Annotated in this window: 52 protein-coding genes and 1 riboswitch (1 of these 53 running past the window's edge); of the genes, 27 read left to right on the top strand and 25 right to left on the bottom strand. The window is 64.2% G+C overall.

Annotation, left to right across the window (positions count from 1 at the left end; translation table 11 throughout):
* The 6 genes from U5760_RS08695 to U5760_RS08720 all read left to right on the top strand — a co-directional run.
* Positions 1-268 (top strand): hypothetical protein (locus tag U5760_RS08695; protein WP_322011104.1); only part of this gene is annotated, 268 nt, incomplete at its 5' end.
* A gap of 273 nt (positions 269-541) precedes the next feature.
* The gene (locus U5760_RS08700; RefSeq protein WP_322011105.1) at positions 542-2,818 is read left to right on the top strand and encodes an FdhF/YdeP family oxidoreductase; all 2,277 of its coding nucleotides are present in this window, start codon (positions 542-544) and stop codon (positions 2,816-2,818) included.
* A 49-nt stretch (positions 2,819-2,867) separates the two neighbouring features.
* Entirely contained in the window at positions 2,868-4,256 is a 1,389-nt protein-coding gene (locus U5760_RS08705; RefSeq protein ID WP_322011106.1) for a cytochrome ubiquinol oxidase subunit I, read from the top strand.
* A gap of 4 nt (positions 4,257-4,260) precedes the next feature.
* Positions 4,261-5,268 carry a cytochrome d ubiquinol oxidase subunit II gene (gene cydB / locus U5760_RS08710; protein WP_322011107.1) on the top strand — a complete coding sequence of 336 codons (1,008 nt, stop codon included), beginning with the start codon at positions 4,261-4,263 and terminating at the stop codon, positions 5,266-5,268.
* Between the two features lie 61 nt (positions 5,269-5,329).
* Entirely contained in the window at positions 5,330-6,241 is a 912-nt protein-coding gene (locus U5760_RS08715; protein ID WP_322011108.1) for a bestrophin family protein, read from the top strand.
* Positions 6,242-6,382: 141 nt separating this feature from the next.
* Complete coding sequence (locus U5760_RS08720) at positions 6,383-7,348, top strand: LysR family transcriptional regulator (RefSeq protein WP_322011109.1); 966 nt, start codon at positions 6,383-6,385, stop codon at positions 7,346-7,348.
* A gap of 5 nt (positions 7,349-7,353) precedes the next feature.
* Here U5760_RS08720 and U5760_RS08725 read toward each other — a convergent pair whose 3' ends face one another.
* Together U5760_RS08725 and U5760_RS08730 are read right to left on the bottom strand one after the other, a co-directional pair.
* Entirely contained in the window at positions 7,354-8,814 is a 1,461-nt protein-coding gene (locus tag U5760_RS08725) for a mechanosensitive ion channel (protein WP_322011110.1), read from the bottom strand.
* Positions 8,815-9,029: 215 nt separating this feature from the next.
* Positions 9,030-9,431, bottom strand: a complete 402-nt coding sequence (locus tag U5760_RS08730; protein ID WP_322011111.1) for a DUF3331 domain-containing protein — start codon at positions 9,429-9,431, stop codon at positions 9,030-9,032.
* A 265-nt stretch (positions 9,432-9,696) separates the two neighbouring features.
* Between U5760_RS08730 and U5760_RS08735 the strand changes: the two genes are divergently transcribed.
* On the top strand, positions 9,697-10,152 hold the full coding sequence (locus U5760_RS08735; protein ID WP_322011112.1) for a DUF1269 domain-containing protein: 456 nt from the start codon (positions 9,697-9,699) through the stop codon (positions 10,150-10,152).
* Between the two features lie 137 nt (positions 10,153-10,289).
* Here U5760_RS08735 and U5760_RS08740 read toward each other — a convergent pair whose 3' ends face one another.
* Together U5760_RS08740 and U5760_RS08745 are read right to left on the bottom strand one after the other, a co-directional pair.
* Positions 10,290-10,553 carry a DUF4148 domain-containing protein gene (locus U5760_RS08740; RefSeq protein ID WP_322011113.1) on the bottom strand — a complete coding sequence of 88 codons (264 nt, stop codon included), beginning with the start codon at positions 10,551-10,553 and terminating at the stop codon, positions 10,290-10,292.
* A gap of 374 nt (positions 10,554-10,927) precedes the next feature.
* The gene (locus tag U5760_RS08745; RefSeq protein ID WP_322011114.1) at positions 10,928-11,245 is read right to left on the bottom strand and encodes a hypothetical protein; all 318 of its coding nucleotides are present in this window, start codon (positions 11,243-11,245) and stop codon (positions 10,928-10,930) included.
* Positions 11,246-11,322: 77 nt separating this feature from the next.
* On the opposite strand from U5760_RS08745, the gene U5760_RS08750 reads away from it, so the two are divergent.
* The 6 genes from U5760_RS08750 (at position 11,323) to U5760_RS08775 (ending at position 15,588) form a co-directional block, all read left to right on the top strand.
* Positions 11,323-12,519, top strand: a complete 1,197-nt coding sequence (locus tag U5760_RS08750; protein WP_322011115.1) for a porin — start codon at positions 11,323-11,325, stop codon at positions 12,517-12,519.
* A gap of 136 nt (positions 12,520-12,655) precedes the next feature.
* Positions 12,656-13,024 carry a BON domain-containing protein gene (locus tag U5760_RS08755; RefSeq protein ID WP_322011116.1) on the top strand — a complete coding sequence of 123 codons (369 nt, stop codon included), beginning with the start codon at positions 12,656-12,658 and terminating at the stop codon, positions 13,022-13,024.
* Between the two features lie 269 nt (positions 13,025-13,293).
* Positions 13,294-14,250 (top strand): LysR family transcriptional regulator, encoded by a 957-nt coding sequence (locus U5760_RS08760; RefSeq protein WP_322011117.1) that lies wholly within the window; start codon positions 13,294-13,296, stop codon positions 14,248-14,250.
* A gap of 54 nt (positions 14,251-14,304) precedes the next feature.
* Entirely contained in the window at positions 14,305-14,979 is a 675-nt protein-coding gene (locus tag U5760_RS08765; protein WP_322011119.1) for a response regulator transcription factor, read from the top strand.
* A gap of 129 nt (positions 14,980-15,108) precedes the next feature.
* Entirely contained in the window at positions 15,109-15,387 is a 279-nt protein-coding gene (locus U5760_RS08770) for a DUF4148 domain-containing protein (protein ID WP_322011121.1), read from the top strand.
* Between the two features lie 42 nt (positions 15,388-15,429).
* Positions 15,430-15,588 (top strand): hypothetical protein, encoded by a 159-nt coding sequence (locus U5760_RS08775; RefSeq protein ID WP_322011122.1) that lies wholly within the window; start codon positions 15,430-15,432, stop codon positions 15,586-15,588.
* A 34-nt stretch (positions 15,589-15,622) separates the two neighbouring features.
* Here the strand turns inward: U5760_RS08775 and U5760_RS08780 are convergent, their stop codons facing one another.
* From U5760_RS08780 to U5760_RS08820, 9 genes are all read right to left on the bottom strand, one after another.
* On the bottom strand, positions 15,623-16,294 hold the full coding sequence (locus U5760_RS08780) for a response regulator transcription factor (protein WP_322011123.1): 672 nt from the start codon (positions 16,292-16,294) through the stop codon (positions 15,623-15,625).
* Between the two features lie 13 nt (positions 16,295-16,307).
* A complete protein-coding gene (locus U5760_RS08785; RefSeq protein WP_322011125.1) occupies positions 16,308-17,738 on the bottom strand; it encodes a HAMP domain-containing sensor histidine kinase in 1,431 nt (476 codons plus the stop codon).
* A 192-nt stretch (positions 17,739-17,930) separates the two neighbouring features.
* A complete protein-coding gene (locus tag U5760_RS08790; RefSeq protein ID WP_322011127.1) occupies positions 17,931-18,818 on the bottom strand; it encodes a universal stress protein in 888 nt (295 codons plus the stop codon).
* Between the two features lie 19 nt (positions 18,819-18,837).
* The gene (locus U5760_RS08795; RefSeq protein WP_322011129.1) at positions 18,838-20,331 is read right to left on the bottom strand and encodes an efflux transporter outer membrane subunit; all 1,494 of its coding nucleotides are present in this window, start codon (positions 20,329-20,331) and stop codon (positions 18,838-18,840) included.
* Complete coding sequence (locus U5760_RS08800) at positions 20,331-21,554, bottom strand: efflux RND transporter periplasmic adaptor subunit (protein ID WP_322011130.1); 1,224 nt, start codon at positions 21,552-21,554, stop codon at positions 20,331-20,333. The genes U5760_RS08795 and U5760_RS08800 overlap by 1 nt, the downstream gene beginning before the upstream one ends.
* Positions 21,551-24,709, bottom strand: coding sequence for an efflux RND transporter permease subunit (locus tag U5760_RS08805; protein WP_322011131.1), 3,159 nt, complete (start codon positions 24,707-24,709; stop codon positions 21,551-21,553). Before U5760_RS08805 ends, U5760_RS08800 begins: the two co-directional genes overlap by 4 nt.
* A gap of 63 nt (positions 24,710-24,772) precedes the next feature.
* Positions 24,773-25,450 carry a response regulator transcription factor gene (locus U5760_RS08810; protein WP_322011132.1) on the bottom strand — a complete coding sequence of 226 codons (678 nt, stop codon included), beginning with the start codon at positions 25,448-25,450 and terminating at the stop codon, positions 24,773-24,775.
* A 426-nt stretch (positions 25,451-25,876) separates the two neighbouring features.
* Positions 25,877-26,293: a hypothetical protein gene (locus U5760_RS08815; protein ID WP_322011133.1), complete on the bottom strand. Its 417-nt coding sequence runs from the start codon at positions 26,291-26,293 to the stop codon at positions 25,877-25,879.
* Entirely contained in the window at positions 26,287-26,646 is a 360-nt protein-coding gene (locus tag U5760_RS08820) for a hypothetical protein (protein WP_322011134.1), read from the bottom strand. The genes U5760_RS08815 and U5760_RS08820 overlap by 7 nt, the downstream gene beginning before the upstream one ends.
* Before the next feature lie 268 nt (positions 26,647-26,914).
* Here U5760_RS08820 and U5760_RS08825 point away from each other — a divergent pair, with 268 nt between their 5' ends.
* The 3 genes from U5760_RS08825 (at position 26,915) to U5760_RS08835 (ending at position 27,942) form a co-directional block, all read left to right on the top strand.
* On the top strand, positions 26,915-27,046 hold the full coding sequence (locus tag U5760_RS08825; RefSeq protein ID WP_322011135.1) for a hypothetical protein: 132 nt from the start codon (positions 26,915-26,917) through the stop codon (positions 27,044-27,046).
* A gap of 121 nt (positions 27,047-27,167) precedes the next feature.
* The gene (locus U5760_RS08830) at positions 27,168-27,500 is read left to right on the top strand and encodes a DUF4148 domain-containing protein (RefSeq protein WP_322011136.1); all 333 of its coding nucleotides are present in this window, start codon (positions 27,168-27,170) and stop codon (positions 27,498-27,500) included.
* 184 nt (positions 27,501-27,684) lie between these two features.
* Positions 27,685-27,942 carry a DUF4148 domain-containing protein gene (locus tag U5760_RS08835; RefSeq protein WP_322011137.1) on the top strand — a complete coding sequence of 86 codons (258 nt, stop codon included), beginning with the start codon at positions 27,685-27,687 and terminating at the stop codon, positions 27,940-27,942.
* 34 nt (positions 27,943-27,976) lie between these two features.
* Here the strand turns inward: U5760_RS08835 and U5760_RS08840 are convergent, their stop codons facing one another.
* The 3 genes from U5760_RS08840 to U5760_RS08850 all read right to left on the bottom strand — a co-directional run bounded on the left by U5760_RS08840 (position 27,977) and on the right by U5760_RS08850 (position 29,294).
* Entirely contained in the window at positions 27,977-28,411 is a 435-nt protein-coding gene (locus U5760_RS08840) for a phosphate-starvation-inducible PsiE family protein (RefSeq protein ID WP_322011138.1), read from the bottom strand.
* 92 nt (positions 28,412-28,503) lie between these two features.
* A complete protein-coding gene (locus tag U5760_RS08845; protein ID WP_322011710.1) occupies positions 28,504-28,986 on the bottom strand; it encodes a MerR family transcriptional regulator in 483 nt (160 codons plus the stop codon).
* A gap of 50 nt (positions 28,987-29,036) precedes the next feature.
* The gene (locus tag U5760_RS08850) at positions 29,037-29,294 is read right to left on the bottom strand and encodes a hypothetical protein (protein ID WP_322011140.1); all 258 of its coding nucleotides are present in this window, start codon (positions 29,292-29,294) and stop codon (positions 29,037-29,039) included.
* A gap of 148 nt (positions 29,295-29,442) precedes the next feature.
* Here U5760_RS08850 and U5760_RS08855 point away from each other — a divergent pair, with 148 nt between their 5' ends.
* The 3 genes from U5760_RS08855 to U5760_RS08865 all read left to right on the top strand — a co-directional run bounded on the left by U5760_RS08855 (position 29,443) and on the right by U5760_RS08865 (position 34,449).
* Positions 29,443-30,273: an alpha/beta hydrolase gene (locus U5760_RS08855; protein ID WP_322011142.1), complete on the top strand. Its 831-nt coding sequence runs from the start codon at positions 29,443-29,445 to the stop codon at positions 30,271-30,273.
* A gap of 511 nt (positions 30,274-30,784) precedes the next feature.
* Positions 30,785-33,040 (top strand): catalase/peroxidase HPI, encoded by a 2,256-nt coding sequence (katG, locus tag U5760_RS08860; protein ID WP_322011143.1) that lies wholly within the window; start codon positions 30,785-30,787, stop codon positions 33,038-33,040.
* A gap of 173 nt (positions 33,041-33,213) precedes the next feature.
* Positions 33,214-34,449: an NADH:flavin oxidoreductase/NADH oxidase family protein gene (locus U5760_RS08865; protein WP_322011144.1), complete on the top strand. Its 1,236-nt coding sequence runs from the start codon at positions 33,214-33,216 to the stop codon at positions 34,447-34,449.
* A gap of 48 nt (positions 34,450-34,497) precedes the next feature.
* On the opposite strand, the gene U5760_RS08870 is transcribed toward U5760_RS08865, so the two are convergent.
* From U5760_RS08870 to U5760_RS08885, 4 genes are read right to left on the bottom strand one after another with little or no spacing between them, the layout of a single operon-like run.
* The gene (locus U5760_RS08870) at positions 34,498-35,985 is read right to left on the bottom strand and encodes a M81 family metallopeptidase (protein ID WP_322011145.1); all 1,488 of its coding nucleotides are present in this window, start codon (positions 35,983-35,985) and stop codon (positions 34,498-34,500) included.
* Positions 35,986-35,988: 3 nt separating this feature from the next.
* Positions 35,989-37,152, bottom strand: coding sequence for an iron-containing alcohol dehydrogenase (locus U5760_RS08875; RefSeq protein ID WP_322011146.1), 1,164 nt, complete (start codon positions 37,150-37,152; stop codon positions 35,989-35,991).
* 25 nt (positions 37,153-37,177) lie between these two features.
* A complete protein-coding gene (locus tag U5760_RS08880) occupies positions 37,178-38,572 on the bottom strand; it encodes an aldehyde dehydrogenase family protein (RefSeq protein ID WP_322011147.1) in 1,395 nt (464 codons plus the stop codon).
* Positions 38,573-38,592: 20 nt separating this feature from the next.
* Positions 38,593-39,990: a glutamine synthetase family protein gene (locus tag U5760_RS08885; protein ID WP_322011148.1), complete on the bottom strand. Its 1,398-nt coding sequence runs from the start codon at positions 39,988-39,990 to the stop codon at positions 38,593-38,595.
* Between the two features lie 598 nt (positions 39,991-40,588).
* Here U5760_RS08885 and eat point away from each other — a divergent pair.
* The 4 genes from eat to U5760_RS08905 all read left to right on the top strand — a co-directional run bounded on the left by eat (position 40,589) and on the right by U5760_RS08905 (position 46,467).
* Complete coding sequence (eat, locus tag U5760_RS08890; RefSeq protein WP_322011149.1) at positions 40,589-41,992, top strand: ethanolamine permease; 1,404 nt, start codon at positions 40,589-40,591, stop codon at positions 41,990-41,992.
* Between the two features lie 66 nt (positions 41,993-42,058).
* Positions 42,059-43,081: a helix-turn-helix domain-containing protein gene (locus U5760_RS08895; protein ID WP_322011150.1), complete on the top strand. Its 1,023-nt coding sequence runs from the start codon at positions 42,059-42,061 to the stop codon at positions 43,079-43,081.
* 1,169 nt (positions 43,082-44,250) lie between these two features.
* On the top strand, positions 44,251-44,700 hold the full coding sequence (locus U5760_RS08900) for a DUF3828 domain-containing protein (protein ID WP_322011151.1): 450 nt from the start codon (positions 44,251-44,253) through the stop codon (positions 44,698-44,700).
* A gap of 221 nt (positions 44,701-44,921) precedes the next feature.
* Positions 44,922-45,011: riboswitch (glycine riboswitch) on the top strand.
* A 148-nt stretch (positions 45,012-45,159) separates the two neighbouring features.
* The gene (locus U5760_RS08905) at positions 45,160-46,467 is read left to right on the top strand and encodes a D-amino acid dehydrogenase (RefSeq protein WP_322011152.1); all 1,308 of its coding nucleotides are present in this window, start codon (positions 45,160-45,162) and stop codon (positions 46,465-46,467) included.
* 381 nt (positions 46,468-46,848) lie between these two features.
* Here the strand turns inward: U5760_RS08905 and U5760_RS08910 are convergent, their stop codons facing one another.
* The 5 genes from U5760_RS08910 to U5760_RS08930 form a co-directional block, all read right to left on the bottom strand.
* The gene (locus tag U5760_RS08910) at positions 46,849-48,195 is read right to left on the bottom strand and encodes a chloride channel protein (RefSeq protein ID WP_322011153.1); all 1,347 of its coding nucleotides are present in this window, start codon (positions 48,193-48,195) and stop codon (positions 46,849-46,851) included.
* A 93-nt stretch (positions 48,196-48,288) separates the two neighbouring features.
* Complete coding sequence (locus tag U5760_RS08915; protein WP_322011154.1) at positions 48,289-49,428, bottom strand: porin; 1,140 nt, start codon at positions 49,426-49,428, stop codon at positions 48,289-48,291.
* A 172-nt stretch (positions 49,429-49,600) separates the two neighbouring features.
* Positions 49,601-50,404: an ABC transporter ATP-binding protein gene (locus U5760_RS08920; protein WP_322011155.1), complete on the bottom strand. Its 804-nt coding sequence runs from the start codon at positions 50,402-50,404 to the stop codon at positions 49,601-49,603.
* Positions 50,401-51,507, bottom strand: coding sequence for a FecCD family ABC transporter permease (locus U5760_RS08925; protein ID WP_415914066.1), 1,107 nt, complete (start codon positions 51,505-51,507; stop codon positions 50,401-50,403). Before U5760_RS08925 ends, U5760_RS08920 begins: the two co-directional genes overlap by 4 nt.
* On the bottom strand, positions 51,504-52,757 hold the full coding sequence (locus tag U5760_RS08930) for an ABC transporter substrate-binding protein (RefSeq protein ID WP_322011156.1): 1,254 nt from the start codon (positions 52,755-52,757) through the stop codon (positions 51,504-51,506). The genes U5760_RS08925 and U5760_RS08930 overlap by 4 nt, the downstream gene beginning before the upstream one ends.
* A 148-nt stretch (positions 52,758-52,905) precedes the next feature.
* Between U5760_RS08930 and U5760_RS08935 the strand changes: the two genes are divergently transcribed.
* The 4 genes from U5760_RS08935 to U5760_RS08950 form a co-directional block, all read left to right on the top strand.
* Positions 52,906-53,619, top strand: a complete 714-nt coding sequence (locus U5760_RS08935) for a response regulator transcription factor (RefSeq protein WP_322011157.1) — start codon at positions 52,906-52,908, stop codon at positions 53,617-53,619.
* Positions 53,620-53,693: 74 nt separating this feature from the next.
* Entirely contained in the window at positions 53,694-55,082 is a 1,389-nt protein-coding gene (locus U5760_RS08940; protein ID WP_322011158.1) for an ATP-binding protein, read from the top strand.
* A 115-nt stretch (positions 55,083-55,197) separates the two neighbouring features.
* Positions 55,198-56,406, top strand: a complete 1,209-nt coding sequence (locus U5760_RS08945) for a multidrug effflux MFS transporter (protein WP_322011159.1) — start codon at positions 55,198-55,200, stop codon at positions 56,404-56,406.
* A 228-nt stretch (positions 56,407-56,634) separates the two neighbouring features.
* Positions 56,635-56,741, top strand: the 5' portion of a protein-coding gene (locus U5760_RS08950; protein WP_322011160.1) for a bestrophin family protein. Its footprint extends 814 nt past the window's final position; 107 of the gene's 921 nt are visible here — the first part of the coding sequence; its start codon is at positions 56,635-56,637; the stop codon falls past the right edge of the window.

Raw genomic sequence — 56,741 nt, forward strand, 5'->3', positions numbered from 1 at the left:
TCGCCAGCAAGTGGAAACGCGGCTCGCGAAGGAAATACTCGGCAACGCCTTGAAATCCGGCGACAGCGTGGAAATCGATTACGACAAGGACAGCGACGAAGTCAAATTCGACAAGATAGCCAGTGCGCCCAGGCCCAAACCGGAGAAAGCGGGCAATGGCGGCGGCACAACCCCGGACGCTGAAAAAGCGGCCAGCGCCGCCGAAACTTCAACAGGCAAGGGGCGCAAGAAGCGCAGCGAACGTGAATCCGGCGCAAGCGCCAAATAGCGAATGAAAAGCCGGGCGGCGTTCCTGTCTCGCGAATGCTTTTTAACGACGGACGCCGCATTGCTTCACAGGTTTTTTATTCGATGTATTTTATTAAACATAACGCGTCGGCCAATTATTAGAATCGCATTTATTCCGTCTTGTTTAACCCTCTGAATTCTCTACAATAAATCGCAGCGGCACGCGAGGGCCGCCCTCGCTTCTTTACGACTTCCTGCACCGTTACGGTTTCGACATTCTCCAGCGCATCTGGAACAGCTCACGGAGTTTTCTATGACAAAGCAACGCGAAGTGCCGGGCGTGCATCCTTATGACGGTCCGGCCGGCGGTTGGGGCGCGCTGCGGGCAACCGCGCAGGCGATCCATCTGCAGATGGAAAGCATCGAGGCGCCCATTACGCTGATGCGCACGAATCAGCCCGACGGCTTCGACTGCCCGGGTTGCGCATGGCCCGACAAGGAGCACCGCTCGACGTTCCAGTTCTGCGAGAACGGCGCAAAGGCCGTGACGTGGGAAGCGACGACCAAACGCGTGCCGCCCGAATTCTTCGCGGCCAATACGGTCACGTCGCTGCTGCAGAAAACGGATTACGAACTGGAGGACATGGGCCGGCTCACGCACCCGATGGTCTACGACCGCGCGACGGACACCTATCGCGCCGTGGAGTGGGAAGACGCCTTCGCGCGCATTGGCGAAATCCTGCGCTCGCTCCCGCCCGATCAGGTCGAGTTCTATACGTCGGGACGCGCCTCCAACGAAGCCGCCTTTCTCTATCAGCTGTTCGCGCGCGAGTTCGGTACGAACAATTTCCCCGACTGCTCGAACATGTGCCACGAGCCCACCAGCGTGGGGCTGCCGCAGTCGATCGGCATCGGCAAGGGCACGGTCTCGCTCGACGACTTCGATTCAGCCGAGCTCATCCTCTCCATCGGCCATAACCCGGGCACCAATCACCCGCGCATGATGGGTACGCTGCACGAGGCCTCGCGCCGCAACGTGCCGATCATCGTCTTCAATCCCTTGCGCGAGCGCGCGCTCGAACGCTTTGCCGACCCGCAGAGCGTGGTCGAAATGGCCACCTTCGGTTCGACGCGCATCGCCTCGACCTACTTCCAGGTCGATGCCGGCGGCGACGCGGCCGCGCTCAAGGGCATCATGAAGGCGCTGCTCGCCATGGAGGCCGAAGAAGGCAACGTGCTCGACCACGCCTTCATCGCGGAGCACACCCAGGGGTTCGACGCCTTCGCGGCCGACCTCGAAGCCACCTCGTGGGACGACATCGAAAAGGCCAGCGGCCTCACGCGCCCCGATCTCGAGCACGTGGCCCTCGCCTATGCGAAGTCCAACGCGACGATCGTCACCTACGGCATGGGGATCACCCAGCACAACAAGGGCACCGCCAATGTGCGCCTGATCGCCGACCTGCTGCTCCTGCGCGGCAACTACGGCAAGCCCGGCGCGGGCATCTGTCCGCTACGCGGGCACTCCAACGTGCAGGGCAACCGCACGGTGGGCATCACCGAAAAGCCTTCGGCATCGTTTCTCAAGCTGATCGAAGACGCCTGCGGCTTCACGCCGCCCGCCGGGCACGGCCACGACGCGGTCCAGGCCATGCAGGCCATGATCGACGGCAAGTCGAAGGCGCTGATCTGCCTCGGCGGCAACTTCGCCGTGGCGCTGCCCGATTCCGGCCAGTCCTTCCCCGCCATGGCGCAGCTCGATCTGGGCGTGCATATCGGCACCAAGCTCAACCGCACGCATCTGCTGGTCTCGAAGGAAACCTACCTCTTTCCGTGTCTGGGCCGCACCGAACTGGACATGCAGACGAGCGGCCGGCAGTCGATCACGGTGGAAGACTCGATGTCGATGGTGCACGCTTCGGCCGGCAAGCTCGTGCCCGCTTCGGAGCACCTGCGCTCGGAACCGGCTATCGTGGCCGGCATGGCGCGCGCCACGCTGCCGCAAAGCAAGCTGCCGTGGAGGGAACTGATTGCGGATTACGACAAGATTCGCGATCTGATCGAGCGCGTCATTCCCGGCTTCGAGGACTTCAACGACCGCATCCGGCAGCCGGGCGGATTCCGCCTGCCCCTGCCGCCCACCGAGCGCGTGTGGCCCACGCCGTCGGGCAAGGCCGAGTTTTCCGTCTATGGCGGCGTGAAGGAGGACGCCGACGCGCTGGACGCGCAAGACGTGCTGCGCCTCATCACGATCCGCAGCCACGACCAGTACAACACCACCATTTACGCGCTCGACGACCGCTATCGCGGCGTTTTCGGCCGCCGCGACGTGCTGTTCATGAACGAAGAGGACATGGCCGCGCAGGGCATCGAGCACGGCGACCTCGTGGATATCGAAACGGCCACGCCGGGCCGCACGCTGCGCCTGAACGGCATCACGGCAATCGTCTACAGCATCGCAAAGGGCTCCGTGGCGGCGTATTACCCGGAAGCGAACGTGCTGGTTCCACTGGACTATATTGATAAGGAAAGCGGTACGCCGTCGTACAAGTCCGTGCCCGTGCGCGTGGTGCGCACCGCCACGAACTAGCCGCCGCGCGGGACCGTCCATGCAGGTAACACGGGAGCTTTGACCCATTATGCAGATCTTCGACGCATTTCATCTGGCAAGGCTCCAGTTTGCCTTCACGGTCTCGTTTCATATCGTCTTTCCGGCCATCAGCATCGGCATGGCGAGTTTTCTCGCCGCGCTCGAATGGCGCCTGCTGATGACCGGCGACCCGGCCTACAAGGACATGTACCGCTTCTGGTCGAAGATCTTCGCGGTGGGCTTCGGCTTGGGCGTGGTCTCCGGCGTGGTGATGGCCTACCAGTTCGGCACCAACTGGAGCGGCTTTGCCACGGTGGCCGGCAACGTCACCGGCCCCCTGCTGACCTACGAGGTGCTCACGGCGTTCTTTCTCGAAGCGGGTTTTCTCGGCGTGATGCTGTTCGGCTGGAACCGCGTGAGCCCGCGCGCGCACTTCTTCGCCACGCTCATGGTCGCGCTCGGCACGCTGATCTCCACGTTCTGGATTCTCGCTTCCAACAGTTTCATGCAGACGCCGCAGGGCTTCGTCATCGAAAACGGCCGCGTCGTGCCGGTGGACTGGTTCAAGGTCATCTTCAGTCCGTCGTTCCCGTTCCGGTTTGCCCATATGACGATCGCCGCCTTCATCGTGGCCGCGTTCATCGTGGCGGCGTGCGGCGCCTGGCACCTGCTGCACGGGCGGCGCGACGTGCCGGTCAAGCGCAGCTTTTCGATGGCGCTCGGCATCCTGCTCGTGCTCGCGCCCGTGCAGATCTTCGTGGGCGACGCGCACGGCCTGAACACGCGCGAATACCAGCCGGCCAAGATCGCGGCCATCGAAGGGCTCTGGGAAACGGAGCACGGCGGCACGGCGCTGAACCTGATCGGCTTTCCGGACATGAACGCCGAAGTCACGCGCTATGCCATCCAGATTCCCCATCTGGGCAGCCTGATTCTCACGCATAGCTGGGACGGCGAGATTCGCGGCCTCAAGGAATTCCCGCCCGAGGACCGCCCGTACTCGCCCATCATCTTCTGGACCTTCCGCCTCATGGCGGGCCTCGGCATGCTGATGCTGCTCACCGCGGTGCTGGGCCTGTGGCTGAGGCTGCGCGGGCGGCTCTACGAAACGCGCTGGTATCAGTGGCTCGTGCTCTGCATGGGACCGTCCGGCATCGTGGCGCTGCTCGCGGGCTGGGTCACGACCGAGGTGGGCCGCCAGCCGTGGACCGTCTATGGCGTGTTCCGCACCGTGGATTCGGTGTCGCCCATCGGCGCCCAGCAGGCCGGCGTCTCGCTGCTGATTCTTGTCATCGTGTACTTTCTGGTGTTCGGCACGGGGGCCTACTACATGCTGAAGATGATGAAGACGGGCCCGGGAGAGGGCATAGAAAGCGGGGAATCGCTCAAGCACCCCGGCTTGCACAACCGCACCCTCGACGCCGTGACCGGAGACTGACGCCATGCAAATCGATCTCCCCGTGATCTGGGCCGCCATCATCGGCCTCGGCGTCTTCATCTACGTCATGCTGGACGGCTTCGATCTCGGCATCGGCCTGCTGTTCCCGTTCTTCGAGGGCAAGGGCGAGCGCGAGGTGATGCTCAACACCGTCGCGCCGGTGTGGGACGGCAACGAAACCTTTCTCGTGCTGGGCGGCGCGGGACTCTATGGCGCGTTTCCGGTGGTGTATTCCACGCTGCTGCCCGCGAACTACATGCCGCTCATCCTGATGCTGGTCGGGCTCATCTTCCGAGGTGCTGCGTTCGAGCTGCGCGCCAAGGCCACGCGTACGCAGCATGCTTGGGATCTCGCGTTCATCGGCGGCTCGGCGCTCGCCGCGATGTGCCAGGGCATCGTGCTGGGTTCGCTCCTGCAGGGCATCCATATCGAGAACGGCCGCTTTGCAGGCGACCCGTTCGACTGGTTTTCGCCGTTCAGCGTGTTCTGCGGCTTCGGCGTGCTCATCACCTATGCCACGCTCGCCTGCGGCTGGCTCATCCTCAAGACCGACGGCGACCTGCAACGCAAAATGCGCCAGCTCATGCGCCCGCTCGCGGCGGTACTGCTCGCGGCGATCGTCGTGGTGAGCCTGTGGACCGTACTGGGCCTGCCGGCCGTGGAAGCACGCTGGTTCGCGAGCGGCAATCTGGGCTGGTTCCTGCCGGTGCCGGTGCTCGTGGTGGCCTGCGTGTGGGGCATCTTCCGCACGTTGCGGCTCCAACACGAAGCCACCCCCTTCATCCTCACGCTCGCGATCTGCTTTCTGGGCTTCACGGGGCTCGTCATCAGCATCTGGCCGAACATCGTTCCGCCCTCGCTCACGATCTGGGAAGCCTCGTCGAGCCATTCGAGCCAGCTCTTCACACTCGTGGGCACCGTGATCGTGCTGCCGGTCATTCTCGTCTACAACGCCATGCAGTATCGCGTGTTCCGCGGCAAGGTGCGCGAAGGGGATGCCGGCTATCACTGAGGCCGGCCTTCGTACGCTACGCACTCCCAACGATTCGATAAACGACAATAGCGCTCGCTTCATGATTGTCCGGCCCAAGGAAAACTGGTTCCGCCTGCTGTTCGTCTGGAACGGCTCGGTGCTGCCATCGATCATTCCGCAATTGACCTTCATGGCCGTCGTCAGCAGCCTCGCCGTGTTGACGCACGGCCGCGTGCTGGGCGAAAAGATTCCGCTCAACACGGCGCCCTTCACGCTGTTCGGCGTGGCGCTCGCCATCTTCCTGGCGTTTCGCAACAACGCCAGCTACGAGCGCTTCAACGAAGCGCGCCATCTGTGGGGCAGCCTCTTGATCGCCTCGCGCTCGCTCACCTCCGAACTGCTCTGCTACGTGCCCGAGCGCGCGGACACGCTGCGTATCGCCCAGCGCCTGATCGGCTTCGTCTATGCCCTCAAGCACGAACTGCGCGGAAGCGACCCCACCGGCGACTTCGAGCGCCTGCTCGGTCATGAGGAAACCGAACTGTTGCGCGACCACTGCTACAAGCCCGTGGCGATACTCAACGAAATCCGCCGCGATGTGGCGAGCCCCGGCCAGCGGGCCCACACCTCCGACGCGAAACTCTGGATGCTGAACGCCGAAATCAACGAACTCGGCAAGGTGGTGGGCGGCTGCGAGCGCATTGCCTCCACGCCCATCCCGTTCGCCTACAACGTGCTGCTGCACCGTACCGTCTATGCCTATTGCATGCTGCTGCCGTTCGGTCTCGTCGATTCGACCGAGTTCTTCACGCCGCTCCTTTGCGTCTTCATCTCCTATACGCTGATCGCGCTCGAAGCCATCGCAAGCGAAGTAGCCGACCCGTTCAGCACCGCCCCCAACGCGCTGGCACTCGATGCGATGTCACGCAATATCGAGCGCTCCATTCTCGAACTCTGCGGCTGCCCGGTCCCGGCACCGGTTGCGCCGGTACGGCCTTACCAGCTCTCCTGAGCCTCTCTCCTTCACTCAACCTGAACACGCGCAGCGCATGCCATCGAGGAACGTTTCCTCACGCCACGATATGACCGAAATACCCCGCTTTGCCGTTGCTCCGCCGCGCACCTGCCCCGCCCCGGTTTGCGGAGCCTGCCTGTGAATCTACTGGAAGCCATGCGCATTTACGTTCGCGCGGTGGAACGCGGCAGCATTTCCAGCGCGGCAAGGGACCTGAACATCGGCCAGCCCGCTGCGAGCGAGCGGATCGAGCGCCTCGAAAAGTACCTCGGGTGCCGCCTTCTGCTACGCAATGCACGCACGTTCAAATGCACGCCCGAAGGCGAGATCTTCTATGAACGCAGCAAGAAGATTCTTTCCGCGGCAGAACAGGCGATCGCGGATGTTTCGAGCGACGGGCAGGTTCTCAGGGGCGCCATTCGCATCGGCGCTCCGCATTGCCTCGGCGAAATGATCCTGCCGGAAGCGCTCGGGCTCGTGCGCGAGGCATATCCACAACTGAACATCGACCTTGCCCTGAGCGACCGCACGGTCGATCTCGTCACCGAAGGCGTGGACATCGCGTTTCGCCAGGGGCAGGTGGGCGAAGGCGCGTTCTTCGCGTTCCGCCTCGGGCAAGTGGAGCGCATGCTGGTCGCCTCCCCCGCCTACCTCGCGCGGCACGCGCCGGTCAACGAACCCGCCGGCCTGATCGACCATCCGTTCATTCGCCTCAAAGGCACGTTCGGCGCGGACCAGTTGCCGCTCGTCGATGCTTCCAATACACGGGAAAGCGTGGCGATCCGCACCGCCATCACCACCAATCACTGGAAAGCGATGTACCGGATGATCCGCGAAGGGCTGGGTATCGGCGTGATCGAGCGGTTCGCGTGCGTCGACGCGATCGCGAGCGGCAAGCTGGTGCCGCTGCTGCCGGCCTACGGCGTCCCGCCCCAGGAACTGCACGTGCTGACACGCGCCCAGCGCCCGATCCCGGCGCGCGTGCGAATGGTGGTCAACATCATGAAAGAGTGCGTGCCGGAGCTACTCGGCACGCTGAGTCCAGGCGACGTTGCGAACACAGAAGCGAGCGGCGCTGAGACAACGGCGGATCGATCGCCCTGAAGCGCTTAACGCGGCGAACGATCGCTCAACCAGCGGTCGAGCAGCTTGCCGGCTGCCTCGCGTCCACCCAGCCCGAATGCGAGCGCCACGGCAACGGCAATCGCGCCCAGCACCAGCCCGAAGGCCAGCTGCACGATCTCGTTGGCAATGCCCATTGCGCGCAGTCCCATCGCGAAGACGAGCCCCAGGATGGCGAACTGGGCGATGCGCGAGAACAGGATGCTGTGATCGCTTTCGGCCTGCTGGATCACACGCCGCGCGAGGTCCGCCAGCCAGTATCCGATCACGAGTATCACCGCGCCCATGAGCACGTGGCCGCCGAACTGGATGAACAAGGTGACGATGTCGCGAACCTGCGTGAAGCCGAGCCGGTTCGCCGCCTCCACGACCGCGAACAACATCGAAAAGAAAACGATGAGCCGCGCGGCAAGCACCGAAGGCAGCAGCATTCCGGTGAACACGCCGCCCACGCCCAGCAGCCCCGGCAGGCCGTCCACGCCGGCCGCCACCAGCAGGCTGCGAATGAGCGAAGCCGCGAAGCGCGCGACGTAATACGTGACCAGCAGGATCACGATAGCCGCGATGATGTCCGGCACGGCGCCGAGAAACTGGCCCAGCATGTCGGTGGCCGGCCGCGAAATGGCGTCGATGTGCAAGGCGTCGAGCGCGGCGATCAAGGTCGGCACGAAGACGAAGAGATACACGAGCGTGCCCACGAGGCTCGACAGCTTGATCGAGGTAGGACTCCCGACTTCTTTCGGCAGACGATCCGCGCCGGCGGCCACGAGCAGATTGACGACGAGGCCGCGCAGCACGCGCGCCACGATCCAGCCCACAAAGCCGATCACGGCGGCTGCAAAGAGGTTCGGCACGATGGCGAGCAGCCGGTCGATCATCGACTGCACGGGCGCGAGCAGGCCGGCGAGCGCGAACGCGGAAAGGATGGCGGGCAGGAACAGCAGAATGACGAGCCAGAAAAGCAGATCGCCGAGATAGCCGCTTGCGGGCTTCACGCCCGCATTGTCCGAAAGCCGCTCGTCGAACCGCGTGGCCCGCAGCGCGCGCCGCACGACGCCGCGCAACACCAGCGCGATCAACCAGGCGATCAGCGTGAGGGCCGCACCGGCGATGAGATTGGGCAGATAGCCCACGATCTGTGCGAGCAGTTGCGAGAACGGACTCGATACGTCGGTGAGATCGAGGACATTGAATATCCCCACCGCCGTCACGAGCAGAATGAGCCAGAACAGGCCGCTCGCAATCAGCGTTTCGACAAACGCGCCCTGCCCCGCGCTCTCCGCGATGCGCTCGTCGACCTTCAGCGCCGAAAGCAGCTTGCGCACCCCGGCGCGGACCAGCGTCGCCACGATCCAGCCGACGATCAGGATGCCGATGGCCGCCGCCACGCGTGGCAAATAGCCGCCCAGCGACGACTGCAACGCCGCAATAAAGTTGGATGCGTCCATTTTTCTTCTCCACCCAGGTTAGTCGTCAGACTACGGCGTACGTATTGCAGTGTCGTTGCACTGTCCGATATTAGCTATCGTATGGCGCGCCTTTCGCGCCAGAGGGCAGGCCGCTACCATTCGCAATGGATCCTCGCCCGCAGGGCACAGGTTCCATCGTGTTGGCCCTCCCTCCCCCAAAGCCCCCCACTTTGGGGATCTTTTTCGTCTATGGCTCAAGCCGGCTTCAACGCCGATGCCAGAACGGCCCATCCATCGTTCACGGATTTCAACTTCCTGGAGAGCGGGCGAAAGACCCGGTCGCCGCGACGAATATGGGCGCCCGTCAAGGCGCATACGCCGCCTCTGCGTGCAATGCAGAGCCGCCAGGGCTGCTCCGAATATCGCCCGCTGGTCGGGTCGCTCCATGACACCGAAACGAGGCTATCGGACCACGCTTCCACGATCGCCAGATGCGCGTGACCGGTGGGGGTGGTTCGCGCGGCCGCTTTGCCGCGCGCCGCGCAGGCGTCGCGGGACGTATCCTTTGGCGAGCCAAGCGGGCTGCGCGGGCCGCTCGCGCCCCTCAGCAGATCGAGTGTGTACTGCCAGGCATCCACGGCACTCGGTTCTCGCATCTTCCGCCTCCCAGTCGTCACGATTGCGCATTCAACTGCGGATTACCTCTCCCGTTCCCTACATGGATTCGCACTCCAAAACATAGGACAGCCTTGCCACGAGCGCGCAAGAGAACGAACCCCGTTTATTGCATGCTAGCACCCGGGATCCGCAAAAGGGTTCGTGCCCGATCCGATATGATGAATTGGAGAAATGGCGTCGCGAGCGCTACGTCGATTGACTACTCTCTACTATAGACAAGGCGCCGAGCGGTGGGAGGATAGCGTGGCAAACACTTTGATTGTGGCCGTATTCGGCACACTCGATATTGCCGAAAAGGCGTGCCGGGACTTCAAGGATGCGGCCGAAAAAGGCCAGGGACTCGTCATTCACAGCGGCGTGATCGCGGAAAAGGACGCGTCGGGCAAGCTCACCGTCCTGCACGAGCAAACGCGGTCTTTCTGGGGGACCGCAATCGGTGCGTTATCCGGAGTGTTGATCGGCCTGCTGGGCGGCCCGGTCGGTTCCGCTCTGGGCTTGACCGCAGGCGCCAGCGCCGGGCTCGCCGGACACGCGCTTCACGAGCTTATCGACAGCGAACTGGTGAACCCGGTTTCGGCGAAACTCGTGCCCGGCACGGCCGCCGTTATTCTGGAAGCCGAAGAACCATCGCCCTTCGTGGTCGATAACGTCGTTACCGGCTATGGCGGTAGTGTGCATCGCCAGCCGTTAGCCGATTGAGGTTGCGTACGAGACGATAACCGGGAAACAAGAGCCACAAAAGCGAACGGGCCGCCCTAAAGCGGCCCGTTGCCGTTTCTCAAGCAAACCTGGTCAGCAAACGTCTTGCGCTTCCTGCTTCACGCTCTGTCGAACCATTACTTCGCGACACCGGCTTGCGACGAGCCGTCCGTCGAAGCGCCGTACGCGGTATTCGCTTGCGCCACGCGCGCTTGCGCCGCCTGAATGTCCGAGGTGAAGGTACGCGGGTTCATGTGCGCGGGGTTGTAGCCGGCCTGTTCGACCTGAATCATTTCGTTGCGCACCTGAGCGCGCGACAGCCCTTCGCTGGACTGTGCAAACGACGTAACGGGAACAACAAGCGCAGCAGTCAGGGCGATGGCAACGAGAGAAGTCTTCATGATGAACGCTCCGGAAAGGGAATCGGGCAGTTCCATTCAGGAACCTTGAGCCGGAGTATATAAGTAGTCACCCCTAGAGAAAAACCCTGTTCTGACGAATTCAGTATTCTTCTCAACGTGACAATCGGTACGAGACGCGGGTACGAAAATCGGCCGATATGTACTGTCCCGAATAGGGCACCACCCCACCTGACCATCCCTTACAGCACGAAATGAATTAACACGCCGGCGATCGATGACCGGTCAGATTAATTCGACCATCCTGCCGCGCCTTCGTGGCGCCCTGCCTCCGAGCCATCATTCCATCGACATTCTTCGGGCTATCGGACGTAATTCAATGCGTAAAGCAAGGTATCCAATAGATAAATATTCGTTCATTTACCACCGGCCGAAATATCCCACATCAGAAGAGACGCGGCAATAGAGACTAACCTTGCAAAATAAAACACGCCTCGAATCCCATCTAAAAAACAATGACTTGCCGAGATTAAGATTTTTTTACCCGGATATTCCGCGCGATTCCATTGCAATTTGGAGACAATCCGGCGAACCGGCTCATTCCTCCCTCGCCTCGCCGAATTCCCTTTGATACATTTGTTGTCAAAATAAACAAATAAAAGCTCAAGAAAGTAGTTTCGCTCCCTGAAAGCAACAGCAATTCCATGCCGAACCGGGGCCGCTACTTTCGACAAGCCGCTTTGCTCGCGGTGCAAGCCATCGAGCAAAGTTAGTAGTACTACAACCCAACTTTTCAGGTATGGAGGAGATGATGAAGAAGGCTTTGCTCGCCGCGGCGCTCATGTCTGCGGGGATCGTTGCGCACGCACAGAGCAGCGTTACGATGTATGGCCGGCTCGATGCCGGCATCCAGTATCGCCAGGGCATTCCGGGCGGCAACGCGGTCCAGATGGAAAGCGGCGACTGGGGCGAATCGGAATTCGGCCTGAAGGGTGCGGAAGACCTCGGCGGCGGCACGAAGGCGATCTTCAAGCTCGAAATGGGCCTGAACCTGATGAACGGCAACTATCAGAACGGTTCGCTGTTCGGCCGCGAAGCACGCGTTGGCCTGACGAACGACAACTACGGTACGTTCAAGATCGGCTATGCCGGCGCCGCCGAAATCATTCAGGACAGCTGGGATATCGACCCGCAGTTGATGCAGCAGTATGCAATCGCCACGCTCGTGCGCGGACGTAACTGGGCGCAGGCCGGCAACAGCGTGGAATACACCTCGCCGCTCCTCGCCGGCCTCACCCTGAAGGGCCAATACGATCTGGCCAACAGCTCGAACTGGAACGGCAACGGCGGCACGGGCAGTGCTCCGGGCCAGCTCGGAGCCACCTCGGGCTTCGGCAGCGGCCAGGGCCGCTCGGACGGCTTCAAGGCCCAGTACAACGCCACGAACTTCGAAGTGCAGGCGCTGTACGACGAAATCCGCGACCCGTTTGGCCGCTTCAGCAACGTCTATCTGTACTCGCGTTCGATCATGGCGGGCGGTACCTATACGCTCGGCCCGGTCAAGCTCTATGCGGGCTACCAGCACCTTTCGGCACCGGACGCAGACGAAGCCGGCTACGACGGCGCCGCCTCGCCGGGCGGTGCCGGCCTGCCCACCACGGTCGATCACGAATGGGGCGGCGCCGCGTGGCAACTCTCGGCCGCCACGGCCCTCACGGCAGCCATCTATCACGCCAACGCCAACAACGGCAACGGCAACGCCACGCTGTACACGCTCGCCGGCACCTACAACCTGTCCAAGCGCACGTTCTTCTATACCGAGCTCGGCTATGTCCATAACAGCTCGACGTCGAACATCGGCCTTGGCAACGGTTATGCCGATCCGTACGGTGCGAGCGGTGCGTCGAACGCCAACGGCGGCGGCGCAGTGGGCGGCGGCATCAACGAAGGCCCCGGCTACGGTCACAGCCAGTTCGCTGCGAACGTCGGCATCATGACCCAGTTCTGATCGCACACCGCAAAAGATAACGGCGCGCAATGCGGAAGGTAGAACCGAAGGTGCACCGCGCACAACGGTCGCGCCTTCCGCACCACGTCGTCGAATACGCAAGCAACGACGAATCTACAGGGCAAGGAGAATCGATATGAAGGCAATCCACGTTGCCAAAGCCGCCACCGCCGCAGTCGCGCTGACGCTGGCAATCGGTGCATACGCACAGGCGAGTTCGGCCGACGCGGGCACCATGGCCCCGGCGGCAGCGACAGCGGCCCCGGCTTCCCCCAAGGCAGCCAAGGCGGCAAACCGCGCGCTCGTGAAGAAGGTGCGTCATGCGCTGGCGCGCACGAAAGGCCTCGATCCCACGCATATCTACGTGAAGGCCGTCAACGGTGCCGTGACGCTCACGGGCAACTGCATTAGCCAGGATCAGATCAATCTCGCGGGCGAAGTGGCCCAGAAGGTGGAGGGCGTGACCTCGCTGACCAACGGCCTGAGCGTGAAGACTCCGCAGTAAGCGCCGGGGCGCTGTCGCGTGAGGCGGCGTTCGCGCCGCCTCACGCTTTTGTTTCTGTTTCATTTCGATGACACAGGTTTAATGCGCAAACTGCTGCAACTTCAGCGAATCCTCCGTTCAAGCGCCAGATAATCGGTCCGGTCGATGACAAGGATCGTGCGCCGCGCGACGCATCACCGGCCGAAAGACGAAGGACGTACCGAATGCTGGCACGCCCCGCCCTTCGCCAATGCGCCGCCCTTCAGCGCACCAATCACAGCGGGTTGCCCATGAATCAGCTTCAAGCAATGCGCGTGTTCACGAAGGTTGTGGATCTGAGCAGTTTCGGCCTCGCCGGCAAGCAGCTAGGCATGTCCGCCGCCGCGGTCACGCGCAGCATCGGCATGCTCGAGGCGCATCTGAACATGCGCCTCCTGAACCGCTCCACGCGCTCGCTTTCGCTCACCGAGGCCGGGCAGCTCTATCTGGACGGCTGCCGTGCCGTGCTCGAAAAGCTCGACGATATGGAGTCCGAACTCGTGCGCACCACGCGCGACCCGAGCGGCGTGCTGCGCATCGCTTCGCATTCGATCTTCGCGGGACCGGACTTCGCCTCGCTCCTCGGCGCCTACCGGCGCACCAATCCCCGCGTCGATTTCGACGTTACCGTGTTCGAGTCGCACCTGGACCTCATCGAAGGGGGCTTCGACCTGTGCTTCGCGATCGACCGCCAGCCCATCAACACCACGCTGGTGCGGCGCGATCTCACGTCGATCCGCGAGATCGCCGTCGCCACACCGGCCTATCTCGCGCGTCGCGGCGCGCCGCACACGCCGCTCGATCTTGCCGGGCACGATCTGCTGGTGGCGGCGAACGGGCCGCGCACGTGGGAGTTCGGCAGCGAGGACGCGAACCACCGCGTAGCCGCGAATGGTCCGCTCGTGGCGAACGGTTATGCCACGGTGCGCGCGGCAGCCCTCGCCGACATGGGCATCGGCGTGCTGCCGCTGCCCTATGTCGCCGAAGACCTCGCGTGCAGCCGCCTGCTGCCCGTTCTCAACCAGTATGCGATCAACGGCGGCGAGCGCGCCCTCTCGCTCGTCTATCCCGGCCGCAGCTATCTGAGCATCAAGGTACGCAATTTCATCGACTTCGCCGTTGAGCGTTTTCGTGCCGCGACCGCGTCATCCCCATCGCCCCTCGCGCCCTCATCCGCTTCGCTGCCGCCGAGACACGCCACGGCCTGACGCCGCAAGCGGCCCGCACACATTTCCTGGACCTCTCCCTCCGCCGCCACCACCATGCACCGAGTTCTCGCGATTGAAGATCATGCGCCGGGCCGCCAGGGCGTCGCGCCGCGCCTCGCCGAATCCGGCTTCGATGTGGAAATCGCCCGCACCGGGCGCGAAGGCATCGCGCTCGCGCTCTCGGGCCAGTACGACGCGGTGACCATCGAACGCCGCCTGCCCGATCTCGACGGACTCGCCATTGTCACCACCATGCGCAGCGTGGGCATGGACACCCCCATCGTGCTCGTCAGTTCCTCGCAGACGGTGGAAGAACGCGTGCAGGGCCTGCGGGCCGGCTGCGACGACTACCTCACACGGCCCTTCGTCGCCGAAGAGATGCTCGCGCGCGTCGAAGCCATCCTGCGCCGTTACCGCCACACCAGCGCGCCGGCAACCGTCCTGCGCGTCCCGCCGCTCGAACTCGACCTGATCCGCCACACGCTCACCGCGAACGGCAAACCCGTGAAGCTACGCCCCGCAGAGCTCAAGCTGCTCGAATATCTGATGCGCCATCCGCGCACGGTCCTCACCCGCACGATGATCTTCGAATCGGTCTGGGGCGGGCGCTACGATCCGGCCAGCAATATCGTGGATGTGCACATCGGCCGGTTGCGCAACCGGCTCGATACACCCGGCACGCCGTCGCTCCTGCGCACGATTCGCGGCGCCGGCTACCTGCTCGGCTGAACGCACCCGCTCGACGCGCAGCCTAAACATCTCTTCATCTTTACGCGGCCGTTTTGGTAGGCAGGCCTGACTATCCTGATTCGCACGTACCCACACCGTGTACGTGCGAATTCCGGGTCAGGAGAAACCATGAACGCCATCCCATTCTGTATCGCTGCCGGCCTTGCCGCTTGCGTTTCGGCATCGGTCTACGCGCAGACATCGCCCGATATGGGCAACTCCGGGCAGCAGGCCAACACCACTGCAACCGCCACGCAAACGCAAACCACCCCGTACAACGGCGGCTGGGTCGCGCCCTATGGCGAGCCGGTTCACGAGAAGACCCGCGCCGAGGTCTATCAGGAACTGATTCAGGCGGAGAAAGACGGCCAGCTCGACTACCTGAATTCGACGCTCTACTCGCACTAATCCGCGCACGCGCACGTTATTGCTACCGGAAGGAAGCGCACCATGACGAAACAAGGAATGATCCGACTGGCACGAGGCCTGCTCGTCGCGGCGATCGGGGCCTTCGCTCTCGCGGGCTGTGCGTCGCTGCAACCCACCGCGGATGGCCCCGGCAATTGTGTCGGGCCGCCCGACTTCTGCACGCCCTATTTCGGTTCGTAGAAACAAGGGGCCTTCGACCGGCCCCTCGTAGTCGCTACGTCGTGCTCAGTTGATAGCCATAGCGATTGACCGTGTCGATCCTGAAGCGCGCGCCCGCCACTTTCAGCTTGTTACGCAGGCGCGAAACCACCAGATTGACGCTCGAAGGCTCCACGTCCTCGCGTTCGGGCCACGCGTAGCGGGTAAGCTGTTCGCGGCCCACCGGCGCATTCGCACGGCGCAGCAGGCATTCGATCAGGAGAAACTCGCGCGTGGTGAGCGGAATGCGCAATGCACCGTCCACGGCTTCGCGCGTCATCGGATCGAGGCGCAGACTATCGGTATGCGCCTCGCTGCCGTATGCCGCATTGCGCCGCAGAGCGTGAATGCGCTCGTGAATCTCGAGCACCGAGTAGGGTTGCACGTAGCAGGCATCCGCGCCGGCGCGCAGGAGCTGCGCGCACTCCGCCGGTGTCCCGCGGCCCAGCGCGATGACGATGGCCGGCGCGTTGGCGAGGCGGCGCAGATCGCCCAGCACGTCGAACAGCGTGTCCAGATCCTCTTCGCTCTGCCGGCAGATGACGATGGCGTCGAAATCCTCGTTCAGTGCGAGATGTAGGGCATAAAAAAGATCGTCCGTCGACTCGACGCTATTCAGGCTCTCGGTCAGCGCCTTTTGCATGTAATGGCGCGTCGTATCGGCGCTTGCCGTCAGCAATACTCTCATTCGTTCTTCGTCTTTATCGGTGGTGTGGCCAGCAGTCGACGCGCACGACCGTCCCCTCGTTCGATCCGCTGATGGCCAGCGTGAAGTCGTGCAGGCGCATCACGGCCGAGACGATGCCGAGCCCAAGCCCGCTGCCCGGCAGATGCCGCGTGCGGCTGCCGCGATAGAGCTGCTCCAGCACGAGGGCACGCTCTTCTTCGGGAATGCCGGGTCCGTTATCGGCCACGCTGAACGCGGCCCCCTCGGCGAGCGCTTCGAGGCTCATGCGCACTACCCCGCCCTGCGGCGTGAACTTCACCGCGTTGTCGAGCAGATTGCTGAAGGCCTCGAACAGGAGCGCGCGATCCGCGGCAACCAGCCGCACATCGGCGAGGTGCGTTTCGAGCGCGATGCCCTTTTCTTCGGCAAGCGGCTCGTAGAGATCGTAGAGATCGGCCACGAGCGAGCGCAGATCGACGTCGGCAAAGGCGGCGCGCCGCTGGCGCGAGCCGATCTCCGCAATGCGCAGCATGGCCGTGAAGCGGTCGAGCAATCCGTCGATTTCCGCGCGGGCGCCGGCAATCACAGCGGCGAGTTCTTCGGGGCTGCGCGCACGGGCTTCGCCGCCCGCATTCGAGAGACGCGCGCGCAGGCGCACGAGCGGCGTGCGCAGATCGTGCGCGATGCCGTCCGAGGCCATCTTCACCTCGGCCATGAGGCGTTCGACCTCGTCCAGCATCCGGTTGACGAGTTGCGCCAGCATGGCGAGTTCGTCGCGCCCTTCCGTTGGCAGCCGCAGCGAAAGATTGCCGGCCGCCACCGAAGCCGTTGCCCGGCGGATGGCCGAAACGCGCCGCATCTGGTGCATGCTGATCAGGACGCCGCCCAGCACGCTGCCGCCCAGACACAATATGCCGCCGATCACGAGCGCGCGCACGAGTTCGCCGTGCACGCGCCCCACGTCCTCGAGCGAGCGCGCCACGACAAGACGCTGACCATTCGCTCTCATTTCGCCCATTACGCGCAATTCGCTGGGCGAGCCGTCCACGTTCAGCGTCACGTTCTCGCCGCGCGCGTGGTCGTGCATCTTCTCCACGGCGTCGAGCCGCAGCGTGCCTGGCAGCGTGTCGAGATCGCCGGCCACGTAGCGGCCATCGGCGCTGAAGAGTCCGTAGTGGTTCAGATGGGGGCTGTCGTGCGCGAGCCGCAAAGCGATGGCGGAAGCCAGTTCGGCGTCGCTGCGCGCGTCGAAATAGCGCAGTTGCCAGCGCAGGCCGCTATCGGTCTCGCGCTCCATCGCATGCGTGACCGAGTATTCGATCAACCCGATGAGCGCCATGAACGCCAGCGAGAAAATAGCCGCATAGGCGGTGAGCCAGCGAAACGTGGTGGTCCGCCAGTGCTGCCCTTCGAGCGCCTGCATGGGCGCATCGGCCTGCGACGGAGCCGGCCCATGCGGCGCCATGGGTTTGCGGTCCGTCCAGCGCATGCTCAACATAGTCCGATCATTGCTTCGTCCTTGCAAACCGGAATCCTCTTTCGCCGATCGCGCGAGCATCGCCTGCCATTCATGAAGTTTCGTTGAGGATACGCAGGGTGATTTAACCCATGCGAATCTCCAACATTAACTTTTTGTCAGCGAGAATCGTCGTGCAATTCAACCGCACATCACAAGCGGAAGTTTCATGTCGGTCAGCAAGGTGCGCGTGACGCTGCCCAGCAATTTCTCCCACAACATCGGGCGACCATGCGCCCCGGCAATCAACAGGTCTGCGCCCTGGTCGAGCGCGGCGCCCTGCAGGAGATCGCCCATCGGCGTGCCAGTGGGCGCGAGCGTGCAGAGATCGACCTTGCCGGTATGGCGGCGCAAGTGATCCAGCACCGCCTCGGGCGGCAACTGCTCGGGTCGCGCAGGCTCGCCGCCCTCGATGAACAGCACCGTGGTCCAGTCCGCGCACTCGATCAGCGGCAGCACCGCCGCGAGCGTGCGCGCGCAAGACGGGCTGCCGTTCCAGGCCAGCGCGACCTTGCGGCCCAAAGCCCCCAGGCTTTCAGGAGCAACCTCTTCTCCCGCCATGTCCTGCGGCACGATCAGCACAGGCCTGCCCGTCGTGAACAACACGGTCTCGGCGAACGAGTATTCCTCGGGCAGATCGGCGTCCTCCTGCTTATCGTGACCGACGAGGGTGAGGTCCGCGTAACGCGCATGCTGCGGAACCACGAAACGCGCCCGGCCGTCTCCCGCTTGCCAGGCCACCTCGATCCCGTTCTCCCGGCCAAGCTCGTCGAGTCGCGCGCGCAGGGTGTCAGCCTGGGCGTCGAGTTCGTTTTCGATCGAGGCGCGCAGCGAACTGGCCTGCGCTCCCGGCACGAGGCCGAGTTCGGACGACTTGAGGCGCCGCTGCTGCGCAATGCTGCGCTCGCGCACGTAGAGCGCATTCAGTCGCGCGCCATGCCGTGCCGCCAGAGCGGCGGATCGTTGCAGGCGCACCTGTCCGGCCGCGCTCGCATCCACGTGCACCAGAATGTCCTTGAACCCCGTCATCTCACGTCCCCGCGGCAAATCATGGATTGGCGGCGGCATCGCTGGCCGCGCGCGTGACCCGCGCGAGCGGCCCGAACGGAACCGTCTGCCCGGGAGTGGGCAACTGATCGACGCTCCAGCCGCCGCCCAGCGCGCCGATCAGCGCCACCGAGGTTTGCAGGCGCCGCGTCTGAACCTGCACTTCCGCGATCTGCGCACTCAGGGCCGCGATCTGCGCGACCGTCACGTTCAGATAGTTGTCGAGCCCCTCGGTATAGAGGCTGAGCGAAATCTGCTGCACCTTCATGGCCGCCTGCAAGGCCGCTTCCTGCTGCTGCGCTTCGGTCGCGAGGCGGTCGGTCAGCGAGAGATCGTCCTCCACTTCGCGGAACGCCTGCAGCACGGTCGAGCGATAGCGGTCGCCCGCCTGGTCGAAGCTCGACCAGCTCGCCTGCAATTGCGCGCGGCGCAGGCCGCCTTCGAACAACGGCATCATCGCGCTGGCGCCCACGGCCCAGAGCGCGTTGGGCAACGAGGCGAGCCCGAAGCCCGTATCCTCGAAGCCCGCCGAGGCGGAGAGGCGGATGTTCGGATAAAACGCCGCACGCGAAACGCCGATCGCCGCGTTGGCCGCCGCCATTTCACGCTCGGCCTGCGCGATGTCGGGGCGCCGCTGCAACAGCAGCGACGGCATGCTCACCGGCACCGTGGGCACCGCATAGTGCTGCTGCGGCAGCGTGTCGAGACGGAAGTCGATCGGGTTGGCGCCCACGAGCGCCGCCACGGCATGCTCGAGCACGCTGCGCTGCGCAAGCACTTCGGTGTCCGCCGCCTGTGCCGAGGCGAGCTGGTTCTGCGCGCGCGCCACGTCGAGCCCCGAGGCAATCTGGTCCGCCAGCCGCATCTGCGTGATGGAAACCGCCGTGTTATAGGCCTTGATCGTCTGCGTATAGACGGCGTGCTGCTTGTCGAAGCCCCAGATCGCCATATAGTCGGACGCGAGCTCCATTTCGAGCGAAAGCCGCGCGTCGGCCAGCGCGGCGGCCGTGCCCTGCGCATTGCGCGAGGCCTCGCGCGTGAGGTTGCGCGTCTCGCCCCAGAAGTCGGGCTGCCAGGACGCCGCGCCGCCCCAGCCGTTCGACTGCTCCTGGTAAGGGCCACCGCCGTTATGGAACAGCGTGTGATGCGACTCCCTGTTTTCAGAGGTAAACGCATTCGCACCAAGCTGCGGGAACAGCCCCGAACGCGCTTCGGCCACGGCATCGCGCGCCTGCTGCCAGGTTTCGCGCGCGGCGGCCAGATCGGGGTTGGCCTTGTCGAGACGCTCTTCCAGGCTGTCGAGCTGCGGATCGCCGAACATCTGCCACCAGGGGCCGCGTTGCAACTGATCGGAAGGCGCGGCCTTCACGAACGGCCCCGTCCCCGTGTACGCGGCAGGCAGCACCATGGCGGGCGCATGATAGACAGGCGCCAGATCGCAGCCGGCGAGCGCCGATACCGCGAGCAGCACGGCCATGCGGGTTGCGCGCATCATCAGGCGCCTTCCTTCGCGGCAGCGCCCGCTTCGGCCGGCACGGCAAGTCCCGGCGTTCCCGTCATCACGCGCACGCGCTCGCCTTCCAGAATGCCCGCCGAGGGGTTGAGCACGATCCGGTCGTGCGGCGTCAGACCGGAGAGCACCTGCACCGTCTTGCCGAAGTTGATGCCGAGCTTCACGTCCTGCAGATGCACGCGGTCGTTGGCACCGACGAGGGCGACCTGCATGCCGTCCGAGCGGAACAGAAGCGCCTGCTCCGGCACCACCGGTATGCTGCGGTCGAGCGGCACGTTGAAATGCACGTTCGCATAGGTGCCCGGCCAGATCAGATGATCCGGGTTCGGCACGAGCAGCTCCGTGGTTACGGTGCGCGTCTGCGGGTTGAATGCGTTCGCGCTGGTGTCGAACGTCGCCTCGAACGTGCGGTCCGGATATTGCGGCAGCGAGAGCGTGGCCGTGAGGCCGGGCTTGAGGATCGTCGCATAGTCCTGGGGCACCGAAACGAACACGCGCATCTCGTGAATGTCGGCCACGGTGAAGAGCTCGTCGGCGGCGCCCCGCGCCGAGACGTCGCCGCCCGCCGCGTTCACGTAGTTGCCCACGTCGGTGTTGCGCGCCGTCACCACGCCGTCGAACGGCGCGACGATGCGCTTGAAGCCTTCGAGCACGCGATAGCGCGCCACCTGGTGCTGCGCCGCGCGCACCTTCGCGGCCTGGGCGGCCGCGTCGGCGGCCTTCACGTCCACTTCCTGCTGCGCGACGGCCTGCGTGCCCGCCAGCGCCTGCCAGCGTTTCGCGGTGAGCGCGGCGAGGTTGTAGTTGGTCTGCGCCACGTCGAGATCCGCGATCGCGCTTTGATACTGCTCGTCCACGGCGGGCGCATCGATCGTGGCCAGCGTTTCGCCGGACTTCACGAACGCGCCATAGTCCTTGTTCCACTTCAGCACGTAGCCGGACACCTGTGCGTAGATCGGTGCCGAGTACCAGGCGCGGATGTTGCCCGGCAGCGTGAGCGTGTGCGTGACCGGGCCGCTCGCGGGCGAAATCACCTGCACGGACGGAATCGAGTCTTCGTCGGCCACGTCGCGCAGTTCGGCGATATTGCTGTGACGCTGAATCAGGCCCATGGCCACGACGGCAGCCGCAACCGCGCCCGCGACGACGAGCCAGGCACGCGGCCCGAACCGGCGCGGAACCGGCACTTCCCTGTTAGCGCTCATGACTGTGCCTCCATCGAGGGTTGATGATCCCGGTGCAACAGCGCGAACACACAAGGGACGAAAAGCAGGGTGGCAAAGGTGGCGAACGTCAGACCGCCGATCACGGCGCGTCCGAGCGGCGCATTCTGGGTATTGCTGAACGACATCGGCAGCATGCCGATAATCATGGCGAGCGCGGTCATCAGCACCGGCCGGATCCGGCTGAAGCCGGCCTCGATGGCGGCTTCGACCGCGTTGCCGTACTGCGCGAGATGTTCGCGCGCGAACGACACCACGAGGATGGAGTTCGCAGTGGCCGTGCCCATGCACATGATGGCGCCCGTAAGGGCCGGCACGGAGAGCGTGGTGTGCGTGACGAAGAGGCTCCACACGATGCCCGCCAGCGCGGCGGGCAGCGCCGTGATGATGATGAACGGATCGAGCCACGACTGGAAATTCACCACGATCACGAGATACACCAGCAGGATCGAGAGCGCGAGGCCTCCCAGCAACTCAAGATAAGCACTGCTCATGGTCTGCGCCTGGCCCCGCAGATGCACGCTCGCGCCATGCGGCAGCGTGCCCTGCATGTCCTTCACCACGCGCGAAACGTCGTCATACACGCCGCCCAAGTCGCGCCGCTGGTTGCTCACGAAAATGTCGATGGCGGGCAGGATGCTGTAGTGGGTGGCGAGGAGCGGCGTGCCCGTCTGCGTGATCCGGCTGAGCGCGCCGAGCAGTTGCGCATGGGCGCCGGCGGGCGTGCCGGTGCCGGCGTCGATCGGAATCGTTTCCAGGTCGTTCATCGACGTCAGTTCGTCCTGCGGCGTCTGCATGTTCACGAGGTGCGATACGCCGCTCGACGTGTCGAGCCAGTACGTGGGCGCCGTCTGGCCGCTGCCCGAAAGCGTGGCGAGTGCGTTGTTGGCGATGTCCGCTTCGGTGAGATTCAGGCCCGAGGCGAACGCGCGCGAGGCGGTAATCTTCAGCGTCGGCTCGTTGAAGGCCTGCTGGATGTTCACGTCGGCGCTGCCCGGAATGCGGCGCAGGCGCGCGGCCAGTTGCTGTGCGTAGGCATAGTTCGCCTCCTGGCCGCGGCCCGCGATCTGCACGTCGATCGGCGCAGGCAGGCCGAAGTTCAGGATCTTGGCGGTAATGTCGCCGGGCAGGAACGTGAAGGTCGTGCCCGGATACAGCTTGGGCAGCTCGCGCCGCAGCAGGAAGCGGTAGTCATCCACAGGCGAGCGCTCGTCCTTGAGGCTGATCGTGATGTCGCAATCCTGCGGGCCGATCGTGCCGGTCGAGTTATAGGCTTCGTTGGTCCCGCTCGCCGGCAGGCCGCAGTTGTCGAGCACGTTGGTCACCTTGCCCGGCAGCAGCATGCGGATCGAGCCGTTGACGAGCACCGCGAGCTTCGACGCTTCTTCAAGCCGCGTACCGATGGGTGCGCGCATGTGCATGTCGATTTCGCCCGACTTGATGCCGGGGAAGAAGTCACGGCCGAGGAATGCCGCCAGCACGAGCGAGCCGAACGCGCAGACCAGGAAAATGGGCACGAAGCGCCGCCGGTTTGCCACGGCCACGATCAGCACCTCGCGATAGCGCACCCGGAAGCGCGAAAACGCATGCTCGAAACCGCGCTGGAAGCGTCCGAAGAAGCCGGGCGGCCGGGCATGGCCATGATGGGCGGCCACCTGGCCGCGCAACAACCACGCCGCCATGGTGGGCACGAGCGTGCGCGAAAGAATGAACGACGCGATCATCGCGAGCACGATGGCCTCGGCCATCGGCAGGAACAGATAACCGGCCACGCCGCCGAGCTGGAACAGCGGCAGCCAGACGATACAGATACACAGTGTCGCGACGAAGGTCGGCACGACGATCTGGTTCGCCGCCGCGATGATGCCCGGTTCCAGCTCGGCGCCGGCTTCCAGGTGCGTGTCGATGTTTTCGATCATCACCGTGGCGTCGTCCACGAGAATGCCGACTGCGAGCGCGAGACCGCCCAGCGTCATCACGTTGATGGTCTGGCCGAGCCACGAAAGCCCCAGCACCGAGCAGAGAATGGCAAGCGGAATCGAGGTAGCGACGATCAGCGTGGAGCGCCAGCTGCCGAGAAACAGCAGCACGGTGAGCCCGGTGAGGATCGCCGCCGTGATCATTTCCTGCACGACTTCGCGCACCGAGTCGCTCACGAAGCCGGAAGCGTCGTTGAGCGCCGTGATCTGCACGCCGGGCGGCAGCGTGCGCAGAATGCCGGGCAGCGCCGCCTTGATGCCCTTGACGACCGAAAGCGTGGAAGCGTCGCCGCTCTTGAGGATCTGGATCAGCACGGCCTGCTTGCCCTTCACCAGCACCGCATTGATCTGCGGCGGCGAGCCGCGGTGCACGTAGGCCACGTCGCGCAGGAACACCGTTGCGCCGTCCACGGTCTTGATCGGCAGGTTGTTGAACGTGTCCACCTGCACGGGGGTCGCGTTGGTTTCCACCATGAAGTCGAGCGCGCCGATCTTCTGGTCGCCGGCCGGCAGCACCACGTTCTGCGACTGGAGCGCCTTGGCCACGTCGGCCGCGGAAAGACCGTGCGCGAGCAGTTTGGTCTGGTCGAGGTCGATCTCGACGTTCAGCGACGCGCCGCCATAAGGCGTGGGAATGGCGGCGCCCTTCACCGACACGAGCTGCGGGCGGATCAGGTTCGAAGCCATGTCGTACACCTGCGCCGCCGTCATGCCCGGCGCCGAGACCTGAAGATCGAGCACCGGCACCGAGGAAGCGTTGTACGAGAGCACCTGGGGCGGCGTGATGCCCGCGGGCATCTGCTTGAGCACCGTCTGCGAAATCGAGGTGATCTGCGCCTGCGCCGCCGCGATGTTGGTGCCCGGGCGGAAGAAGATCTTGACGATGCCGCGCCCGTAGAGCGACTGGCTTTCGATGTGCTCGATGTTCTCGACCGAGATGGTGAGCGCGCGTTCGTAGTAATAGATCACGCGGCCCGACATGTCGGCCGGCGAAAGGCCGTTGTAGGTCCAGACCACCGCCACGACGGGAATCTTGATGTTCGGGAAGATATCGGTAGGCGTCTTGAAGACCGCCATCCCTCCGAACAGGACAATCAGTATGCTCATCACCACGAACGTCAACGGACGTTTCAGGGCGACCAGAACGATAGCGTTCATCGGAAACCAGGAACGAGAGAGGAAAGAGGGTGGGCGAAGCTGCGCGAAAGACCCGCGCCGGTCTCACTCCGCCAGCATGTAGCCGGAGCCGCGTACCGTTTTCACGGCGGGACTGTCGCCCGCCTTCGCGAGCTTGGTGCGCAGACGGCTCACGTGCACGTCGATCACGTTGGTGCCGGGATCGAACCGGTAACCCCAGACCTCCTCGAAGATCATCGTCCGGGTCAGCACCTGCGCCGGATGGCGCAGCATGTATTCGAGTATGCGCAGCTCGGTGGGCAGCAGTTCGACCGTGCGGCCGCGAAACTGCGCGCGGCGCGTGATGAGATCGAGTTCGAGCAGGCCGAGGCGCAGCATCGTCTGGGCGGGCGAGCCCTGGCTGCTGCGGCGCAGGAGCACTTCGATGCGCGCGGCCATCTCCTCGGGCGAGAACGGCTTCGTCAGATAGTCGTCGCCGCCCGCGCGCAGGCCGCGCACGCGCTCGTCGAGATTGGACATCGCGCTCAGGATCAGCACCGGCGTATGGATGCCGACGCTGCGCATGGTCGTGAGCACGGCGAGGCCATCCACGTCGGGCAGCGCGCGGTCGAGGGTCACGACGTCGTAAGGGCCGGTCATGATCTTGGCGAGACCGACACGGCCCGTGGTTGCCGTTTCCACCTCGTGCCCGCACGCGCAGAGAGACGTCTGGATCTCCTGCAAAATAAGCTCGTCATCGTCTACAGAAAGTATCCGCGTCATGAGTCGCACATCTGGGTAGAGCGCAGCCGTTGGCCTGCGGCTGCTCAGGGTCCCTGCGGCGGCGCGGGATAAACGCATCCGCCGCCCCGTCTTTCGGGTTGCCGCCATCATGCATGACCGCACATAACGCACCATCGCCACGTGGATTAAGCGTTGTTAATCTTTTCGACCGCGTGAAGGCCCGGGCGCCTTGCGCAACCGCACACCGGAAAAGAGATTTTCAGTATTCGAGGTATCCAGCCGCGCCGGGATCGGCATACCATGCCGTTGCGGACTGTCCCCCTGGGCAGCCCGTTCTTCAAACCACTGTCACCCCAACGCCTTCCCGGGCGTTGGGTTTTTTTCGTATCGCGAACGCGAAAGCAAAAGCGGGCGCGGGGCACATTTGCGCCCCGCGCCCGCTTTCGTGCAATTCTGCGAATGCGCCTAGTTCACGCTCTGGCTCACGGGAAACACGACGCGCCGCTGCCCGATTTCGAGCAGGCGATGCGCGCTCGCGAGAGGAATGGCAAAACCGGTCCATCCCAGCCCGCTATGCCGGAGGAACAGCACCACGCCCGCGAACGCCGGATCGACGATGGTCTTCCAGCGGGGCTCGGTTTCGAGGGGAAACTGGTGGCCGCGCGGCACCTCGGCCGGCACGGCCGGTTCGAGATCCACGCGGGCAAGGCCCAGCGTCTCGATGAGTTCGTCGATCTCGGCGGGATCGAGCAACACGCAGCTCGTACCCAGCTTGAGCATGAGTGCGTTCGCGCCGTACTGGTTGACGATTTCGAGTTCGACTTCGGCCGGGGATTCGCTAGCCGTCGCCGTTCCGGTGACACGCGCGCGGGGATCTAGCATGGCTTCGCTCCCTGGTCCGGGACACTCTCTATCGAGCGCACGGCCCCGCGCAGCTCGTCGAGCCAGTCGGCGCACTGCCGGCCTTTCAGCGCAAAACCGCTCCAGCCCACGCCCTCGTGGCGAAAAAACACCACGGTTGCGTCGAAAAGCGGGCTGGGCTCGGCATACCAGCAGGGATCGAGCGTGATGTGATAGCGATGCTTCGGCGACATCGTCTCGGGAACCGCGGGTTTCATGGCCGCCCGGTACAACGCCAGTTGCTCGATCAGTTCGCCGAGGCCTGCGCCGTCCAGCACCGCGGTATCGCTGCCCACGGTTAGACGAAGACCACGCTGCCCGCCTTCGTCGATCATTTGTACCCGCATGGGATGGTGCATGGAAAGACGGCCCTCTTAGTCGCTAGTCCGGTCCGCACACGGTAGCGGCATCGCGCGCCGCGAGCAATGGCTCCAAGATTAAGAGTCTTTTAGCGTTCGTGCGAATAACGAGCGCCGCCCCGCCTGCACGGGGGTTTCGGCGTGTCGTTAAGAAAGCTTAATCCCCAGGTGTTGGGCATCTCGCGAGAGTGGGACTAAGTTGGTCTTGTATTCACTTCCCGATCGAACACCCAGGAGGATCACCATGAAGCTCGCCACTCTTGCCGCTATCTTCGGCCTGGCCCTCGCGCTCTCCGCCCCCGCTCACGCAAGCCGCTATCAGGTGTGCCACAAGGTCATGCAGCATCAGCAATGGGAGATGCATTGCGCGCCGTGACAGGCGTTCCTGTACTGAGGTGCCGGTTAAACAATATTAACGTCGCCGACACCTCAATTTTGATCAGGTCTTCTAACATGAATTCCGAACCCGACTGATCCACTCAAAACAGGAGTCCATCATGAGAAAAGCCACCGTACTGAGCATGACCGCTGTCTTTCTTGGCCTGAGTCTCGGCTATTGCGCCGCCTCGCAGGCCGCACCGCTCACGCCGCACGAGTGCCACTCATTCCCGTTCGTGCGCTCCAGCGGCAGTGTCACGCACCGGCAAATGGTACGTGAGCTGCGCGAACTCGAGTCGGTGGGATATCAGCCCGGCCGTATCGACGCCTACTACCCCGACGACATCGAAAACGCCGAAGCGCGTCTTCATGCCAAGTATGAGCGGGACTGCCAGGGAACGGCGGGCATGACCCATGCCAACGGTGTACAGGGCAACTCGCAGGGCCTCTGATCATCGGGCCGGTGCATCGAGCCACGCATCGCGAGTTGCATCGCGGTAATCGAGGCGCCCGTCATTTCCAGGCTCGTCACGTACTCGCCGATATAGGCACGCGAAACTCGCAATCCCGCCGCAGCCACTTCGCTCGCGGCATGTCGATGCGTACTCCTCTTCAACTCGTCCCAAGGGGCACACCATGAAACGCACTCTCGCCGCTGTTCTGCTGACCGCAACGACCGGGCTGCTCGCCGCAGGCGCCCATGCACAATCGGCCCCGCAGGGCCTCACGCGCGAACAGGTTCGCGCCGATCTCTACCGCTCGTTCCTCAACGGCACCACGGCCGCCGACGAAAGGACATCGTACCCGCAGCCGCCCAGCGACCGCGCGTCGATTGCGGCACAGCGCGTGCGCGAAGCGCGCGTGGATCCGGCCTACTCGAACTTCGTGCAGTGACGCCGCGTGAAGGCGGTACTGATGAGGCGCGGGCCTACCTGGCGTCTTCGGCGCGGCGCTCTTCGGGATTGCTGGGATATCTGGCCTGTCCGTAGCGAATCATCAGTACTCCTAGCGCAATCAGAACGATCGCACCCGAAGAAGCCAGCAGGTGGAGTTCCGAATTCGAACCCGCGCGCAGGATGAGATCCCTTGCGATCGACACCATTGCAATGTAAAGCGGGAAGCGCACCGGCAACTGCCCCGCCTTGAGATATTGCCCCACCATCGCGAACACTTCGAGGTAGAGGAACATGAGCAGGAGATCGGTCAGGGTCACGCCATCCGACTGCATCATGTGCCGGATCAGGACTCCCATGGCCGCAACGGTGCCGATGCCGATAATGAACAGGCCGAAGAGTTCGGCGAGTTCCATGGCGCGCTCGAGGCGCACCTTGATCGCCCGTTGAAGGGCGCTTTCATATTTCATTTGCAGGTTCCCCACAGACACGGTTTTCGGGGGATGGTAACGCGGCAGAATGTCATTCCCCTAACGGTGCGGCGAGGTGCGACAGAATGCCCCTAGCCGGAGCGCTCCGGCCGGCGCCGGCTCGACCGGCTCAAGGTCTTGACGTCGCCGGCTGCGAGCGTCGGGCGGCCGATTTCGCCGGAGCGGATGCGCGAGAGCACCCGTTTCGCGTTGGTCGCGCAATCCATTTCATCGGGCTTCGCCTCGATTTCCGCCATGAGCGCAACGAGTTGCGCCTTGCTCTGCGCGAGCCGCGCCTCCAGCGCCTCGATGTCCTGCACCTTGCGGCGCAGCGTGTCGAGCAGCGTGCCATGCTGCCACTGCGCCATGTCGTGCGGCAACAGCATGCGAATCTCGTCGAGGCTGAAGCCTGCTTTCTGCGCGGCCGCGATCAGGTCGAGCACCAGCGCCGCCTCGGGCGGGTAAGTGCGGTAGCCGTTCGCCTCGCGTTCGACCTTCAGGAGGCCGATCTCTTCGTAAAAACGAATGCGCGAGGCAGCGAGGCCCGTGCGCTCCGCCAGTTCACCAATCTTCATGTTGCTCATGCTCCGCGCTCCAGCGCCGACTTTCAGGCATCACACGATGCCTACTTTATCTGCAAGCGGTCATAGTAGCCGCCCGCGGGAATCGCCACTTTATGCGATCCGGATTCGACCTCAGTGAGCCCCCTGTTCCTGTTCGCCGTCCCTTGTCCATGATTGACCCATGCCTTTTCGCAATCGATGGTCGTCACTCTAAGGTTTGACTCGACCTGAAGGTCAAGCGTCCCGATGTTCCCTGCGCCAATGCCGCCTTGAAACCTCGCGCATGCGGCATCTGAAAAAATATTGACATCAACCTTCATTTAAATCCTAGAGTGATACGGCGTGCCGCAATGCCGCGCGAAGGCTCAACGTTCTCAAACGATTCGAGCAGGTCGCCCAACGCTCACGCCCCTCACCGGGAGAACATGCCTGCTGCGTTCCCCTTGCACCCTTTCAGGAGAAGCGAATATGGGATTCGTCACAACGAAGGACGGTGTTGATATCTTCTATAAAGACTGGGGCCCGCGCGACGCGCAGGTGATCTTCTTCCATCACGGCTGGCCACTCAGCGCCGATGACTGGGATGCCCAGATGCTCTTCTTCCTGGCTCAAGGCTATCGCGTAGTGGCGCATGACCGCCGCGGCCACGGCCGCTCCACCCAGGTCTGGGACGGCCACGACATGGACCATTACGCCGACGACGTCGCTGCGGTCGTAAAGCATCTGGACGTGCAGGGCGCTGTGCACGTGGGCCATTCCACGGGCGGCGGCGAGGTCGCGCGCTACATCGCGCGCCATGGCGAAGACCGCGTGGCCAAGGGCGTGCTCATCAGCGCCGTGCCGCCCCTGATGCTGAAGACCGAAGCCAATCCGGGCGGCCTCCCCAAATCGGTCTTCGACGACCTGCAGGCCCAGCTCGCCGCGAACCGCGCGCAGTTCTATCACGACGTGCCGGCCGGCCCTTTCTACGGTTACAACCGCCCGGGTGCGAAACCTTCGGAGGGCATCATCCGCAACTGGTGGCGCCAGGGCATGATGGGCGGCGCCAAGGCGCACTACGACGGCATCGTCGCCTTCTCCCAGACCGACTTCACGGAAGATCTGAAGAGCATCTCGGTGCCCGTGCTCGTGATGCACGGCGACGACGACCAGATCGTCCCCTATGCGGACTCGGGCCCGCTCTCGGCGAAGCTGCTGAAAAACGGCACGCTCAAGACCTATGCGGGTTTCCCGCACGGCATGCCCACCTCCGAGGCCGAAACGATCAACGCCGATCTGCTCGCGTTCATTCGCGGCTAACTCGCGGCGAGTCTCCTGCCGGTTCGCGGCGGGTTCGCCGCCAGCCGCTGCCGCGGGTGCCGGGCGTCCCTCACCGGGCGTCCCTGGCCGGGCCCCCCTCACCGGGCGCCCTGCCCGCCACCCGCCCTTCTGCCGCCTGCGCCAAGGCTCACCGCTCACGCCCGCCCCGCGCGCGAATGGCACGGTCGGAGCGCACCTGCGCCGACCCATGTTAGCGTTTGCGTTGCCCGGTTGCATTGCGCTGGCGAGACGTAGTACCGAGACGTAGCGGCGTGCCTTAGGCGCGCTCTATCGAGGGCATTGTCACTGCCAAATTCAGTTTGCAGGTGATCTTCCCTATAGTGAAGCTGCGGCAGTACCGCAACAAAGCGCGCAGCGAAAAGCGCACGGCAAAAGCGCTCGAAGCATCGCAATCTTACGTTTGCATGGCGGCCTTCATGGGCGTAGTCAAGTCCAGGCTTGCCGGCCGTGCACGACAACACAATCCTTACGTCCCCTCACGGAGGTGCCCATGTCGCAAGAAGCAAAGTGCCCGTTCAACCATACCGCCGGCGGCGGCACGACGAACCGCGACTGGTGGCCTAAACAGCTACGGCTGGATCTTCTGAACCAGCATTCGAGCCGGTCCAATCCGCTCGACCCCGACTTCAATTACGCAAAGGCATTCAAGTCGCTCGACCTCGCCGCAGTGAAAAAAGACCTCGCGGCGCTCATGACCGATTCGCAGCCCTGGTGGCCCGCCGACTTCGGCCACTACGGCCCGCTCTTCATCCGTATGGCATGGCACAGCGCGGGCACCTACCGCACCGGCGACGGCCGCGGCGGCGCCGGGCGCGGCCAGCAGCGCTTCGCCCCGCTCAACAGCTGGCCGGACAACGTGAGCCTCGACAAGGCCCGACGCCTGCTGTGGCCGATCAAGCAGAAGTACGGCCAGAAGATCTCCTGGGCCGATCTGCTGATCCTCACCGGCAACGTCGCGCTCGAAACCATGGGCTTCAAGACCTTCGGCTTCGCGGGCGGCCGCGAAGATACGTGGGAACCGGATCTCGATGTCTATTGGGGCACGGAAAAGACCTGGCTGGGCGGCGACCTCCGCTACGGCAAGGGTGCCGCCGGTGCAGAGGACGGCGTGATCGTGGCCGACGAAGAGCTGCACGGCACCGAGAAAAGCCGCACCGATCACGGCCGCAACCTGGAGAATCCGCTGGGCGCCGTGCAGATGGGCCTCATCTACGTGAACCCCGAAGGTCCGGACGGCAATCCCGATCCCGTTGCTGCAGCGCACGATATCCGCGACACCTTCGGGCGCATGGCGATGAACGACGAAGAAACCGTCGCGCTCATCGCGGGCGGCCACACCTTCGGCAAGACCCACGGCGCGGGTCCCGCCGATAACGTCGGCCCCGAACCCGAAAGCGCAGGCCTCGAAAACCAGGGGCTCGGCTGGAAAAACAGCTTCGGCACCGGCAAGGGCGGGGACACGATCACGAGCGGCCTGGAGGTCACCTGGACCACCACGCCCACGCAGTGGGGCATGGGCTTCTTCCAGAACCTGTTCGGCTACGAATGGGAACTGACGAAGAGCCCGGCCGGCGCGCACCAGTGGGTCGCGAAAAATGCCGATGCGGTAGTCCCGCACGCGCACGACCCGTCGAAGAAGCTGCTCCCGACCATGCTGACCACCGACCTCTCGCTGCGCTTCGACCCGGCCTACGAGAAGATTTCGCGCCACTTCATGGCAAACCCCGAAGCGTTCGCCGACGCCTTCGGGCGCGCCTGGTTCAAGCTCACGCACCGCGACATGGGTCCGCGCGCCCGCTACCTCGGCCCCGAAGTGCCGGCCGAAGAACTGATCTGGCAAGACCCGGTTCCGGCGGTCGATCATCCGCTCGTCGACGACAAGGACATTGCCGCGCTCAAGCAGAAGATCCTGGCCTCGGGCCTTTCCGTGGCGGAACTGGTCTCCACGGCATGGGCGTCGGCGGCCACCTTCCGCGGCTCGGACCGGCGCGGCGGCGCCAACGGCGCGCGTATCCGTCTCGCCCCGCAGAAGGACTGGGCCGTGAACGAGCCCGCGCAACTGGCGAAGGTGCTGAAGGTGCTCGAAGGCATCCAGAGCGAGTTCAACGGCGCGCAGTCGGGCGGCAAGAAAATCTCGCTCGCCGACCTGATCGTGCTGGCCGGCGCCGCCGCCATCGAGCAGGCTGCGGAAAAGGGCGGCCACAAGGTCAGCGTACCGTTCTCGCCGGGCCGCACGGACGCCTCGCAGGACCAGACCGACGTGGAATCCATCGGCAAGCTCGAACCGTTCGCCGACGGCTTCCGCAACTTCGAGAAGGCTCGCTCGCACGTGCCGGCCGAAGCGCTGCTCATCGACCGCGCGCAACTGCTCACGCTCACCGCGCCCGAAATGACGGCGCTCGTCGGCGGCCTGCGCGTGCTGAACGTCCATGCCGGCAAGGACGCGCACGGCGTTTTCACCGACCGGCCCGAAACGCTCACCAACGACTTCTTCCGCAACCTGCTGGACATGGGCACGGAATGGAAAGCGACTTCGGAAGCCTCGGACCGGTTCGAAGGGCGTGACAGCAAGACCGGCAAAGTGAAGTGGACCGGCACGCGCGTCGATCTGGTGTTCGGATCGAATGCCGTCCTGCGTGCGCTCGGCGAAGTCTATGGGAGCGACGACGGCAAGGAGAAGTTCGTGCGTGACTTCGTCGCTGCGTGGAGCAAGGTGATGAACCTCGACCGGTTCGATCTGGCCTGACCGCTTGTGACTTGATGTTGTAACTCGAGGTTGTCGCTCTAGACAGGGCAAGCGGGTCAAACCGCTTGCCCTGTTTCATTGGAGCCTCCCCTCGAAAGCGCTGCGCAAAAAACCGTTGACATTCAAGTTAGCTTTAACCTTAAAGTCGGAACACGATTCCACGAGGTATGCCCATGAACGTGTTCGACAAGCTGACCCTGCCCAACGGTTCGATCGTTCCGAACCGCATCGCCAAAGCCGCCATGGAGGAAAACATGGCGGACGACAATCACGCCCCCTCCGAACCGTTGATGCGTCTTTACGATGCGTGGGCGAAAGGCGGCGCGGGCCTGCTTATCACCGGCAACGTGATGGTGGATAGCCGCGCCATGACCGGCCCCGGCGGCGTGGTGCTCGAAGACGACACGCACCTGAACGCATTCGAGCGCTGGGCGCGCATCGGCCGGACCCAGGGCGCGCAGTTCTGGCTGCAGATCAATCACCCCGGCCGCCAGATGCAATCCAGTCTTGGGCAGGAAACCTGGGCGCCTTCCGCGGTGCCGCTGTCGCTCGGCAAGATGTCCCGACATTTCGGCACGCCGCGCGCGATGACGCAGGCCATGATCGAGGAAGTCATCCAGCGCTTTGCGCGCACGGCCCGGCTGGGCGAAATGGCGGGCTTCACCGGCGTCGAGATTCATGCGGCCCACGGCTATCTGCTGAGCCAGTTTCTCTCGCCGCTCACGAACCAGCGCACGGACGAATGGGGCGGCTCGCTCGAGAACCGCGCGCGCCTGTTGCTGGAGATCGTCAAGGCCGTGCGGGCGGTGGTGTCGGCCCGGTTTGCCGTCGCGGTCAAGCTCAACTCCGCCGACTTCCAGCGCGGCGGCTTCAGCGCCGACGACGCGAAGCAGGTGGTGATGCTCCTCAACGGTCTGGGTGTGGATCTGGTCGAGCTCTCGGGCGGCAGCTACGAAGCGCCGGCCATGCAGGGCGACGCGCGCGATGGCCGCACGCTCGCCCGCGAAGCCTATTTCCTGGAGTTCGCCCGCGACATCCGCAAGGTCGCGGCAATGCCGGTGATGGTCACGGGCGGCATCCGGCGCCGCCCCGTGGCCGAACAGGTGGTCACGAGCGGCGTGGACATGGTGGGCATCGGCACCGCGCTCGCCATCGACCCGAATCTGCCGCGCGACTGGCGCAACGGCAAGGACAGCGCGCCGGCGCTCGCCCCCATCACGTGGAAGAACAAGACACTCGCCTCGCTCGCCAATATGGCCACGGTCAAGTTCCAGCTGCATAAATTGAGTCTAGGCAGGACTCCTGATCCTCGCGTCTCGCCGCTGCGGGCGCTGATCCAGCAGCAGATGGCCACCGCGTGCCGCGCCCGCCAGTACCGGCGCTGGATGGCGCAGCGCGCGAAGTACTGAGGCTCGACGGGCGCCCCCTCCCGGCGTTCGAGCCGGTGTGGCGCCAGGTCAGAGCAGCTTGACGCCGGCTCTCAGCTTTGTGTAGCGCAGTTCGCGCAGATCCGCGATGTTGATGCCGGGCGCCGCCACGACCCGAATCTCGTCCGCCAGCCCCGCAAAGTCGGCGCGAAAATGCACCGAGCTTTTCAGAACCAGAACGCGATAGTCGGACGGATTCGCGCCCACGTGGCGGAACATGGCCTGATCGGCCGCTTGCTGCTTGCGGCTCGACACGACGATCTCGATGCCCGAGGGGCCGCCGCAGCGAACCCGGGCCATGGCGCCCAGATCCATCTGGCAGCCAAGATAGAACGGCCCGGTGCCGACGAAGCGGCCGGACCCCACAGCCAGCACCTCGAACGGGCCCGGCAGCGGCGGCGCACCGATGCCGCTTGCGCCGCCCAGCGGGACATCGATCACGGCGCCCACGCCCGCATCGACCGCCGCCTGAGCAAACCGGGCGTCGCACACCACACCGGCACAGACCTGCTGCACCCCTTGCCTCAGCAGTTCGTGCAGCAAGTCCGTCGTGTCGCCGCCCGCGCCGCCGCCTGGATTGTCCTGCGTATCTGCGAGGATGATCGTGCCGCCGGTCGTTCGGCGTCCCTGCTCGCGTACATGCGCCACCGCTTCGAGCGGCGTGTGGAGATGCCCGCCAAATTCGGACTCCCTGGCAAGAGCGGCTTGCGTCAAATGCTCTACCGCTGCGCCTACGGCGACTGGATCGGAACCATAGGCGATCACGGTCGGCCCGCTATCGTGGATATCGGCCAGCGGAAAGCCCGGCACGAACTCAGCGGCGAGCACGCCATCCTGTGCGAGCGCTTCGCCCGACGCGATCAAGCCGCGCATCGGCTCGGCAAGCGTGCTTTGCCACGGCATCGGGATCAGAAACGGCAACTGGCGATAGCCCTTGTGCAGCACCTCGCCCGCCAGCAGCCGTTCCATCAGACGCAGGGTACGGCCGCCTGTCTGCGCCATGTCCGTATGCGGATAGCTGCGATACGCGAGCATGGCGCTCGCGTGCCCGACCATCGCGGGTGTGACGTTGGCATGAAAGTCGAGCGCGACGACAATCGGCATTGCGGTGCCGAGTTGCTGCCGCAGCCGCCGCAGCAACTCGCCCTCGCCGTCTTCGCAATGCTCGGTCACCATCGCACCGTGCAAGTCGAGGAACAACGCGTCGAGCGGACCGGCATCGCGCAGCGCCCGGTCCAGCATGAAGGCAATCGCTTCGAACGCATCGCGTGTGACCGGGCCGCTCGGGTTGGCCGAAGCCCACAGCAGCGGCACGAGTTCATGCGCGGCGGGCGCAGCGCGTGCAGCCTGAATAAAGCCTTCGATTGCGAGGTTGACGCCCGCGACCGCGCCGAATATTGCTTCGCCCACCAGCAATCCGGGCCACGCATCCGCCTCGACGAAGGCGGCAAAATCGGCGCGGCTTGCCGCGAAAGTGTTCGTCTCGTGCAGGAAACCCGCGATTCCGATCTTCGCCATGCGTTACAGCGTCCCCTCGACCGCGTTCGCGAAAATCCGGCTGTATTCGGCTGCGGTGAACGGAATCGGGTTCGTTCCGGCGGATCCGTCGACGATGGCCATCTCGCCCACCTTCTGCGCCTCGCTCGCGTCGATGCCGATGTCCGCGAGCGCGTGCGGAATGCCCAGCGAACTGCGCAGGGTCAGCACCCAGTCGAGGAACGCGGCGAACGACGGATGCGGCAGGGCGAGATAGCGCGCCAGCAACTCGATCCGGTCGGCAATCGCCGGTTCGTTGGCCTTGAGCACGTACGGCATCAGGATCGCATTGAGCATGCCGTGGTGCGCGTCGTACAAGGCGCCCAGCGGATGCGCGAGCGCATGCATGGCCCCCAGCCCGCGCTGAAACGCCGTCGCCCCCATGCTGGACGCCACCAGCATCTGCAGGCGCGCATCCAGGTCGCGGCCGTTCTCCACCGCGCGCGGCAGAAACTGCTGGATGAGGCGGATGCCCTCGGCCGCAATGCCCGCCGCCATCGGATGGTAGAACGGCGAACACCAGGCTTCGAGATTGTGCGAGAGCGCATCCATGCCGGTTGCCGCGGTCAGCTTCGCCGGGAGACCCACGGTCACCTCGGGGTCGAGTATGACGACGGCGGGCAGCATCTTCGCGTGGAAGATGATGCGCTTCACATGAGCTTCCTCGTCGGTGATGACGGAGGCACGGCCCACCTCCGAGCCGGTTCCCGCCGTGGTCGGCACAGCCACGACCGGCACCATGCCGGCCACGTTCACGCGCAGAAAGTTGTCGCCCACGTCTTCGAAGTCCCACAGCGGGCGGTCCTGTCCCACCATGAGCGCGACGGCCTTGGCCGCGTCGAGCGCCGAGCCGCCGCCGAAAGCGATCACGCCGTCGTAGCCGCCGGCCTTGAAGATCGCCACGCCGTCTTCGACATTCCTGCCGGTGGGGTTGCCCTTGATGTCGTGGAAGAGTCCGCATTCGAGGCCGGCCGATCTGCAATGATCGAGCGCACCGGCGATCACGGGCAGCGCGGCAAGACCCGGATCGGTAATCAGCAAAGGCCGGCGCACGCCGAGGCTTGCGCACCATTGCGGCAATTCACGGACACGCCCCGCACCGACCTTGACCGCGGTCGGGTAATTCCAGTTCGCAGTGGGAAGTGACATACGCTGTTTTCCTCGGGAATCCGGTTCAGAGGGTGGTTTTCAGGTGGAAAGACTTGGGCCGCGTGAGGTGCTCGTAGCCGACCACCGACAAGGTCGCGCCACGGCCCGTATTCTTGACCCCGGTCCACGCCAGCGCGGGATCGAGATAGTCGCAGCGGTTCATGAAGAACGTCCCGGTTTCGACACGGCGGCCAATCGAGAGCGCGGCTTCTTCGTCGCGCGTGAACACGGCGGCCGTCAATCCATAAGGACTGTTATTCATCAGCTCGATGGCGGCTTCGTCGCCGGAAACCGGCATGATGCCCACCACGGGACCGAAGCACTCGTCGTTCATCAGCGTCATGCCGTGATCGACGTCCACGAAAATACCCGGTGCCACGTAGGGCGTGCCGGCGCGTGCCATTTCGAAGCGCTTTTCGTCAACGACGTTTTTGGCGCCTCGGGCGAGCGCATCGGCAATGACTGCGCGCACACCGTCTGCGGCTGCCGTCCTCACAACGGGCCCCAGCGTCGTTTCGGCATTCAGCGGGTTGCCCAGCACGTATTGATTCGTCAGTGCCGCGGCACGCTCGACGAAGTCCTTGTACAGCGGCTCGGCCACGTAGATGCGCTGGATGCCGCAACACGACTGGCCCGAGTTGAAAAAAGCGCCATCCACAAGCGTTTCGACGGCGTGCTCGAAGTCGGCATCGGCTCTCACGTAGGCGGGATCGTTGCCGCCCAGTTCGAGACCGACACCGATGAACCGCCCGGCCGCGCTCTCCTCGACGACACGCCCGCCGCCCACCGAACCGGTGAAACAGACGAAGCCGATCTCGCTCGCCCGGATCACGCGCCGTACCTGCTCGTGGTCCAGATGCAAATACTGGAACACGCCCTCGGGCACGCCGGCCTGAACGAAGGCGTCGTATATCAGTTCGGCGCACAGCGGCGTTTGATCGGAGTGCTTGAGTATGACCGCGTTACCGGCCACGAGCGCAGGCACGATGCTGTTGACAGCCGTGAGCAGCGGATAATTCCACGGCGCGATGGTGAACACCACGCCCACCGGCTCGCGCGAAATGAAGCGCGTGAAGCCGGCCTGCGGACTCACCTGCACAGGCTGCAACGCCTCCTGCGCAATCGCCATCATGTGACGCGCCCGCGCGGCAAAGCCGTCCACTTCTCCCGGCGTATAACGAAGCGGCCGGCCCATCTGGCGCGTGATCGCCTCGGCAATGGCGGCCTTGTTGTCCACGAAACGATCGACGGCACGGCCCACGATTTCGAGCCGCTCGCCAAGCGGGCGCGCCGCCCACGCCTTCTGCGCAGCCGCTGCGCGCTGCAATGCCGATTCGATCTGCGATTCGCTCGCATACGGACGTCGCACGAATGCGCTGCCGTCAATCGGGCTGACGGTAACCAGTTCTTCCTTGCTCATGGCGGATAGCGTCTCCGGAATCAGATAATCTCGAAGTAGCGGGCCAGTTCCCAATCGGTCACATGGCGGCGGAACTGCCGTTCCTCCCACTCGCGGGTGGCGGCGAAGTGCTCGACGAAGGCATCGCCAAAGAGGCTCCTTGCCGCATCGGACTGGCGCAGCCGCTGCGCGGCGTCCCACAGCGTATTGGGCAACCGCAGTTCGGGCTTGAACTCCTGGGTATAGGCGTTACCCTCCACGATCTGCTCGGGATCGAGGCGCTGCTCGATCCCGTACAATCCGGCGCCCAGCGCCGCCGCCAGCGCGATATACGGATTCGCATCCGCCGAACCGATGCGCACCTCGATGCGTTGCGATTTTTCCGAACCCGGGATCAGGCGCAAGGCCGTGGTGCGATTTTCCACGCCCCATGTTGCATTGAGCGGAGCCCAGTAACCCGGCACGAGCCGCGAATAGCTGTTGACGGTCTGCGCGAACATCGACATGAATTCGGGCAGGTAGCGCTGCACGCCCGCCATGAAGCTGGCCTGCCTCGCGCTCATGTTGAAGGGACGCGCTTCGTCGTAGAACACCGGCTTGCCGGTGCCGGCCTCGCGCAAGGAAAGGTGAATATGGCCGCTCTGACCCGGCAGGTCGTGCGACCACTTGGCCATGAACGTCGCCATCAGATCGTTCTTTTGCGCGAGCGCCTTCGTGAACGCCTTGAACAGCATGGCCTTGTCCGCCATGTCGATCGCGCGATCGACAGCCAGCGCCGCCTCCAGCACACCCGGGCCGGTTTCGGTATGCAGCCCCTCGATCGGCATGTCCATCTGCTCGCTCAGTTCGAGCAGTTGCCGATAGAAGTCTCCCTCCACGGTGCTGCGCAAGACCGAATAGCCGAAGTTGCCCGGCGTCCAGGTCTTCAGATTGCGGTAGTTCTTCTCGCGCACGGAGTGCGGCGTTTCGTCGAACATGAAGAACTCGTATTCGAGCGCAGCCAGCGCTTCGAATCCCATCTCCCCGGCGCGCTTCAATACGCGGCGCAGCACGCCTCGCGGGCAAACCGCTTCGGCATCGCCCACGAATTCGGCGAGGAAAAACAGCATGTCTTCGCCATTGCCCTGTTCGAGCGGCAAGCGCCGGCAGCTCTCCGGAATGATGCGCACCGTCGCATCGGGATAGGCGGTGTGCCATCCCGTGTAACTGGTGTTGTCGTACATCTGGTCGTCGACGTCCCAGCCCAGTACGACATTGCAAAAACCAAAACCCGTGCGCAGTACGTTGAGGAATTTATCCTTGCGCAAATACTTCCCGCGCAGAATGCCATCGACATCGGACAAACCGACCTTGATATGCGTCAGCCGGCTCGCCTCTACCAGCCGAATTGCGTCTTCCACGGTCTTGATCGCCCGTTCCGGCTTCTCGTGTACTTTCATATCCGATGCCTCCGCCATGCGTCTTCCCTCTGGTTAGCTAGCCGTGAAATTCTGGCCGTCTTTCGATAATGCTCAGTTATCCTTTTTAGTTTCCGGATCATGCATTACGAAATGCTTGTGGACGGTAATTCGTTCCGGAAATGTCTTCGATACATAGCTGGCATGCCCCAGGGTCAACCCTGATCGCCTCCGCTTCAGCAGGCTATGGATCCAGTGTAGAAAGCCAGAATATGAAGCGTTATCTAAAATCGGCAAATTTCATTCCGCCCTTACATGGCGCACTACATTGCGCACTATTAAGCGTTCGCCGATAAATCCGCACCGCTCGAATCCCACGCTTTATGGCTAACCATAGTCCGATGACATCTCGACGATTCCGGACCAAGTTTGCCGAATCTTGATAACACCTGTGAATTTTGCGTTCCTAGCATAAGTTCACGGTCCTCCACCGGGCCGTTGCGAAGCGCGCGAAACATCTACCCTGCCTTACAGAACTGAAATGTCTCGCTGCGGCCCATCGGCCATGCAGCGGTCGAATCCATCCAGCATGCATCCCGGCTATGGCCCGAATCGAATCGGAGCGTCAAGGAGACGGTCAATGAGCGAAGCTTCCCAAAGTCAGCATATCGGCACGGTTACACACCACGAACTCCGGCAATCGCTGGGGACGTGGCAGTTGTGGGGTATTGCAGTCGGGCTCGTGATTTCCGGCGAGTACTTTGGCTGGAGCTACGGCTGGGCGAGCGCCGGCACGCTCGGCTTCGTCGTGACGTCGATCTTCATTGCCGCGATGTACACGACGTTCATTTTCAGCTTCACCGAACTGACCACCTCGATCCCGCACGCGGGCGGCCCGTTTGCCTATGCACGCCAGGCGTTCGGACCGACCGGCGGCTATCTGGCCGGCGCGGCCACGCTGGTGGAGTTCGTGTTCGCGCCGCCGGCCATCGCGCTCGCCATCGGTGCCTATCTCCATGTGCAATTCCCCGGGCTCGAACCGAAACACGCGGCCATGGCCGCGTATCTCGTGTTCATGGTGCTGAACATCCTGGGCGTGCAGATCGCGGCGGCGTTCGAGCTCTTCGTCACGCTGCTGGCCATCTTCGAACTGCTGGTGTTCATGGGCGTGGTGTCGCCCGGCTTTCGCTGGGAGAACTTCGCCAGGGGCGGCTGGGCCGGCGCGGATCACTTTTCGCTCGGCACCCTGCCGGGCATCGTCGGCGCCATTCCGTTCGCGATCTGGTTCTTCCTCGCCATCGAAGGCGTGGCGATGGCCGCGGAAGAAGTCAAGAATCCGAAGCGTTCCATTCCGATCGCCTACGTGGCCGGCATTCTCACGCTCGTCGTGCTCGCCATCGGCGTGATGACGTTCGCGGGCGCGGCCGGTGACTGGACCAAGCTCTCCAACATCAACGACCCCTTGCCGCAAGCGATGAAATATATCGTCGGCGCGAACAGCGGCTGGATGCACATGCTCGTGTGGCTCGGCCTGTTCGGTCTGATCGCATCGTTTCACGGCATCATTCTCGGCTACTCACGGCAGATCTTCGCGCTCGCGCGCGCCGGCTATCTGCCGCAATGGCTCGCCAAGGTCCACCCGCGCTTCAAGACCCCGCACCGCGCGATTCTCGCGGGCGGCGTGGTGGGCATCGCCGCGATCTACAGCGACGAGCTGATCCAGTTCGGCGGGCAGACGCTCACGGCCAACATCGTCACGATGTCGGTGTTCGGCGCGATCCTCATGTACATCATCAGCATGCTCGCGCTCTTCAAGCTGCGCCGCACGCAGCCGAAGCTCGAGCGCCCGTTCCGCGCGCCGCTATTCCCCTGGTTCCCCGCATTCGCGCTCGCGGCCGCGGTGATCTCGCTCGTGACCATGGTGTACTTCAATTTCCTCGTGGCGGTGCTGTTCGCGGCGTTTCTCGCCATCGGCTACGGCTACTTCCTGCTCACGCGGAATCAACGCGAAACGGCCCCCGTGGATGCGCTGATCGAAGACTAGGCCGCCCCGCGCCGCGAAACGCCCGACTCCCCTCCCTTTTTGAAGCGCTATACTCGATTCATGGAGATGACCGCAGCCTCGCCGAACGATCCGGCCGTCAACCCTGCTGCGCAAACCTGTCCGTGGTTGCGCAGCGTCGTCTCGCACGACGCCGACGAACAGGCGAGCACGCTGATGGGCTGGCGCCAGATCTACGACCAGCTCACCGCTGGACGTTTTGTCGGCGAGCTCGCGGAGATCCGGCTCGACGACATGCGGGTGTTTCGCGAGAGCACGAGCCAGTCGTTGCGGCAAACCTGCGAAGTGCCCGAAAACACCTGCTGGTTCGGCATTCCGCTGGACCGGGACCGCGCGGGACGCATCCAGTCCAGCGTGATCGGCAAGGACGCGCTCGCGTGGCGTCCGAGCGGGGTCCAGTTCGAACTCATGACGCCGCCCGACTACGAAATCTACGGCATCGTCGCCACTCATGACGCGCTGCGCCGCTACGCCGAAAACGTGGCGCATACCGCGTTGTCCGATGCACTGCCCTACGCCGAAGTCGTCGTGATCGGCGACGAGCGGCGCGAGCAGTTGTGCACCGCGCTACATGCGGTGCTCGAAGAAAGCGCGCAAGGACAAGGCAGTCTTTCGCCTTCCGTGCGCAGCAATCTGCAATCTTCGTTGTTCACGCTGTTGTTCGACAGTGGCGCACTGCATAGCGACAAGACGCCTACGACGATTCCTTCCGGTCCGCGGCGCCAGTGGATTGTTTCCGCAGCGCGCGAGTATGTGCTGGCCAATCGTGACCGGCCCGTGGGTGTGCCCGAACTGTGCGAGGTTTTGCACGTCAGCCGGCGCACGCTGCAGTATTGCTTTCAGGATGTGTGCGGCATCGCGCCGAACCACTATCTGCGGGCGATTCGGCTGAATGGTGCCCGGCGCGATCTGCGGCGCGCGCAGCATGACGAAAAGTCTGTTCAGGACGTGGCCGCGGATTGGGGTTTCTGGCACCTGAGCCAGTTCGCGCTGGATTATCGCAAGCTCTTTGGCGTGCGGCCTTCCGATACGCTCAAGAGCGCTATTGGTGAGGATTACGATTTATCGTGATCGTGTTTCGTGTTGTCGTGTCGATCTGCCCAGGTTGCTGCAGTCTACGGCGTGACCATTCCTTTGTCAGTCGCCGCCTTGACGACCGTTTGACACACAAAAGGAACGCATCAACCACGAAACGACTATTCGTTTAAAAGACATTTTAGCTCATCAAAAAAATCGAGGCAGCCGTATAACCCCACAAAGCAGGGTTAAAATAAAATCTATATGTGGCACAAAAATTTTAATCAAGATGATTTCCTACCTCCTCTTCGAATTTTTTATTTTGCATAGCGTCTCTGCAATTTCCCGGTGAGAACTGCCTCTCTTGAAGCAGGCCATGATCTCTTTCAGAGTATTTCCCCAAAGATCACTATGCTGTTGAAACGTAGATTTTCAGATTTTTCGTCGCTCCTTTCTTTGTCAACGTGGCCGCATCCCGGGCCGCCCAAGCCTCGCTCAGTGATTGGGATACTTCAATTTACCTGGACTATCGCGCTGGCATTTTGCAAAGCGTGACGATTTCGCAGACATTCATCCGTCAACTACACCAGTGATCAAAAATCATCTACCAGAGCCGCTCTCCGACGTACTTACTGCACAATCACGGAAAGAACCTGGTGGCTCGGTTTGGGCAACGGCCCAATTCGACTGATTTCCCGCAGTTAGCAGTATTTTGAGACTTCCCGTGCGCATAGAATCGTCACGGATTCCTTTTGTTGTATTGATCCGCCAGATTGCAGGAATCGCAATAAATATTTCACGACAAACAAAGCATGCCGAACTCATACTAGGCAATCAGGATAATTTATAATGCCTTATAACGCTTCAGTAGCCTCCACCTACGCACGTATCCATGCAAGACTCACGAGTATCGGCCGATGTGCGGAGTATGTTCGTCGCGCAATCGACAACGGCGGACAACCGATTGCCCACACTGCCCGCGCAAAGGACATGGGACATGCGCTAACCGATGCGGGCTTCGGTGAAGTGCCGAACGCCACGCCGCAGGCGGGGGACGTGGTTGTGATTCAACCCGCGCCGGGGCACCCTGACGGACATGCCGCAATCTACGATGGCCAGCGTTGGGTCTCGGATTTCCGGCAACAGCATGGGCTCTACCCAGGCCCGGCATACCGACAGGCGCGCCCGTCCTACAAGATTTACCGTCACAACTGAGGCGCAACATGAGACGCTTTCTCTATCTTGTACTCGCTGCGCTATCGTTCACGATGCCTTTGCGCAGTGCGCTCGCGACCGGTGCGGCGAATGCACCCGAAGCGCGCGCAAATGCCTTCTATTCGTGGTTTATCGCGAACGACACGGACAAGTCATATCCGCTCAATCTGCCGGCTATCGAGCAATTCGTAAGTGCAAAGACAGTCAGCCGACTTCGCGACGATTACGCACGCTCGGGTCCACCCGGTGGTGTCGATTACTTCCTCAAGGTACAGGACTATGACGGGCGCGATTGGTCCCAGCATATCGCAACCCATGGGGCAATCATGCTCGGCGACGTTGCGGTCGTGCCGGTCACGTTTGGTTCGAATGCCAAAACGAGCGTCCTCGTATTCATGCGCCGGATTGATGGCACATGGGAAATTACCAAGGTAGACGATACAGAGGACTACCATTAAATTGCCTTCAGACGGACCACGCTTCATACAGCGCGTTCTCAGCGAGTAGTCTGCTTGCGTCACTGTGCCTGGGCGGTTTCGCGACGTCCGGTGATGCTCCCAACACGTTCGTACTATTGCGCCGACACCACAACAAGAAAATGCCAAAGAAGCCAGCCCCTACCCTTCAAATAAAACCCCTTGCCCTCGCCGATTTGAACAGGTAGTCTTGCGCTGTTCTACGACGCAGCACGGGAGAGATCGTCCATCGCGACGACGCCGACGGAGCAACCGCCCCGGAAACTCTCAGGCAAAAGGACCGTGCAGCGGGAACATCTGGAGAGCGGCGCTGCACGCGCCCACCGAAGGGGAGCCTGCCACCACAGCCGGTCGGCACGCGAAACTCTCAGGTACATGGACAGATGGGGCATTGGCGCCGGTTGAGATCGGCCGGCAATGCTCAACACCACTGGACATGTCATGTCACGAATCGCCATCATTGGCGCCGGCATTACCGGCGTCACGACCGCTTACGCCCTCGCCCGCCGCGGTTGCCGCGTCACCGTGCTCGAACGCCACCGCTACGCGGCCATGGAAACCTCGTTCGCCAACGGCGGCCAGCTCTCCGCCAGCAACGCCGAGGTCTGGAACAGCCGCGCCACGGTGCTCAAAGGGCTGCGCTGGATGTTCAGGCGCGACGCACCGCTCCTGATGAATCCCAAGCCGGGCTGGCACAAATACAGCTGGATCGGCGAGTTCCTGCGGCAGATTCCGCACTACCGCGACAACACGATCGAAACCGTACGCCTCGCCCTTGCCGCTCGCGAGCACCTCTTTTCGATTGCGGAACGCGAAGGCATCGATTTCGACCACGAAAAGCGCGGTATTCTGCACTTCTATGCAACGCGCCGCGAATTCGAAACCGCCACAAAAGTAAACGCGCTGCTGCGCGAGGGCGGCCTCGAACGGCGGCCGGTCACGCCCGACGAAATACGTGCGCTCGAACCGGCGCTGCATGGCCCGTTTTACGGCGGCTTTTTCACCGAATCGGATTCCACCGGCGATATCCACAAGTTCACGCGCGGCCTCGCGCAAGCATGCGCTCGTCTTGGTGTGGAGTTTCGCTACGACACGACCGTGCAGGCCATCGTCGAGTCCGCAGACGGAACGCTTGCTGTCGGCACGCAACGCGAGGGGCAACAGGACACGGAACACTTCGACCGCGTCGTGATCTGCGCAGGCGTGGGCAGCCGCGCATTGGCAGCGTACGTGGGCGACCACGTCAACGTCTATCCCGTGAAGGGCTACTCGATCACGGTCTGCCTCGACGACGAAGCCAGCCGAAGCGCGGCGCCATGGGTCAGCCTGCTCGACGACAGCGCAAAGATCGTCACGAGCCGGCTGGGCGCCGAGCGCTTCCGCGTAGCGGGCACGGCGGAGCTCAACGGCATGAATCGCGACATCCGCGCGGACCGCATCGAGCCGCTCGTCAACTGGACCCGCAGGCATTTCCCGGGCATGTCCACCGCGCGCGTGGTTCCCTGGGCCGGATTGCGGCCCATGCTGCCGGGCATGCTGCCCAAGGTGGGCGCCGGCCGGCAACGCAACATCTTCTACAACACGGGGCACGGGCACCTGGGATGGACGCTTTCGGCAGCAACGGCCGAGGCCGTCGCACAACTCGTGAACAACGAACAGGCGAGTTCGCCGAGTTCGCCGAGTTCACCGAGTTCACCGATTGCGCCGAACCCCGGCAAACGGCAGAACCTCGCAAGCAAGGCAAGCTGATCACATTCGCCGGCTTTTCGCGAATCTCGCCATGCGCGGGGTTCGCAATCCGGTCCGACGGGCGGACACGCGCGACTCATACAGAGAAGCGCTGTCTCGCCCTCTTGTACTTTTTTTCATGAAATGAAGAAGTCCCGCGTGGATGCGATGCCCTATCCTGTTTGCGAATCCGCTCGTTTCGCAACCCAGCATCCCCGTGGAGTAATTGATGTCACGCAGAACCCATGGCCCGCGTAGGGACTACTCATACGCAGGTTTGCTTTTTCGCAAAGCAATCGGATTCTCCATTGTCTGCGGCGGGTTCACCGTGATTCTGGGACATCTGCTGTAAAGCGCTTCTCCGCGGGACGGCAGCCCATGGCAAGCCGCCCGCGCCTCCTATCAAACACTCGTGCGCTCGGCCTGCTGCTGGATCGTCAGCGATGACTTCCCGCGTGCGAACGTCCCGATCGACGCCGCTATCTCAGGCACAGCGCGATACGTGAGCAGCGAGCCGGCAACGGCGAGCAGCAGCGGAAACATCAGGTCGTGATTGGCGTGTGTGAACTCCACGATCAACACCACGGCCGTGACCGGCATCTGCATCGAAGCCGCGAGGAACGCGCCCGCGCCGATCAGCGCGCACGCGCCAGGCACGACGCCCGGCAGAAAGTGATTCCACACGCCGCCCAGCACGACGGCAAAGAGCGCACCGTTGGTGAGGCCCGGCGTGAGCAGGCCGCCCTCGGCGCCGGCTCGCAGACTCGACGCTTCGATCGCCACTTTCAGCACGAGCAGCGCCGCAGCGAGCCCCATGCCAAGACTGCCGTCGAACGAGAGCGAAGCCGCACCCTTGCCGTTGCCTGCGAGTTGCGGAAACCACGCGAGCAGAACGCCGATTGCCGCGAAGTTCAGCACTGAAAGCAGCACGAGACGTCCACCGCGCGGCGCATGGGCACGCGCGCTCGAAGTGAGCTTCACGAAACCCCAGGCCGCAAGGCCGAAGAGCGGGCCGCAAACGGCGGCCCAGACCAGCAGCGGGCCGTCCAGCACGAACGTGGGCACCAGGTACTGCTGATCGTTGCCGAGTCCGCTCCACGCCACCACGGCGGCAACCGTCGAGGTGACGAGAGCCGCGATCAGCGCCCGCGGCGCGAACGTGCCGAGCAGCACCTCGAGCACGAACACCGCGCCGCCCAGCGGCACGTTATAGACGGCGGCAAGACCTGCCCCGGCGCCGCAGGCGACCAGCAAACGGCAGTCGTCCGGCGTGAGGCCCGCGCGGTTCGCGAGATGCCCCGCCAGCAGCGAGCCGATCTCGCGCGGCGCCACTTCGCGGCCGAGCGGCGAGCCCAGCGCAACGGTCACGATCTGCAGCAGCGCATGCACGAGCGTGCTGATCACCGGCATGCGCGGGTCTTTCGCGCCCACGGCCTTGCGGATGCTCACGAGCGGACGCCCGAAGCGATAGAGGGCGGCCCAGCCGAGGCCTGCCACCAGGCCGCAGAACAGCAGCACGAGCAGCCGCCGCTCGGGCGAAGCCGCGCTCACACCCTCCAGAAAGCTCTCGTGCCCGACCCATTGCCCGATGTCGTAGCCGTAGGCGAGGTGCTGGATCGCGTGCAGCAGCAGCGCCAGCGCCATGCCGCCCAGCCCCGCGCCGACGCCGGTCAGCACGGTGACGAGCGCGAACGTGAGGGGTTTGCTGATCGTGGGGGAAGTGGGGCTGGCGTTCACGGCGGTCTGCATCGATGGATTAAGGGATAACCCGAATCGTACAGGCCCCGCGTGATGTTAATGGTGAATTATTTAGATAAATTCATGATCTAAACGCATCAAAGCCTAGAACCGGTGCCGCATGCCGATCCCGGCCACCATCTGCTGATCCGTGGACGAAGGCGTCTGCGCCGTGATGTCCGCGCCGAGGCCGGACCCGTCGGCGCTGATGTGCTGGTAGCTGACCTGCGCGTAAAGGTCCGTCCGCGTAGAAAGGAAATAGTCGGCCATTACGGACACCTCGTGCCAGCGCGGGCGATGCTCGCCGCTCGCACTGGAGAGCGTCCCTTGCGTGAACGTGTATTCGCCAGTCACGTGAAACGCCGGCGTGAGCGTATAGCTCGCGTTCAGTTCGTAGTTGCTGAAGCTCGCGCCCTGCCCGTTCTGGACCAGCCCGAGACTGTTAGCACTGTTGATCATCGTGAGGCCGGCCAGTTGCGTGCGGGTCCAGACGAAGCCGAAGCGCGCGTTGCCCACGAGATAGTTCACGCCGGCGCCGTAGATGCGCTGCTGCGCGGCCTCGAAGCTGCGGTCGTTGAGCGTAATCGCGCCGTTCGTATTGCTGCTGCCGCCGTTGTTCGCCTGCAGATAACCCACGCCGAGCACGAGCGGCCCGTTGGTGTACGAACCGCCCAGGCTGTACACGCGATTGTCGTCGAAGCCACCCGCTTCGTTCGAGAAGCCATAGAGCGCGCCGAATTTCACGCCCGAAAAGTCCACGCTCGTGTACTTGACCGAGTTGTTGACACGAAACGTGTTGTTAAGATTGTCGTTGTCGTACGGGTGCGCCGAGAAGTTGTTGCCGCCCGGATGGACGCCGGTAAAGCTGAGCGGCGCCACGTAATCGACCACCGAATCGTACTGGCGCCCGAGCGTCAGCTTGCCGTAGTGCTCGTTCGCGAGCCCCGCATACGCCTGATAGCCGAACAGGCGCCCGCCCTGGCGCGCCGAGCCGTTCATCACGCTGAAGCCGTTTTCGAGCTGGAACACCGCCGCGTTGCCGCCGCCCAGGTCCTCGCGGCCGCTCATGCCCCAGTGGCTGCCCGTGACGTCGCCGCTGCCCGCCTGCCAGACATGGTGACCAGCGGCATTGTCGTTCCAGACGAGCCCGGCGTCGATCACGCCGTAGAGCGTGACGCTGCCCTGTGCATGAACCCCGCATGCATAGACGGCCGCGCAGCTCGCGGCGAGGAGAGTCTTCTTCATGGTTCCCTTCGAATTGTCGTGGTGCGCCGTGACGCGCGAGCCGCCCGCGCGCGCACCGGCGCGGCGCTCGCACAAGGCGGGCGCCGGCCGGGTGTCGCTATTTCAGAGCGGTGTTCTGGACGGGTTGGCTGGGCCGGGGTGACGACAACGACAGGCGGCTGGCTGTGCCCTGCTAATCGGCAAGTGCGTCGATCAGAACCTGCAGATGCCCGCGCGAGCATCGTTCGATGCGTGCGCAGACACCGAAAACTTCGGCGAGACTTGCTGCGGTCACGACCTCGCCGGGCGCACCGAAGCGGACGATGCGCCCTTCGTGCAGCAGCATGGCGCGGTCGCACGCGCGCATGGCGGCGTTGATGTCGTGCAGCACGACCACCGTCACCATGCGCCGCTCGCGCGTAACCTCGCGCAGCACCTGCATGACGTGAAACTGATGGTTCAGGTCGAGCGCGGAAAGCGGTTCGTCGAGCAGCAGCACCTGCGGGTCGCGCACGAGCGCCTGTGCAATGCCCACGAGCTGCCGCTGGCCTCCGGAGAGTTCGTCGAGCGAGCGGCTGGCCAGCGCTTCGATACCGAGGCGCTCCAGCACCGCATAGGCAGCGGCCAGATCGCTGGACGACGCGCTGGACAACCCGCCGCGCCGCAACGCCGGATCGCGCGCCGCGCGGCCCGCCACCAGCACCGATTCGAGCACCTGAAGGCGCACGCCGGCAGGCAGCGTCTGCGGCAGATAGACCACGCTATGCGAGCGCGCACTGGCGGCAGAAAGCGCGAGCGGCGCGCCGTCGAGCGCGAGGCCACCCGAAGTCGGCGCGGTCAGGCCCGCGAGCGCGCGCAGCAGCGTGGACTTGCCGCTGCCGTTCGGCCCGAGCAGCGCCGTGATCTCGCCGCGCGGCAACGGTCCCGCGCTCAGGTTCCGCAGCACCTCGCGCCGGCCATACCGCACGGAAAGCCCCTGTATGACGAGGCCGCTCATTGCGACGCCCCCTGCGAGCGCACGACGATACCCAGAAAAAGCGGAATGCCCACGAGCGCCGTGACGATGCCCACGGGAATCAGCACGCCGGGCACGAGCAGCTTCGAAGCGATGGAGGCAAGCGAAAGCATCAGCGCGCCGAGCAACAGGCTGCCGGGCAGATAGAAACGGTGATCCTCGCCGAACAGCGTGCGCGCGATATGCGGCGCAATCAGGCCGACGAAGCCGATCGTGCCGACAAACGACACGGCCAGCGCCGAGAGAACCGACACGCGCAACAGCGTGCCGAGGCGCAGGCGCCGCACGTCGATGCCGAAGCTCGCCGCGCGTTCTTCGCCGAGACGCAAGGCAGTCAGCGTCCACGCGTTGCGCATCGAGAACGGCACGGCCACGGCCAGCGCCACCGTGAGCACGCCCACCTTCGGCCAGTCGGCGCGAGCGAGCGAGCCGAGCGTCCAGAACACGAGCCCCTGCAGCGCATCGGCGGAGGCCACGAACTGCATGAGCTCGACGAGCGCATGAAACGAGAACACGAGCGCGATGCCCATGAGCACCACGCCGGCCGTGCTCATGCCGCGCCAGCGCGCCACCGCGTCCAGCAAGATCGCGGAGAGAAACGCGAACAGAAACGCATTCGCCGAAATGATCCAGGTCTGGCCAACGCCGGGAATCGTCACATCCAGCACGATCGCAAGCGACGCGCCGAACGCCGCCGCCGCGGAAACGCCCAGCGTATAGGGGCTCGCCAGCGGATTGTTGAGGATGGTCTGCATCTCCGCGCCCGAGAGCCCGAGCGACGCGCCCACCACGAGCGCCATCACCGCATAGGGCAAGCGGATCTGCCACACGATCACGCTGTTGGCCGGATCGGCCGAAGCGCGCTCGAAGAGCGTATGCAGCAGCGTGGCGACCGGCAGACCCGACGGCCCGGAGCTCAGGTCGAACGTGAGCGAGGCGAGAATCAGCATCACCACGCCGAGCAGGCACAGCACACGCCGGCGCGTGAGGCGCGCATAAGCGCGCACCTGGTCTTTCGCCGCCTGATCCGCGCTCGAAGCGCGCGCGTCCTGCGGCGCCTGGGCTACGAGAGGCATGTCGCTCATCGCGCAGCCTGTGCCGCTTGTGCAGCGGGAGCGGCCTGAGCGGCCGGCAGCGGTGCATCCACCCATTCGGTGCCGGTGTTGGGGATCGCGAGGAAGCGCCGGAACAGTTCGTCCTCGGTGGCCTCCACGTCGAGCGACTGGAACTTCTGCGGATAGAACCACTTCGCGAACGCCTCGATCGCGATGATGTTGTACGGCGAATCGTAGTAGTCGTGCGAAATGCCGTGCACGCGACCGTCGTGAATGGCCTTGATGGTATTGAACCCCGGGCGCGCGATCAGTTGCGCGAGGCTTGCCGCAGCGTCGTGCGCGCTCGTGAGCGGCCCCACGCGCAACGAAGCAAGACCCGGCTTCGTGCGGCTGCCCGTGGCGATATACACATCCGGCTGCGCCGCGATCACCTGCTCCATGCTGATGTCGCCCAAGGCGCCCGGCAGAAGACCCGCCGCGATGTTGCGCCCGCCCGCGGCCTCGACGAAGTCGCCGAAGCTGCCCTTGCCCGCCGTATGGCAGCAGCCGGCATCCCACACGCCGGCCAGCAGATCGACGAACACCTTCGGGTGCTGCGCCTCGGGAACGGTGGCCACCACCTGCTCCACGCGAGCAAGATGCGCCTGGTAGAACTGAATATAGGCATCGGCCTCTTTCTCGCGATGCAGGACTTCGCCGAGAATCCGCATGCTGGGCAGCGTGTTCTGCATGGGGTGCACGCGGAAATCGACGAACACCACCGTCGTGCCGGTGGCCTCCAGTTGCTTGACCACCGCGTTATACGGGCTCGGGCCGTGTCCGGCGATGCTGAAAATCGCCACATCGGGCTTGAGGGCCAGCGCCTTCTCGTCGCTCACGCTGTCTTCCGTGGACTTGCCGATCTGCGGAATCTGGCGAATTTGCGGGAATTTCTGGGCATAGGCGCCGTAAGTCTGCGGGTCCATGGCCGGCAGATCACCCTGCCAGCCCACGATGCGCGCGAGCGGCTGCTGCCCTTCGAGCAGCGCCACCGCCGTGAGCAGGCGCCCTTCGCCCAGCAGAATGCGATGCGGCTCGGCCGGAATCTTGACGGTACGCCCGGCCAGGTCAGTCACGGTAAGCGGCACCTGCGAACGCTGCGCGGCCTGCGGTGCAACGGCGGCGGAAGGGGCGGAGGCCGCGCGGGCGGGCGCTCCCGTCAACGCAATGGCGCCGGCGAGAACACAGGCGGCCGTGGCCGCCGCACCCCGTGCGTCCCGGAACAATCCAGAAATTGCCATGATATATTCAGATAATGCGAACGATTGCTATTTGCAGAGCGCCACTCTAACGACGCTTTGTAATGGCGATGTGTTGGAAGCCGGGCTTTTTGTAATGGAATGTATTGGCGCCCGGCGCCGACGGTAACGGCAGTAACAAGAGAAGGCGATGGATCACATTCTGGTCGTGGACGACGACCCCAACATCCGGCAACTGCTGCGCGACTATCTGCGCGAAATGGGCTACGAGACCAGCGTCGCGAGCAATGGCGCGCAGACGAAACGCATTCTCGGCACCGCGCAGATCGATCTGATCGTGCTCGACCTGATGCTCGACGGCGAGGACGGCCTCGATCTCACGCGCGAGCTGCGCCGCGCCAGCGACGTGCCGGTCATCATCCTCTCGGCGCGCGGCGGGCTGCTCGACCGGATTCTCGGCCTCGAAATGGGCGCCGACGACTACCTGCCCAAGCCGTTCGACCCGCGCGAACTGGTCGCCAAGATCAAGGTGGTCCTGCGTCGCACGCGCACCGTGCCGGGCATGCGACGCGGCGACGCCAGCGCTTTCATCACCTTCGCCGGGTGGCGGCTCGACACGCGCATGAAGCAGATGCTTTCGCCGGACGGCGTGGTGGTCTCGCTCGGTGGTTCGGACTACCGAACGCTGCGCACGCTGCTCGACCATCCGAACCGGCCGCTCGCGCGCGAGTTTCTGCTCGATCAGGTGTTCAACAAGAACATGACGCCGCTCGACCGCTCGATCGACGTGTGCGTGAGCCGCCTGCGGCAGCAGCTGCGCGACTCGGCGCGCGACCCCAACCTCATCCGCACCGTACGCAACGAAGGCTACATGCTGGTGGCCGAAGTCGGGTACGAAGCGTGACGCGGCGCTGGAGGTCGCCCGGTTGGTCGCACTTCGGTCAGCGCCTTTGGCCCGACACGCTGTTCGGGCGGCTCGTGCTAATTCTCGCGGCCGGCATGTTCGCCGGCCAGTTGCTCACCAGCACGATCTGGTTCGAAACGCACTACAACCGCACGCTGGAAATTCCGGCGCGGCTCTTCGCGAGCCGCCTTGCCGACACGGTGCGCCTCCTGCAGCACGCGCCCGATGCCGCCGCGCGCAACGCCGTCATCGCCTCGCTCGGCGACGCGCGCTATCGCCTGCATTGGGTGGACGGGCCGCCCTTGTCCGAGCCCGCCACCGATTCTCTGGCGCAACGCGCGACCGGCGACCTGATCGCGGGCGTGATCGACAAGCGCCTCGGCGAGCCCATCGACGTGCGCCTGATCGACGCCCAACTGCGCGACGACACGGGGCACCGTACCGGCGTGCTCAGCCTGTTCGATTCGCGCACGGCCACGGGCGACTTCCACGTGCAGCTCGACGTGCCCGGCGCGGGCTGGCTCGACGTGCGCTCGAACGAAGGCCAGGCCGGCATGCACATGGAGCGCAGCGCGCTCGTGCTCGACTACCTGCTGCGGATCTATCTGCTGCGCTTTCTCGCCGTCTGCGCGCTCGCCTTCGTGGCCGTGCGCTTCGCGCTCGAGCCGCTGCGCCAGTTCGCGGCCGCGGCGCAATCGCTCGGACACAACATCTACCGCGCGCCGCTGCCCGAAAGCGGGCCGCGCGAAGTGCGCCGCGCGGCCCGCTCGTTCAACGCCATGCAGCACCAGCTGATCGAAAGCATCACGGCGCGCACGCGCTTTCTGAGCGCGGTGTCGCACGATCTGCGCTCGCCGCTCACACGTCTGCGCTTGCGGGTGGAGATGCTGACCGATACGGCCGCACGCGACCGCCTGCGCGGCGACCTGGAGGAAATGGAGGCGATGGTGCGCGCAACGCTCGATGCAGTACAGGGCATCGAAATCACCGAGCCCCAGCAACGATTCGACCTGGACTCGATGCTGCACAGCCTCGCCGACGACGCCCGCGAAGCCGGCCATCGGGTGCAGATCGACGGACACGCCACGGCGCCGCTCTCGGGCTTTCCCCGCAATCTGAAACGCTGCCTGCAAAACCTCTTGGACAACGCGATCCGCTACGGCAGCGAGGCGCACGTGAGTGTCGCCGACGACGGCCGGCGCGTGCGCGTGGTGATCGGCGACAACGGCCCTGGCATTGCCGATGCGGCGCTGCGCGAGCGCGTTTTCGAGCCGTGGTTCCGCATCGCCGCTCAAAGCGGCGATGGGCCGGACGGCACCGGCCTCGGGCTCACGATTGCACGCAGCGTCGCGGCGGCACACGGCGGCACGCTCGTGCTGAACAACCGGCTGGAGGCAGGCAGGATCGTCGGCCTCGATGCCGAACTGACCCTGCCGCGCGACGACCGGATCGACGGGACGTAACGAGGGCCCCGAATTTGTCCGGTATTCGAAAGTGGATGACTGAATAGCGGTTCGCCGCCCCCTTATCATGAGCGTCAGCCTCGAACCTCATGCAACGCCTCAAGGGCCGGACGCCATGAACCAGTCTCTTCTCAAACCCGACTCGATCGTCTTTGCGGTCTTCCTCGGCGCCCTTGCGGCCCTTCCGCCGATCTCGATCGACATGGCGCTGCCCGCCCTCGTCGATATCGGGGACACACTCCACGCCACGAGCAGCCAGGCGGGCTTCACGCTCAGTCTCTTCATGGCAGGCTTCGTGATCGGGCCGCTCGGCTACGGGCCGCTCTCCGACGCCTATGGCCGCAAGCCCATGCTGCTGCTCGGCCTCTCGGTGTTCACCGCAGGCGGCCTGCTTGCGGCCCTCGCGCCCACCATCGACGTGCTGCTGTTCGCCCGTTTCGCTCAGGGCTTCGGCGCGGGCGCCGGCATGACGATGGCGCTCGCGATCGTGCGCGACCTGTTCAAGGGCGCGCCCATGCAACGGCGCATCGCCTCGATTACCGTGGTGGCCAACGTCGCGCCGGTTCTGGCGCCTTCGATCGGCGTCGCGCTGCTCGCCGCCATCCACTGGCGCGGCATTTACGGCGTGATGGCCGCATGCGGACTGCTTTGCGCGCTCGCCACCTGGACGCAACTGCAGGAATCGTCGCGCACCGCGCGCACGGGGTTCTCCCTCGGACGTCTGTGCCGCGACTATGCGACGGTCCTGCGCCACCGCGGTATCACCGCGCACATCCTGCTCAACGGGCTGGGCTTCGGGTGGATGTTCGCCTACGTGGCCGGATCGCCGCTCGTGTTCCTCAAGCTCCTGCACGTGAGTTCGCCCGCCTACGCGGCCATCTTCGCGACCACGGGCGCCGGCATCGTTGCAGGCGCAACCCTCAACGGCTTTCTCGCGAGGCACGGCGTCTCTTCAGCGCGACTGCTGATGCTGGCTGTCACGTTCGCCGCGCTCGCCGGCGCGGGACTGATCGCACTCGAATCGCTGGGCTGGGTGTCGGTCGCCACTGTGCTGCCCCTGCTGGTCGCAAGCACGTTCTGCTTCGGGCTTGCCGCACCCAGCGCCGCGCGCGGTGCGCTCGAACCGCTGCCCGAACTCGCCGGCGCCGCGGGCGGCCTGCTGACCTCCGTGCAGATGCTGTTCGGCGCCGCTTCGAGCTCGCTCGTGGCCATCCTGTTTCCGAAGCTGGGCCTGCTGGGCATGACCGGCGTGATGACGGCATGCGCGGTCGCGGCCATCGCCGTTCTGCTTGCAAACGCGAGCGCTACCCATCACCCGCACTGACGACAGGAGAGGCCGATTCGCGCCTCTCCCGCAGCCTCGCCGTCGTGCGTCAAAGCGACGCATCCTGCGTCTTTTCACCTGAATCGCACCGCGCCTGCATAGGCTGGGCGTGTGTCGCGCAGCGCGCCGAACTGTATCCTGAGTGAAGCGGGAGAAGTGTACTGTTGGCCCCCTTTCGATCGCACTTAATCTCTGCGGGCAATCAAACTTTCCATTGGTGCCCACTTCATGATCGTCCGCCCCGCGCTCAACTGGTTTCGCATGCTGTTTGTGTGGCACGGATCCGTTCTCAAGTCGATCATTCCGCAGCTCGCGTTCATGGCACTCGTCAGCCT

The organism is Paraburkholderia sp. J12, assembly GCF_905220215.1.
GTDB lineage: Bacteria > Pseudomonadota > Gammaproteobacteria > Burkholderiales > Burkholderiaceae > Paraburkholderia.

Bases quoted from the DNA above. Each gene is read 5' to 3' on its own strand.
- U5760_RS08790 (WP_322011127.1), bottom strand. From the start codon at position 18,818: ATGACGGGGTTCAAGGACATTCTGGTGCACGTGGATGCGAGCGCGGCC.
- U5760_RS08835 (WP_322011137.1), top strand. From the start codon at position 27,685: ATGAAACGCACTCTCGCCGCTGTTCTGCTGACCGCAACGACCGGGCTG.
- U5760_RS08715 (WP_322011108.1), top strand. From the start codon at position 5,330: ATGATTGTCCGGCCCAAGGAAAACTGGTTCCGCCTGCTGTTCGTCTGG.
- U5760_RS08905 (WP_322011152.1), top strand. From the start codon at position 45,160: ATGTCACGAATCGCCATCATTGGCGCCGGCATTACCGGCGTCACGACC.
- U5760_RS08885 (WP_322011148.1), bottom strand. From the start codon at position 39,990: ATGAAAGTACACGAGAAGCCGGAACGGGCGATCAAGACCGTGGAAGAC.
- U5760_RS08915 (WP_322011154.1), bottom strand. From the start codon at position 49,428: ATGAAGAAGACTCTCCTCGCCGCGAGCTGCGCGGCCGTCTATGCATGC.
- U5760_RS08785 (WP_322011125.1), bottom strand. From the start codon at position 17,738: ATGGCGCCGCATGGGCCGGCTCCGTCGCAGGCCGATGCGCCCATGCAG.
- U5760_RS08925 (WP_415914066.1), bottom strand. From the start codon at position 51,507: ATGAGCGACATGCCTCTCGTAGCCCAGGCGCCGCAGGACGCGCGCGCT.
- U5760_RS08755 (WP_322011116.1), top strand. From the start codon at position 12,656: ATGAAGGCAATCCACGTTGCCAAAGCCGCCACCGCCGCAGTCGCGCTG.
- cydB (WP_322011107.1), top strand. From the start codon at position 4,261: ATGCAAATCGATCTCCCCGTGATCTGGGCCGCCATCATCGGCCTCGGC.
- U5760_RS08900 (WP_322011151.1), top strand. From the start codon at position 44,251: ATGAGACGCTTTCTCTATCTTGTACTCGCTGCGCTATCGTTCACGATG.
- U5760_RS08780 (WP_322011123.1), bottom strand. From the start codon at position 16,294: ATGAGAGTATTGCTGACGGCAAGCGCCGATACGACGCGCCATTACATG.
- U5760_RS08930 (WP_322011156.1), bottom strand. From the start codon at position 52,757: ATGGCAATTTCTGGATTGTTCCGGGACGCACGGGGTGCGGCGGCCACG.
- U5760_RS08895 (WP_322011150.1), top strand. From the start codon at position 42,059: ATGACCGCAGCCTCGCCGAACGATCCGGCCGTCAACCCTGCTGCGCAA.
- katG (WP_322011143.1), top strand. From the start codon at position 30,785: ATGTCGCAAGAAGCAAAGTGCCCGTTCAACCATACCGCCGGCGGCGGC.
- U5760_RS08910 (WP_322011153.1), bottom strand. From the start codon at position 48,195: ATGCAGACCGCCGTGAACGCCAGCCCCACTTCCCCCACGATCAGCAAA.
- U5760_RS08870 (WP_322011145.1), bottom strand. From the start codon at position 35,985: ATGGCGAAGATCGGAATCGCGGGTTTCCTGCACGAGACGAACACTTTC.
- U5760_RS08825 (WP_322011135.1), top strand. From the start codon at position 26,915: ATGAAGCTCGCCACTCTTGCCGCTATCTTCGGCCTGGCCCTCGCGCTC.
- U5760_RS08945 (WP_322011159.1), top strand. From the start codon at position 55,198: ATGAACCAGTCTCTTCTCAAACCCGACTCGATCGTCTTTGCGGTCTTC.
- U5760_RS08760 (WP_322011117.1), top strand. From the start codon at position 13,294: ATGAATCAGCTTCAAGCAATGCGCGTGTTCACGAAGGTTGTGGATCTG.
- U5760_RS08765 (WP_322011119.1), top strand. From the start codon at position 14,305: ATGCACCGAGTTCTCGCGATTGAAGATCATGCGCCGGGCCGCCAGGGC.
- U5760_RS08795 (WP_322011129.1), bottom strand. From the start codon at position 20,331: ATGATGCGCGCAACCCGCATGGCCGTGCTGCTCGCGGTATCGGCGCTC.
- U5760_RS08865 (WP_322011144.1), top strand. From the start codon at position 33,214: ATGAACGTGTTCGACAAGCTGACCCTGCCCAACGGTTCGATCGTTCCG.
- U5760_RS08705 (WP_322011106.1), top strand. From the start codon at position 2,868: ATGCAGATCTTCGACGCATTTCATCTGGCAAGGCTCCAGTTTGCCTTC.
- U5760_RS08845 (WP_322011710.1), bottom strand. From the start codon at position 28,986: ATGAAGATTGGTGAACTGGCGGAGCGCACGGGCCTCGCTGCCTCGCGC.
- U5760_RS08770 (WP_322011121.1), top strand. From the start codon at position 15,109: ATGAACGCCATCCCATTCTGTATCGCTGCCGGCCTTGCCGCTTGCGTT.
- U5760_RS08700 (WP_322011105.1), top strand. From the start codon at position 542: ATGACAAAGCAACGCGAAGTGCCGGGCGTGCATCCTTATGACGGTCCG.
- eat (WP_322011149.1), top strand. From the start codon at position 40,589: ATGAGCGAAGCTTCCCAAAGTCAGCATATCGGCACGGTTACACACCAC.
- U5760_RS08820 (WP_322011134.1), bottom strand. From the start codon at position 26,646: ATGATCGACGAAGGCGGGCAGCGTGGTCTTCGTCTAACCGTGGGCAGC.
- U5760_RS08920 (WP_322011155.1), bottom strand. From the start codon at position 50,404: ATGAGCGGCCTCGTCATACAGGGGCTTTCCGTGCGGTATGGCCGGCGC.
- U5760_RS08730 (WP_322011111.1), bottom strand. From the start codon at position 9,431: ATGCGAGAACCGAGTGCCGTGGATGCCTGGCAGTACACACTCGATCTG.
- U5760_RS08840 (WP_322011138.1), bottom strand. From the start codon at position 28,411: ATGAAATATGAAAGCGCCCTTCAACGGGCGATCAAGGTGCGCCTCGAG.
- U5760_RS08810 (WP_322011132.1), bottom strand. From the start codon at position 25,450: ATGACGCGGATACTTTCTGTAGACGATGACGAGCTTATTTTGCAGGAG.
- U5760_RS08855 (WP_322011142.1), top strand. From the start codon at position 29,443: ATGGGATTCGTCACAACGAAGGACGGTGTTGATATCTTCTATAAAGAC.
- U5760_RS08875 (WP_322011146.1), bottom strand. From the start codon at position 37,152: ATGTCACTTCCCACTGCGAACTGGAATTACCCGACCGCGGTCAAGGTC.
- U5760_RS08850 (WP_322011140.1), bottom strand. From the start codon at position 29,294: ATGAAGGTTGATGTCAATATTTTTTCAGATGCCGCATGCGCGAGGTTT.
- U5760_RS08800 (WP_322011130.1), bottom strand. From the start codon at position 21,554: ATGAGCGCTAACAGGGAAGTGCCGGTTCCGCGCCGGTTCGGGCCGCGT.
- U5760_RS08815 (WP_322011133.1), bottom strand. From the start codon at position 26,293: ATGCTAGATCCCCGCGCGCGTGTCACCGGAACGGCGACGGCTAGCGAA.
- U5760_RS08725 (WP_322011110.1), bottom strand. From the start codon at position 8,814: ATGGACGCATCCAACTTTATTGCGGCGTTGCAGTCGTCGCTGGGCGGC.
- U5760_RS08805 (WP_322011131.1), bottom strand. From the start codon at position 24,709: ATGAACGCTATCGTTCTGGTCGCCCTGAAACGTCCGTTGACGTTCGTG.
- U5760_RS08880 (WP_322011147.1), bottom strand. From the start codon at position 38,572: ATGAGCAAGGAAGAACTGGTTACCGTCAGCCCGATTGACGGCAGCGCA.
- U5760_RS08740 (WP_322011113.1), bottom strand. From the start codon at position 10,553: ATGAAGACTTCTCTCGTTGCCATCGCCCTGACTGCTGCGCTTGTTGTT.
- U5760_RS08750 (WP_322011115.1), top strand. From the start codon at position 11,323: ATGAAGAAGGCTTTGCTCGCCGCGGCGCTCATGTCTGCGGGGATCGTT.
- U5760_RS08775 (WP_322011122.1), top strand. From the start codon at position 15,430: ATGACGAAACAAGGAATGATCCGACTGGCACGAGGCCTGCTCGTCGCG.
- U5760_RS08830 (WP_322011136.1), top strand. From the start codon at position 27,168: ATGAGAAAAGCCACCGTACTGAGCATGACCGCTGTCTTTCTTGGCCTG.
- U5760_RS08935 (WP_322011157.1), top strand. From the start codon at position 52,906: ATGGATCACATTCTGGTCGTGGACGACGACCCCAACATCCGGCAACTG.